Origin of the sequence: Oleidesulfovibrio sp. (assembly GCF_047973035.1) — a bacterium.
Taxonomy (GTDB): domain Bacteria; phylum Desulfobacterota; class Desulfovibrionia; order Desulfovibrionales; family Desulfovibrionaceae; genus Oleidesulfovibrio.
Genome location: NZ_JBKEBF010000040.1, coordinates 1 through 56,957 on the forward strand (window position 1 = coordinate 1; position 56,957 = coordinate 56,957).

The 56,957-nt window shown below is 52.9% G+C and carries 54 protein-coding genes, 1 tRNA gene and 1 pseudogene (1 of these 56 running past the window's edge); 37 read left to right on the top strand and 19 right to left on the bottom strand.

Annotated features, from left to right (window positions below):
• Window positions 1-143 (top strand): annotated as a pseudogene (locus ACK5LI_RS14060) (IS200/IS605 family transposase); the annotation flags it as partial.
• A 380-nt stretch (window positions 144-523) separates the two neighbouring features.
• Here the strand turns inward: ACK5LI_RS14060 and ACK5LI_RS14065 are convergent.
• The 3 genes from ACK5LI_RS14065 to ACK5LI_RS14075 all read right to left on the bottom strand — a co-directional run bounded on the left by ACK5LI_RS14065 (window position 524) and on the right by ACK5LI_RS14075 (window position 1,982).
• The gene (locus ACK5LI_RS14065; RefSeq protein WP_416950452.1) at window positions 524-940 is read right to left on the bottom strand and encodes a PaaI family thioesterase; all 417 of its coding nucleotides are present in this window, start codon (window positions 938-940) and stop codon (window positions 524-526) included.
• Window positions 941-1,188: 248 nt separating this feature from the next.
• A complete protein-coding gene (tsaA, locus tag ACK5LI_RS14070; RefSeq protein ID WP_416950454.1) occupies window positions 1,189-1,701 on the bottom strand; it encodes a tRNA (N6-threonylcarbamoyladenosine(37)-N6)-methyltransferase TrmO in 513 nt (170 codons plus the stop codon).
• An 8-nt stretch (window positions 1,702-1,709) separates the two neighbouring features.
• The gene (locus ACK5LI_RS14075) at window positions 1,710-1,982 is read right to left on the bottom strand and encodes a hypothetical protein (protein ID WP_416950456.1); all 273 of its coding nucleotides are present in this window, start codon (window positions 1,980-1,982) and stop codon (window positions 1,710-1,712) included.
• Window positions 1,983-2,156: 174 nt separating this feature from the next.
• Between ACK5LI_RS14075 and ACK5LI_RS14080 the strand changes: the two genes are divergently transcribed.
• Complete coding sequence (locus tag ACK5LI_RS14080; protein ID WP_416950458.1) at window positions 2,157-2,840, top strand: Crp/Fnr family transcriptional regulator; 684 nt, start codon at window positions 2,157-2,159, stop codon at window positions 2,838-2,840.
• Window positions 2,841-3,015: 175 nt separating this feature from the next.
• Here the strand turns inward: ACK5LI_RS14080 and ACK5LI_RS14085 are convergent, their stop codons facing one another.
• From ACK5LI_RS14085 to hcp, 3 genes are all read right to left on the bottom strand, one after another.
• Window positions 3,016-3,507 carry a universal stress protein gene (locus tag ACK5LI_RS14085; RefSeq protein ID WP_416950460.1) on the bottom strand — a complete coding sequence of 164 codons (492 nt, stop codon included), beginning with the start codon at window positions 3,505-3,507 and terminating at the stop codon, window positions 3,016-3,018.
• Between the two features lie 122 nt (window positions 3,508-3,629).
• Window positions 3,630-4,433, bottom strand: coding sequence for an ATP-binding protein (locus tag ACK5LI_RS14090; RefSeq protein WP_416950613.1), 804 nt, complete (start codon window positions 4,431-4,433; stop codon window positions 3,630-3,632).
• A 167-nt stretch (window positions 4,434-4,600) separates the two neighbouring features.
• The gene (gene hcp, locus ACK5LI_RS14095) at window positions 4,601-6,214 is read right to left on the bottom strand and encodes a hydroxylamine reductase (protein ID WP_416950462.1); all 1,614 of its coding nucleotides are present in this window, start codon (window positions 6,212-6,214) and stop codon (window positions 4,601-4,603) included.
• Window positions 6,215-6,524: 310 nt separating this feature from the next.
• On the opposite strand from hcp, the gene ACK5LI_RS14100 reads away from it, so the two are divergent.
• From ACK5LI_RS14100 to ACK5LI_RS14150, 11 genes are all read left to right on the top strand, one after another.
• Window positions 6,525-6,599: transfer RNA gene (locus tag ACK5LI_RS14100), tRNA-Val, on the top strand.
• Between the two features lie 100 nt (window positions 6,600-6,699).
• Entirely contained in the window at window positions 6,700-8,634 is a 1,935-nt protein-coding gene (gene thrS / locus ACK5LI_RS14105; RefSeq protein ID WP_416950465.1) for a threonine--tRNA ligase, read from the top strand.
• On the top strand, window positions 8,621-9,169 hold the full coding sequence (gene infC, locus ACK5LI_RS14110; protein ID WP_416950615.1) for a translation initiation factor IF-3: 549 nt from the start codon (window positions 8,621-8,623) through the stop codon (window positions 9,167-9,169). Before thrS ends, infC begins: the two co-directional genes overlap by 14 nt.
• A gap of 196 nt (window positions 9,170-9,365) precedes the next feature.
• Window positions 9,366-9,563 (top strand): 50S ribosomal protein L35, encoded by a 198-nt coding sequence (gene rpmI / locus ACK5LI_RS14115; protein ID WP_416950467.1) that lies wholly within the window; start codon window positions 9,366-9,368, stop codon window positions 9,561-9,563.
• Window positions 9,564-9,647: 84 nt separating this feature from the next.
• Window positions 9,648-10,001 (top strand): 50S ribosomal protein L20, encoded by a 354-nt coding sequence (gene rplT / locus ACK5LI_RS14120; protein ID WP_416950469.1) that lies wholly within the window; start codon window positions 9,648-9,650, stop codon window positions 9,999-10,001.
• A gap of 23 nt (window positions 10,002-10,024) precedes the next feature.
• Entirely contained in the window at window positions 10,025-11,062 is a 1,038-nt protein-coding gene (pheS, locus tag ACK5LI_RS14125) for a phenylalanine--tRNA ligase subunit alpha (protein WP_416950471.1), read from the top strand.
• 162 nt (window positions 11,063-11,224) lie between these two features.
• The gene (gene pheT, locus ACK5LI_RS14130; RefSeq protein WP_416950474.1) at window positions 11,225-13,627 is read left to right on the top strand and encodes a phenylalanine--tRNA ligase subunit beta; all 2,403 of its coding nucleotides are present in this window, start codon (window positions 11,225-11,227) and stop codon (window positions 13,625-13,627) included.
• Window positions 13,628-13,844: 217 nt separating this feature from the next.
• Window positions 13,845-14,228: a MerR family transcriptional regulator gene (locus tag ACK5LI_RS14135; protein WP_416950476.1), complete on the top strand. Its 384-nt coding sequence runs from the start codon at window positions 13,845-13,847 to the stop codon at window positions 14,226-14,228.
• A 19-nt stretch (window positions 14,229-14,247) separates the two neighbouring features.
• A complete protein-coding gene (rpe, locus tag ACK5LI_RS14140; RefSeq protein WP_416950478.1) occupies window positions 14,248-14,901 on the top strand; it encodes a ribulose-phosphate 3-epimerase in 654 nt (217 codons plus the stop codon).
• A gap of 215 nt (window positions 14,902-15,116) precedes the next feature.
• Window positions 15,117-17,111, top strand: coding sequence for a transketolase (gene tkt / locus ACK5LI_RS14145; RefSeq protein WP_416950480.1), 1,995 nt, complete (start codon window positions 15,117-15,119; stop codon window positions 17,109-17,111).
• Between the two features lie 124 nt (window positions 17,112-17,235).
• Entirely contained in the window at window positions 17,236-18,414 is a 1,179-nt protein-coding gene (locus ACK5LI_RS14150) for a phosphoglycerate kinase (protein ID WP_416950482.1), read from the top strand.
• 226 nt (window positions 18,415-18,640) lie between these two features.
• On the opposite strand, the gene ACK5LI_RS14155 is transcribed toward ACK5LI_RS14150, so the two are convergent.
• From ACK5LI_RS14155 to ACK5LI_RS14165, 3 genes are all read right to left on the bottom strand, one after another.
• A complete protein-coding gene (locus ACK5LI_RS14155) occupies window positions 18,641-19,150 on the bottom strand; it encodes a hypothetical protein (protein WP_416950484.1) in 510 nt (169 codons plus the stop codon).
• A 413-nt stretch (window positions 19,151-19,563) separates the two neighbouring features.
• Window positions 19,564-20,427 (bottom strand): hypothetical protein, encoded by an 864-nt coding sequence (locus tag ACK5LI_RS14160; protein WP_416950487.1) that lies wholly within the window; start codon window positions 20,425-20,427, stop codon window positions 19,564-19,566.
• Window positions 20,428-20,470: 43 nt separating this feature from the next.
• Window positions 20,471-22,879, bottom strand: a complete 2,409-nt coding sequence (locus ACK5LI_RS14165) for a Lon protease family protein (RefSeq protein ID WP_416950489.1) — start codon at window positions 22,877-22,879, stop codon at window positions 20,471-20,473.
• A 190-nt stretch (window positions 22,880-23,069) separates the two neighbouring features.
• On the opposite strand from ACK5LI_RS14165, the gene ACK5LI_RS14170 reads away from it, so the two are divergent.
• The 4 genes from ACK5LI_RS14170 (at window position 23,070) to ACK5LI_RS14185 (ending at window position 26,853) form a co-directional block, all read left to right on the top strand.
• Complete coding sequence (locus ACK5LI_RS14170; protein ID WP_416950492.1) at window positions 23,070-23,981, top strand: TIGR04283 family arsenosugar biosynthesis glycosyltransferase; 912 nt, start codon at window positions 23,070-23,072, stop codon at window positions 23,979-23,981.
• Window positions 23,982-23,983: 2 nt separating this feature from the next.
• Entirely contained in the window at window positions 23,984-24,709 is a 726-nt protein-coding gene (locus tag ACK5LI_RS14175) for a TIGR04282 family arsenosugar biosynthesis glycosyltransferase (protein ID WP_416950494.1), read from the top strand.
• A 28-nt stretch (window positions 24,710-24,737) separates the two neighbouring features.
• A complete protein-coding gene (locus ACK5LI_RS14180; protein ID WP_416950617.1) occupies window positions 24,738-25,796 on the top strand; it encodes a lipid A deacylase LpxR family protein in 1,059 nt (352 codons plus the stop codon).
• 70 nt (window positions 25,797-25,866) lie between these two features.
• Complete coding sequence (locus ACK5LI_RS14185; RefSeq protein WP_416950496.1) at window positions 25,867-26,853, top strand: ABC transporter substrate-binding protein; 987 nt, start codon at window positions 25,867-25,869, stop codon at window positions 26,851-26,853.
• Window positions 26,854-27,012: 159 nt separating this feature from the next.
• On the opposite strand, the gene hemC is transcribed toward ACK5LI_RS14185, so the two are convergent.
• The 3 genes from hemC to ACK5LI_RS14200 are packed head-to-tail and all read right to left on the bottom strand — an operon-like array spanning window position 27,013 to window position 28,901.
• Window positions 27,013-27,963 (bottom strand): hydroxymethylbilane synthase, encoded by a 951-nt coding sequence (gene hemC / locus ACK5LI_RS14190; protein WP_416950498.1) that lies wholly within the window; start codon window positions 27,961-27,963, stop codon window positions 27,013-27,015.
• Window positions 27,964-28,002: 39 nt separating this feature from the next.
• The gene (locus ACK5LI_RS14195) at window positions 28,003-28,233 is read right to left on the bottom strand and encodes an FmdB family zinc ribbon protein (RefSeq protein ID WP_416950500.1); all 231 of its coding nucleotides are present in this window, start codon (window positions 28,231-28,233) and stop codon (window positions 28,003-28,005) included.
• 32 nt (window positions 28,234-28,265) lie between these two features.
• The gene (locus tag ACK5LI_RS14200) at window positions 28,266-28,901 is read right to left on the bottom strand and encodes a D-sedoheptulose 7-phosphate isomerase (protein WP_416950503.1); all 636 of its coding nucleotides are present in this window, start codon (window positions 28,899-28,901) and stop codon (window positions 28,266-28,268) included.
• A 292-nt stretch (window positions 28,902-29,193) separates the two neighbouring features.
• Here ACK5LI_RS14200 and ACK5LI_RS14205 point away from each other — a divergent pair, with 292 nt between their 5' ends.
• The 5 genes from ACK5LI_RS14205 to ACK5LI_RS14225 all read left to right on the top strand — a co-directional run bounded on the left by ACK5LI_RS14205 (window position 29,194) and on the right by ACK5LI_RS14225 (window position 34,776).
• Window positions 29,194-30,072 (top strand): NAD(+)/NADH kinase, encoded by an 879-nt coding sequence (locus ACK5LI_RS14205; protein ID WP_416950505.1) that lies wholly within the window; start codon window positions 29,194-29,196, stop codon window positions 30,070-30,072.
• Window positions 30,073-30,087: 15 nt separating this feature from the next.
• On the top strand, window positions 30,088-31,830 hold the full coding sequence (locus ACK5LI_RS14210; protein WP_416950507.1) for an ARMT1-like domain-containing protein: 1,743 nt from the start codon (window positions 30,088-30,090) through the stop codon (window positions 31,828-31,830).
• Between the two features lie 34 nt (window positions 31,831-31,864).
• Entirely contained in the window at window positions 31,865-32,521 is a 657-nt protein-coding gene (locus ACK5LI_RS14215) for a DUF4254 domain-containing protein (protein WP_416950509.1), read from the top strand.
• Window positions 32,522-32,598: 77 nt separating this feature from the next.
• A complete protein-coding gene (gene gatB, locus ACK5LI_RS14220; protein WP_416950512.1) occupies window positions 32,599-34,029 on the top strand; it encodes an Asp-tRNA(Asn)/Glu-tRNA(Gln) amidotransferase subunit GatB in 1,431 nt (476 codons plus the stop codon).
• Window positions 34,030-34,377: 348 nt separating this feature from the next.
• Entirely contained in the window at window positions 34,378-34,776 is a 399-nt protein-coding gene (locus tag ACK5LI_RS14225; RefSeq protein WP_416950515.1) for a MucR family transcriptional regulator, read from the top strand.
• Between the two features lie 52 nt (window positions 34,777-34,828).
• Here ACK5LI_RS14225 and ACK5LI_RS14230 read toward each other — a convergent pair whose 3' ends face one another.
• From ACK5LI_RS14230 to rplM, 5 genes are all read right to left on the bottom strand, one after another.
• On the bottom strand, window positions 34,829-35,251 hold the full coding sequence (locus ACK5LI_RS14230; RefSeq protein ID WP_416950517.1) for a hypothetical protein: 423 nt from the start codon (window positions 35,249-35,251) through the stop codon (window positions 34,829-34,831).
• 108 nt (window positions 35,252-35,359) lie between these two features.
• Window positions 35,360-35,977: a hypothetical protein gene (locus ACK5LI_RS14235; protein WP_416950519.1), complete on the bottom strand. Its 618-nt coding sequence runs from the start codon at window positions 35,975-35,977 to the stop codon at window positions 35,360-35,362.
• The gene (thrB, locus tag ACK5LI_RS14240; RefSeq protein WP_416950521.1) at window positions 35,977-36,522 is read right to left on the bottom strand and encodes a homoserine kinase; all 546 of its coding nucleotides are present in this window, start codon (window positions 36,520-36,522) and stop codon (window positions 35,977-35,979) included. Before thrB ends, ACK5LI_RS14235 begins: the two co-directional genes overlap by 1 nt.
• 303 nt (window positions 36,523-36,825) lie before the next feature.
• Entirely contained in the window at window positions 36,826-37,218 is a 393-nt protein-coding gene (gene rpsI, locus ACK5LI_RS14245; protein WP_416950524.1) for a 30S ribosomal protein S9, read from the bottom strand.
• A gap of 18 nt (window positions 37,219-37,236) precedes the next feature.
• The gene (gene rplM, locus ACK5LI_RS14250) at window positions 37,237-37,671 is read right to left on the bottom strand and encodes a 50S ribosomal protein L13 (protein WP_416950527.1); all 435 of its coding nucleotides are present in this window, start codon (window positions 37,669-37,671) and stop codon (window positions 37,237-37,239) included.
• A 206-nt stretch (window positions 37,672-37,877) separates the two neighbouring features.
• Between rplM and ACK5LI_RS14255 the strand changes: the two genes are divergently transcribed.
• Window positions 37,878-39,116, top strand: a complete 1,239-nt coding sequence (locus tag ACK5LI_RS14255; RefSeq protein ID WP_416950529.1) for an HD domain-containing protein — start codon at window positions 37,878-37,880, stop codon at window positions 39,114-39,116.
• 282 nt (window positions 39,117-39,398) lie between these two features.
• Window positions 39,399-39,878 (top strand): CBS domain-containing protein, encoded by a 480-nt coding sequence (locus ACK5LI_RS14260; RefSeq protein ID WP_416950531.1) that lies wholly within the window; start codon window positions 39,399-39,401, stop codon window positions 39,876-39,878.
• Between the two features lie 69 nt (window positions 39,879-39,947).
• Here ACK5LI_RS14260 and ACK5LI_RS14265 read toward each other — a convergent pair whose 3' ends face one another.
• Both ACK5LI_RS14265 and pyk read right to left on the bottom strand, forming a co-directional pair.
• Window positions 39,948-40,961: an HD-GYP domain-containing protein gene (locus ACK5LI_RS14265; protein WP_416950533.1), complete on the bottom strand. Its 1,014-nt coding sequence runs from the start codon at window positions 40,959-40,961 to the stop codon at window positions 39,948-39,950.
• Between the two features lie 5 nt (window positions 40,962-40,966).
• Entirely contained in the window at window positions 40,967-42,379 is a 1,413-nt protein-coding gene (gene pyk / locus ACK5LI_RS14270) for a pyruvate kinase (protein ID WP_416950535.1), read from the bottom strand.
• A 155-nt stretch (window positions 42,380-42,534) separates the two neighbouring features.
• Here pyk and ACK5LI_RS14275 point away from each other — a divergent pair, with 155 nt between their 5' ends.
• The 13 genes from ACK5LI_RS14275 to ACK5LI_RS14335 all read left to right on the top strand — a co-directional run.
• Window positions 42,535-42,984, top strand: coding sequence for a division/cell wall cluster transcriptional repressor MraZ (locus tag ACK5LI_RS14275; protein WP_416950537.1), 450 nt, complete (start codon window positions 42,535-42,537; stop codon window positions 42,982-42,984).
• 25 nt (window positions 42,985-43,009) lie between these two features.
• Window positions 43,010-43,987 carry a 16S rRNA (cytosine(1402)-N(4))-methyltransferase RsmH gene (rsmH, locus tag ACK5LI_RS14280; RefSeq protein WP_416950539.1) on the top strand — a complete coding sequence of 326 codons (978 nt, stop codon included), beginning with the start codon at window positions 43,010-43,012 and terminating at the stop codon, window positions 43,985-43,987.
• A gap of 11 nt (window positions 43,988-43,998) precedes the next feature.
• Window positions 43,999-44,277, top strand: coding sequence for a hypothetical protein (locus tag ACK5LI_RS14285; RefSeq protein ID WP_416950541.1), 279 nt, complete (start codon window positions 43,999-44,001; stop codon window positions 44,275-44,277).
• A gap of 128 nt (window positions 44,278-44,405) precedes the next feature.
• Window positions 44,406-46,436 (top strand): penicillin-binding transpeptidase domain-containing protein, encoded by a 2,031-nt coding sequence (locus tag ACK5LI_RS14290; protein WP_416950543.1) that lies wholly within the window; start codon window positions 44,406-44,408, stop codon window positions 46,434-46,436.
• A 2-nt stretch (window positions 46,437-46,438) separates the two neighbouring features.
• The gene (locus ACK5LI_RS14295) at window positions 46,439-47,893 is read left to right on the top strand and encodes a UDP-N-acetylmuramoyl-L-alanyl-D-glutamate--2,6-diaminopimelate ligase (RefSeq protein WP_416950545.1); all 1,455 of its coding nucleotides are present in this window, start codon (window positions 46,439-46,441) and stop codon (window positions 47,891-47,893) included.
• Window positions 47,890-49,299 (top strand): UDP-N-acetylmuramoyl-tripeptide--D-alanyl-D-alanine ligase, encoded by a 1,410-nt coding sequence (locus ACK5LI_RS14300; RefSeq protein WP_416950619.1) that lies wholly within the window; start codon window positions 47,890-47,892, stop codon window positions 49,297-49,299. Before ACK5LI_RS14295 ends, ACK5LI_RS14300 begins: the two co-directional genes overlap by 4 nt.
• A 6-nt stretch (window positions 49,300-49,305) precedes the next feature.
• Window positions 49,306-50,382, top strand: coding sequence for a phospho-N-acetylmuramoyl-pentapeptide-transferase (mraY, locus tag ACK5LI_RS14305; RefSeq protein ID WP_416950547.1), 1,077 nt, complete (start codon window positions 49,306-49,308; stop codon window positions 50,380-50,382).
• A gap of 12 nt (window positions 50,383-50,394) precedes the next feature.
• A complete protein-coding gene (gene murD, locus ACK5LI_RS14310) occupies window positions 50,395-51,738 on the top strand; it encodes a UDP-N-acetylmuramoyl-L-alanine--D-glutamate ligase (protein WP_416950550.1) in 1,344 nt (447 codons plus the stop codon).
• Window positions 51,738-52,895: a putative lipid II flippase FtsW gene (ftsW, locus tag ACK5LI_RS14315; RefSeq protein ID WP_416950552.1), complete on the top strand. Its 1,158-nt coding sequence runs from the start codon at window positions 51,738-51,740 to the stop codon at window positions 52,893-52,895. The genes murD and ftsW overlap by 1 nt, the downstream gene beginning before the upstream one ends.
• Window positions 52,892-54,025: an undecaprenyldiphospho-muramoylpentapeptide beta-N-acetylglucosaminyltransferase gene (gene murG / locus ACK5LI_RS14320; RefSeq protein WP_416950554.1), complete on the top strand. Its 1,134-nt coding sequence runs from the start codon at window positions 52,892-52,894 to the stop codon at window positions 54,023-54,025. Before ftsW ends, murG begins: the two co-directional genes overlap by 4 nt.
• 31 nt (window positions 54,026-54,056) lie before the next feature.
• Complete coding sequence (murC, locus tag ACK5LI_RS14325; RefSeq protein WP_416950621.1) at window positions 54,057-55,394, top strand: UDP-N-acetylmuramate--L-alanine ligase; 1,338 nt, start codon at window positions 54,057-54,059, stop codon at window positions 55,392-55,394.
• A 5-nt stretch (window positions 55,395-55,399) separates the two neighbouring features.
• Window positions 55,400-56,299 carry a UDP-N-acetylmuramate dehydrogenase gene (murB, locus tag ACK5LI_RS14330; RefSeq protein WP_416950556.1) on the top strand — a complete coding sequence of 300 codons (900 nt, stop codon included), beginning with the start codon at window positions 55,400-55,402 and terminating at the stop codon, window positions 56,297-56,299.
• Between the two features lie 131 nt (window positions 56,300-56,430).
• Window positions 56,431-56,957, top strand: partial view of a cell division protein FtsQ/DivIB gene (locus ACK5LI_RS14335; RefSeq protein WP_416950559.1) — the 5' portion only. The gene runs 181 nt beyond the window's last position; only the first 527 of its 708 coding nucleotides appear in the window; the start codon lies at window positions 56,431-56,433; its stop codon lies off the right edge, out of view.

The window sequence follows — 56,957 nt, forward strand, 5'->3', positions numbered from 1 at the left end:
GGTGCCGTGGATATTACGTAGATACAGTTGGAAAAAATAAGGCAAAGATACAAGATTACATTAGGCACCAACTTGAGCATGATAAGCTTGGTGATCAATTATCTCTTCCATATTCTGGAAACCCGTTTACGGGTCGCAAGTAACAGAGATGCAGATGCCAGACGAACGTGCGCCTGCTAGGGCGCTGCTAGTAAGAAAGCCTTATAGGCGCATATGAAGAACCCCCAGCTATGCTGGGGGGTACCTTTTTTATGGTAGGATCAGGGAGAGTTCTCAGGCCAACCTGAAAAGTGAAAAGGTACTGCACTCCGGCAACCGGTTGTCACGTTACTTTGGCAAACAGTTACCTCATGGTAACTTGGGGGTAGCGTTATTTCCGGTTCCAGTTGTCACAGGCTGCGAACTATTCAGGTTATGACCGCATGTGCTGCATTGGCAGAGAGGTGCTACCAATCATCGGGGGGCAACGCAGCTTTCTGCAGCATGTCGGAGTGCAACCGGTGCATCCGCATTGCGTTACCTGTTACCCGCGGCGGATGTTGTATACACCGCGTCCTTCTGCCACGTTCACGTTTTCGTTGTCGGAGGTCCACACCCGAACATGCGAATTACCCACCTTGTTACCTAACAGGCGGATAGTTGCTTCGGCATATAAATCCGCAGGAGGCGTGGGGCGCAGGTAATCAACACTCAAGGTGATTGTGACAATGTGGTCTTCGGGGTTGCACTGGTTCCACACGGCAAAACCGCCGCAGATGTCCACCAGACTGGCAATAACCCCGCCGTGAATCATCGGGCGTCTGGTATGGCCGACCAGAAAATCATTAAAAGGAATGTGCAGCCGGATGAGATCATTATCTATGTGATCAGCCCGTACACCAAGATGTTTGTGAAAGGGGAACTCGTTTTCGATAAACTGCTGCAGTGTGAGATTGTGCATCGGAAACTCCGGTGGTCGGAAACGGTTATGAATGGAATGCGCAGGTGCCTGTATTAATCATGTATGCTTTGTGTGCTGGCCCGTGATTTGAGTGCTGTGTGTTTAGCACCTCATATGCCGCAAACATTTCCAGCCGCGCATGAGTAGTATTCCGGCTGATGCGCTGTATGCCGGTAACTTGTGCACGCATCCGGTGAAAGGAACAGGCTGTTTATAGTCGTGTACCAGCTGGCAGCAATCCGGTATTGTTAGTCTTCCGCCTGCTCCTGATCGCGGCGGATGAATCTGTCATCGGACTTTGCCTGTTCTGCATTGTCAGCCGTGGTGTCCAGCCAGCCGCAACGGATTTCGCCCTCCGGTGTGTCAAAGCGCGGCACATACGGCTTGATATCCAGCAGCGGGCTGTTGTCCAGCATGTCTACACCTTCCAGTTCCACCACATTATCGCTGACAGAAAGCACCCGCACTACGGAAAGACCTATGCCGGACGGGCGGCGCGGTGAGCGGGTGGCAAAAAGACCATGTTCTGCAGTGTCCAGAAAAGGGGTAAGCGTCAGGTCAAAACCTTTTGACTGATGAAAATGATACAGCAGAATGACGTGAGAGAATCCATCCAGATCTTTCAGGCCCGCTGCTAGTTCGGGCTGTATGATTGCCTGCCCCTTGCAACAGGCTGCACCGGATGGCTGAATAGGCATACCTTGCTGGTCGGTATGCGGAGTACGCAAAACACCGATAACGGGGGTTGAAACGACTTTCATGACACAGGTTACTGCAAGGTGGGAGTTTCGGGAGCCATAGCTTCATCACGGGTAAACATACGCCATGTCACCGTGCCGTCTTCGTGGCGCTCGGGGACAACACGCAAGATGGGCTGGTTTTTCCACATGTAAATCATGGTTTCGTCCGGTCGAACCTCGCAACGCATGTTTTCGGCAATTTCATGCGGTTCAAGCCGGGACGGGTTTACCCCAAGTTCCAGCAGCTCCTCTCGAAGCAGTTCTTCCACGCGGGCGGCAATTTTTTGCGGGGTGCTTGCCATGATATATAATCCTCCGTAGGTTGCATTATTATTGTTCGCGCTAAGCAGTTTCAGGCAGGTGCGCGATATATGTATAGTGTCAGCCTTAGCCGACATCACGAACATCACTGCCAACAGCTTTAATCATTGTACGCAGCGGGGGCAACCCGTGCCAGATGCTGCGGGAGAATATATATGGAAAATAGCCTTTTTCTGGGGCGCATTCCCTTGTTCAGCGGCTTGTCTGAAGCTCAGCTTGAATCCATGGCGACCATTGCCGTTGACCGGCCTGTGGACAAAGGCCAGATGATTTTTTTTGAAGGAACACAGGCTGAAGGGTTGTATATCATGCTGGAAGGGCGTGTAAAAATTTATAAATCAGCACCGGACGGGCGCGAGGCTGTCATGCATGTGTTCGGTGCCGGTGAACCTTTCGGAGAGGTGGCCGTTTTTCAGAATGACCGTTTTCCCGCTAATGCCATGGCGGTGGAAAAGGGCAGGGTGCTGTTTTTGCCGCGTCAGGGCATAGTAGACAGAATTGAACGCGACCCTTCGCTTGCCATGAACATGCTGGCAGCACTTTCACGCAAGTTGCGGATGTTTACACGGCAGGTGGAAGCCCTGACATTAAAGGAAATTCCTCAGCGGCTTGCGGCGTATCTTCTGCATACCAGTGCCAGAAAAAATAATGCCGATTACATTAAGCTGGATGTGTCAAAGAGTCTGCTTGCAGGAATGCTGGGCACGGCACGGGAAACGCTTTCGAGGGCGCTTGCAAAACTTACGGAAAGCGGTGCCATACGCATGGATGGACGAATGATTGTAATAGAAGACAGAGAATTTCTGACAGCTCTGGCAGAAGGTCGCGAATCGTTATAGGCAGCGAATTTTGGATGAAGAGGAAATGCCGTTACATTAACGGGTTGTAGTCTTAATAAAAACTGCTCCGGAAAGGGACCCTGCATTACAGGAATCCGGACCGGAGCAGCTGCGGCTATGATCGTGTTACATTATCGGGTGCGCCCGAAGCGGGCACCCTGCCTGTTACGGGCTATTATCCTTCAAGGCGTACAACCAGTACCGGCACGGGACAACGTGAGGCAACGCTCTGGGCAACGCTGCCAAGCAGGAATCCGCTCAGCCTGCCGTGTCCCTGTGTGCCCATCACCACCATGTCAAAGTCCTTGGCCCGCTCGACTATTTCGTCTGCAGGGTTTCCCACTACGATTTCAATATTCTCTGAAGTGGGCAGGCAGACCGAGCTTTCCACGCCGTCTTCAGCGCAAAGGCTGAGAATGCGCTCTTTCACCTTTGCTTTGGCGTCCTGTAATCCTTCCAACGTGAATTTGCGCCATGTTGCGTCATCAAAAACGGCTGAAAACTCAAGGCCGGATGTAGCAAGATAGTGTTCCTTCATATCGGGTAGTACGTGCATGACGGTTAACTGCGCGTCATACTGCGTTGCAAGGTTAAGAGCATACTCAAGCGCATTACGGGCAGGCTTGGAAAGGTCCGTTGCATAGAGGATCTTTTTGATGGGCTTCATGGGTACCTCCTTGGATACAAGTTTCACTACCACTATAACCATTGGTAGTGCTTGTGTCAGCTTGTTGTCCATTAAAAAGGCCCGCATGTGCGGGCCTTTTTGTTGTGGGCTGTAAGGCTAGGTTAACCAAAGAGGGTTTTTTGGGCTTCCTGTCCCTGACAGGACATGATGATTTCTTTTATCTGTATATTACTGCCGGACAGGCGGGCTGCAGTATTAACAGCATCGGAAAGGCCTCTGCAGCACGGTACTTCCATACGCAGTACCGTCATTCCGGCAATGCCGCTGGTGCTCAGGATGTCAGCGAGTTTCTGAGCATACGCATTGGTATCGTCAAATTTGGGGCAGCCGATAAGCACGACCTTGCCCGCTGCAAAGTGCGAATGGAATATGGGTGAGGCTGCCGCAGCGCAGTCTGCGGCAACCAGCACTTCGGCTCCTTTCAGAAACGGTGCTGTTGGCGGAACCAGGCGGATTTTCAAAGGCCAGTGTCCGGGCCCGCTTACTGGGCCGGCAGCCTGCGCCAGTGCGGGACCTGCAGCAGGTGTATCTTTAAAAGAGCGGATCATGGAACCGGGGCATCCGCCTTTTGCCTGCTGTGCCGAAGCCGCATGTGGTGCATTGTGCGGCGCAGAAGATGAGTCATGCACAGGAGGATTGTCAGGCAGCAGGCCTGCGTCGCGCTTGCGAACATACTCCATGGCAGCGTCTTCATCAAAATCGTCCGCTTCGCGTTCAACAATATGCAGTGCGTCCTGCGGGCATGCTCCTAGACAAGCGCCAAGACCGTCACAGTACGAATCTTTTACCAGTTTCGCCTTGCCGTCGATAATGGCTATGGCGCCTTCTGCGCAGTCGGGTACGCACAGGCCGCAGCCGTTGCAGCGCTCTTCATCTATTTCAATAATTTTGCGTATACGTTTCATCATGTGTGATTCCCCCGTGTAATGCATAAGCCGGTATTTCGGCGTAGTGTTGTATATCGGGCCGGTACTCCGGCTGCGGCTGTCCGCAACGGTGGTCATTGCGCAAAGCGGCAGCAGGAATATGCTGTTTGCGGCGGGGGAACATGTTCCCCCGCCGGCAGGTATGCCTAGCCGAGAATGGCCTTCAAGTCTTCATCAGCCGTGGAGATGGGCTTGATGTTGTAATTTTCAACAAGGAAGTTCAGCACATTGGGGCTGACGAATGCAGGCAGTGAGGGGCCAAGACGGATGTCCTTGATGCCCAGCGCCAGCAGGGTCAGCAGGATGGCTACTGCCTTTTGTTCGTACCACGAAAGCACCAGTGACAGGGGCAGGTCGTTTACGCCGCATTCGAAAGCATTAGCAAGCGCAACGGCAATCTGGATGGCGGAGTAAGCATCGTTGCACTGCCCCACGTCGAGCAGGCGGGGGATACCGCCGATGGTGCCGAGGTCCTTGTCAAAGAAGCGGAACTTGCCGCATGCCAGCGTCAGAATAACAGTATCGGCAGGGGCTTTTTCTACAAACTCGGTGTAGTAGTTACGACCGGGCTTGGCTCCGTCGCAGCCGCCCACAAGGAAGAAGTGGCGGATAGCGCCGGACTTTACGGCTCCGACAACAGTTTCAGCTACGCCCAGTACCGCGTTGCGGCCAAAGCCGGTCATCACGGTCTTGCCGGGAACATCTTCCGCAAAGCCGGGCAGCTCCTGAGCACGCTTGATTACGGCGGAGAAGTCACGGTTTTCGCAGTGTATCAGGCCGGGCCAGCCCACAAGGCCGGTGGTGAACACGTTGTCCTGATACGATGCCTGCGGCTTCTGAATGCAGTTGGTAGTGAACAGAATAGCACCGGGGAAGTTCGGAAATTCCTTGTGCTGGTTCTGCCATGCGGTGCCGAAGTGACCGTAGAAGTGCGGGAACTTTTTCAGCTCGGGGTATGCGTGGCAAGGCAGCATTTCACCGTGAGTGTAAATGTTGATGCCGGTGCCTTCAGTCTGCTTGAGCAGTTCAAAAAGGTCGCGCAGATCATGGCCTGAAACCAGAATCGCCTTGCCCTTTTTGTGCCCCAGAGGAACTTCGGTAGGTACGGGGTGTCCGTAGGTTCCGGTGTTGCCTGCGTCCAGCAGCTCCATGGTGCGCAGGTTTACGTTGCCGCATTCCAGCAACAGACCTACCCATGCGTTCAGGTCGCGGTCAACGCCATCGAAACCGGCAGCAAGGCCTTTGTACAGAAAATCATAAACTACGTCGTCTTCCTGACCGAGGATGGCGGCATGGTCGGCATATGCTGCAACGCCTTTCATGCCGTACAGCAGAATCTGCATGCAGGAGCGGATATCATCATTAGCTGCAAAGTCAGTCACACCTTTACCGGCAACCTGCCCGACGATTCCGGCAGCATCCAGTGCAGGAACAAATGCGGCAGGGCCGGAAGAGTAGGAAAGACCTGCTTTGGCGATCAGTGCATCACGCTTTGCCACGATTTCGCGTACCCACGGCACGAAACGCTGGGGGTCAAAGTTCACGTTGGTCAGGGTGCTGAAAAGACGGGCAGCGGTGTAGTGCCCGAGACCGGGTTCGCGGATGCCTTTTGCTGCGGCATCCTGTGCTGCTACGGCAAGGCCGCGCAGTGCGTAGACAGTTGCATCCTGCAGGTCGGAAACTTCGGGCTGCTTGCCGCAAACGCCGATGTTGGTGCAGCCGGTACCTTTGGCGGTCTGTTCACACTGGTTACAAAACATGATGTGCTCCTTACTGGTTTAGGGAAAAACGGGGATCGGGGGAGCCCGCTTGTCCTGCTGTCTGGTTAACGGCGTTGCGCTAGCGCGCCTGCCGGTAATGTCGTGTTCGTTGAATGGACAATAGGGTCTGCCGGCAATGCACAATGTGACCGGAGTCACAAAAGGGGAGTTGTTTTGAACATGCTAGCAATTTTTTACGGGTATAATATTATATGTAGGCGCAGGAGGCACGGAAAAAATGAAAAAAAGAAAAGAAGGCGCTTGACATCTGAGGGGCTGCTGTATAGTTTGCCCCTCTGCCTCGCGATGTAGGCGCGTAGCTCAGTGGGAGAGCACTTCCTTGACATGGAAGGGGTCGGCAGTTCAATCCTGCCCGTGCCTACCACATCGAACAAAGTAGGGGGAGGCCCATAGCCTCCCCCTTTTTGTCATTGGCGCCGGAGCGTCAGCAGGGGCGACAAATTGATCAGCAAGGAGTTTGCAAGGTGAAGGTTTCCATCGAAGGATCCGTGGTGGAGGTCGAGTCCGGCGCAAGCTGCCGGGACGTGCTCAAGAGTGCCTTGAGCGGAAAAAAATTTAAAAGCGTGTTGGCTGTCAAATGCGGCGACGCTATGCTCGATCTGACCGCGACCGTTCCGACTGCCTGCGAAACCCTTGAGCCTGTGTACGCAGACTCGCGCGAAGGGCTGGGACTTGTCCGTCACAGCGCGGCTCACGTAATGGCTGACGCTGTTCAGCGCCTTTTTCCCGGGGTGAAAGTCACCATCGGGCCCGCCATTGAAAACGGGTTCTACTACGATTTCGACTACGAGCGTCCTTTTACCGCCGATGATCTTGAGGCCATTGAGGCTGAAATGGATAAGATTATCAAGGCGGCGCATCCGTTTGAGCGCAGCGTCATGTCCAAGGACGATGCAAAGAAGATGTTCGCCGACATGGGCGAAACCTACAAGCTTGAACTGATTGATGCAGTTCCGGACGATATTGTTTCTATTTATCGTTGCGGCGACTTTGTCGACCTGTGCCGCGGTCCTCATATTCCCGATACCGGCCGTATCAACGCCGTCAAGCTTATGTCCGTTGCAGGCGCCTACTGGCGCGGTGACGAAAAGAACGCCATGCTTTCGCGCGTATACGGTACTGCGTTTCCTACTCCCAAGGAACTCAGCAGCTATCTTAACCGTCTGGAAGAAGCTAAAAAGCGTGACCACCGTAAGCTGGGTACGCAGCTTGAGCTGTTCAGCTTTCAGGAAGAAGGCGGCACCGGTATGGTGTACTGGCATCCCAAGGGTGCTTTGGTACGTACTATTCTTGAAGACTTCGAGCGCAAGCAGCATTTGAAGCGCGGTTACCAAATAGTGCAGACTCCGCAGATTCTGCGGCGCGAGCTGTGGGAAAAATCGGGCCACTACGACAACTACCGTGAAAACATGTACTTCACGGAAATTGACGAGCAGCCTTACGGCGTGAAGCCCATGAACTGCGTGGCGCACATGCTTGTGTACAAATCCCGCAGTCATAGCTACCGCGATCTGCCTGTCCGTCTGTTCGAGCTGGGTGTAGTTCACCGTCATGAAAAGAGCGGTGTGCTGCACGGTCTGCTGCGCGTTCGTCAGTTCACTCAGGATGATGCGCATATCATCTGTACTCCCGATCAGCTTGAAGGCGAAATCGTGGGCGTACTGAATTTTGTGCGTGACATTATGAAAGTGTTCGGCTTTGAATATAAGATGGAAGTCAGCACCCGCCCCGAAAAGTCCATCGGTTCCGATGCAGATTGGGATCGTGCTACCGATGCGCTTATCAAGGCGCTGGAAGGGCAGGGGCTGCCCTACGAGATCAATGAAGGCGATGGTGCTTTTTATGGTCCCAAGATTGACGTGAAACTGCGTGATTGTCTTGGGCGTGAGTGGCAGTGTGCTACGGTGCAGTGCGATTTCACCTTGCCGGAACGCTTTGATCTGGTGTACATCGATCAGGATGGTGAGCGCCATCGACCGGTTATGGTACATCGTGTTATTCTTGGTTCGGTCGAGCGCTTCATTGGTGTGCTTACCGAGCATTATGCAGGTGCGTTCCCCACGTGGCTCGCACCCGTTCAGGCACGTCTGCTCACTGTGACGGACGCCCAGAACGAGTTTGCGGAAGAAGCCCGCGCCCAGTTGATGGAGCAGGGTATTCGTGTCGAAGTAGACACCCGCAACGAAAAGCTCGGATATAAGGTACGTGAGGCCCAACTTGAAAAAATCCCTTACATCCTCGTTATAGGTGACAAGGAAGTGGAAGCCCGGGGCGTGAATGTGCGCCTGCGCAAGGGCGAGAACCTTGGTCTGAAAACGCTGGATGAAGTGGTGGAAGTCATTAAGGCCGATTGTGAAGAACCGTTCAAAAGTGGAGGAATGAGCTATAGCTTCTCCTAAGTTTCGTCGGCAAGAGCCGCAGGACGTGACGCGCCGTAACGAACAGATTCGTGCGCGTGAAGTTCGTGTCATAGATGCTGATGGCGGTCAGCTAGGTATTATGGCCCGTAACGATGCCGTTGCCATTGCTAAAGACAAGGGTCTTGACCTTGTTGAAGTGGCAGCGGGTGCCGTACCCCCCGTGTGTAAGATCATGGACTACGGCAAGTTTAAGTACGAGGAACAGAAGAAAAAGCAGGAAGCCAAAAAAAGGCAGACTGTTATTCAGGTCAAGGAAATCAAGGTTCGTCCCAAAACTGACGAACATGATTACCAGACTAAACTTAAGCATATCCGCAGGTTCCTTGAAGATGGTGACAGATGCAAGGTGACGGTATTTTTCCGTGGTCGTGAAATTGTCCATAAGGACAGAGGCATGATTTTGCTTCAGCGCGCTCAGGAAGATACCAAAGATATCGCCAAGGTAGATCAGGAGCCCCGCGCTGAAGGGCGTACCCTGCACATGCTTCTGGCCCCGCTCGCCAAGAAGGCGTAAATTTCTCGACTTGACTTGAGTCGCATGCGGATGTATCGGCTTCTGTCCTGCCGGACGGAAGTGCGATGCCGCATTGTCTGCTCGGTCGGTATTGACCAGGTGATGGATGTAACACGGATAGACCCGCATCGGGTTGATTCGTCCGGATGGCGGCAGTTTTGCTGCACATCCGAAGCATATGGCAAGGAGTGATCACATGCCTAAGATCAAAACCAGACGCTGCGCTGCAAAGCGCTTCTCTGTGACCGGCACCGGTAAATTCAAGCGCCGCCGCAAGAACATGCGTCACATTCTGACCAAGAAGGCTCCCAAGCGCAAAATGCAGCTTGGACAATCCGCGCTTGTTGACAAGACCAACGAAAAGGCCGTCAAGCGCATGCTGCCCTACGCATAAGCGTAGGCGTGTGCAATAGATTTTATAGCAGGCTCCGCTGGCTCATTACTCTCGCCTCGCGGAGTTCATAAATGGAGGTAATCCATGCGTGTAAAGAGAGGTATGACGGCTCACAGACGTCATAAAAAATACCTGAAGATGGCCAAAGGCTACCGTGGTGGTCGCAGTAAACTGTACCGTACCGCCCGGGAGGCCGTGGAACGCTCACTTGCCTACTCGACCCGTGACCGTAAGGTTCGTAAGCGTGAGTTCCGTAAGCTTTGGATTCTGCGTATCAATGCAGCAGCCCGTGAAAACGGTATTTCTTACAGCAAGTTCATCCACGGCCTGAATCTGGCCGGTATTGAACTGAACCGCAAGGTGCTGGCAGATCTCGCCGTTCGCGAAAAAGCGGACTTCGCCAAGCTGGCGGAACTCGTGAAGTCGAAACTCAGCTAGATACGAATCGGGACTCCATCCCTATGACCCTGGTCAATGAATTGGAGAGCCTGGTCCCGGACCTTGCCAAGGGCCTGGATCAGGCTTCTTCTTTAGAAGTACTGGAAGAGCTGCGCATTGATTTTCTCGGCCGTAAAGGTCGTCTTGCGCAGATCATGGGCCGCCTGCCTGAACTCGCTCCCGAGGAGCGTCCCGTGGTGGGCAAGACGGCTAATGCCGTCAAGGAATCACTCAATAATCTGTTCGATCAGCGCAAGGCCGCGCTGGAAGACGCCCGCGAGGCTGAAAAGCTGTCGCGTTTCGACCCTTCCATGCCGGGCCGTATGCCCAAAGTGGGCTCGCTGCACCCCGTAACGCAGGTGATGGATGAAATCTGTCAGGTCTTTAAGGGCCTTGGCTATGATATCGTCACCGGCCCCGAGGTGGAGAACGATTACCACAACTTTGAAGCGCTCAACATGCCGCCGGAGCATCCCGCCCGCGACATGCAGGATACGCTGTACGTAACCGAAAATATCCTGCTGCGTACGCACACCTCGCCTTTGCAGGTGCGCACCATGAAAGAGCGCAAGCCCCCGGTTGCCGCCATTGCCCCCGGCAAGGTGTATCGCCGTGACTCAGACCTTACGCATACTCCCATGTTCCATCAGATTGAGGGCTTCATGGTAGACCGTAACGTCAGCATGGCGGACCTGCGCGGCACGCTTACCTCGTTCTTGCAGCAGGTATTCGGTAAGAATACCAAAGTGCGTTTCCGTCCCAGCTTTTTCCCCTTTACCGAACCCAGCGCCGAAGTAGATATTTCGTGCTGCATCTGCGGTGGAGAAGGCTACAAGGACGGCGCACCCTGCCGTGTTTGCAAAACCACAGGCTGGGTTGAGATTCTTGGGTGCGGCATGATCGACCCCGAAGTCTTCAAGTCTGTGGGGTATGACCCCGAAGAGTATTCCGGTTTTGCGTTTGGCCTTGGCGTTGAACGTGTGACCATGCTCAAATACGGCATCGGTGATCTGCGTATGTTCTTTGAAAACGACGTACGCTTTTTGCGACAGTTTGCGTAAAACGGCCGGTTAGCTGCATGGCTTTTGGCTGTGTCTGCTGACCGTCTGATACCGTTTTTGCGGGGCGCGTATGGGCGTCCCGCTGCGCGGCAGCCAGCTGCGTAGCAAATGAGAATTTAAGCCTGCATGACCGGATGCTGCGTCCGGCCACGGGAGACGAGGATGCTTCTTAGTCTGAATTGGCTGCGGGAATTTGTGCCCTACACCGGCACCGCACAGGAGCTGGGTGACCGGCTGACCATGCTGGGCCTTGAACTTGAGGAAATCACCCGCCCCTTTGACGCCATTGCGGATATCGTGGTGGGCTATGTGCTGGAGCGTGATCAGCACCCCGAAGCGGACAAACTGTCTGTGTGTAAGGTTGATGTCGGCACCGAAGTGCTGGACATCGTGTGCGGTGCGCCCAACGTGGCAGCAGGGCAGAAAGTGCCTGTTGCCAAAGTCGGCGTCACCATGCCTTCCGGCCTGAAAATTAAAAAAGCCAAACTGCGCGGTCAGCCCTCCTGCGGTATGATCTGCTCAGAGTCGGAACTCGGCCTTTCCGATGAATCCGACGGCATCATGGTTCTGCCTGCCGACTTCACCCCCGGTGACCGTCTGGTGGATGTGCTGAACCTTGACGACACGGTGCTGGATATCAGCATCACCCCCAACAGAGCTGACTGCCTTTCCGTTCTGGGCCTTGCCCGCGAAGTGGCACTCGCTTTTGACCTGCCTCTTACACTGCCCGAGCTGAAACTGAACGAGCAGGGTGAAGATGCCTCCGGTGCCATGAAGATTGAAATCGCCGATGGCGAGCAGTGCCCCGTGTATCAGGGCCGCGTCATCGACGGTATCAGCATCGGTCCTTCACCCATGTGGATGCGGAACCGTCTTATGTCGGTCGGCGTGCGCCCCATTTCAAACATCGTGGACGTGACCAACTACATAATGATGGAGCTTGGTCAGCCCCTGCATGCTTTTGATATGGACCTGCTCGAAGGTGGACGCATTGTTGTCGAACATGCGCAGGAAGGGCAGAAGGTTATTACCCTTGATGAACAGGAACGCACGCTGCTGGCTTCTGACCTGCTTATCAAGGACGGCAGCAAAGCTGTTGCTCTTGCCGGTGTGATGGGGGGTGCCAATACCGAAATTAATGACGCAAGCAAGCGGGTATTTTTGGAGTGCGCAGTCTTCAAGCCTGCCACTATCCGTAAAACAGCCCGCAGGCTGGCACTTGGCAGCGAATCCTCGTATCGCTACGAGCGCGGCGTAGATCAGGTGCTTTCCACTTTTGCCATGAACAGAGCTGCGCAGCTTATGAGCGAGCTGAGCGGCGGTGCATTGCGCCCCGGTGTTTGCCGTGCTGAACCTAAGGCATGGACTGCCCCTGAACTGCGCTTCCGTCCCGCACGTGCTGCTGCTTTGCTGGGCATTCCACTGGAAGATGACTTCTGCCGCGTTACGCTTGAAAAGCTGGGCTGCACCATTTCCGTAGCGGATACCGGTGACTGGAAGGTAATTGCCCCCAGCCATCGCCATGACTTCGAGCGCGAAGCCGACCTGATCGAAGAAGTCGGCCGCGTATACGGCATGGACAATATTCCGCCTGTGCTGCCTCATGTTTCCAAGCCTCTTGAGCAGGGCAAGGCTGACAGCGAATATGATTTCTGGATGCGTGTTAAAGCGTGGGGCCGCGGCATCGGTCTGAACGAAGCCGTCAACTACAGCTTTGTAGGGCACAAGGACCTTGATTTTCTGGGTCTGCCTGCAGAAAACCGCATTTCAATCATGAACCCGCTTACTTCCGAGCAGGACGTGCTGCGCACTGAGCTGGCCCCGGGCCTGCTTAATACGTTGCGTCACAACCTTGCACAAGGCCGTACAGGTCTGCAGGTTTTTGAGCTGGCTCATATTTTTGAGGCAGATGCCACTTCAGACACCACCGCCCGCGAATCCGGCAGGCTCGGTCTGCTGGTATACGGGCTGCGTCATGAAGACGGCTGGCCCCGCCGTGAAGAAGAAGCCGGTTACGAAGACCTCAAAGGTATTGTCGAGCATTTGCTGCGTGTGCTGAATCTCGGCTCCGCAACCTTTACGTTGCGAAACAGTCACAGCTGGCTGCTTCCCTGCGTTGAAGTTCGCATTGGCGGTACTTTTGTCGGCGTGATGGGCCGTGTGAAGCCTGCCATTGCAGATGCCTACCATGCCCGTAAAGATGTCTGGATGGCAGAGCTGGAGCTGGATACGTTGCGTGCTATGAACGCACAGGTTGAACTGCAGTTTGCCGCATTGCCGGTATTCCCGCCCGTCAAGCGTGATATCACCGTCATGGCTCCTGCAACCATGCCTGTAGGCGCTATTGTGGACCACGTGCAGAGCATCAATCTGAAGCTTTTCAGCGACATCGTGCTTGTTGACGTATTCGAGCCGGAAACGCCTGAAGGCGGTCAGCCCGAGCGCAACCTTACCTTCCGACTTACCTTCAGACACGCAGAGCGTACCTTGAAGGACAAGGAAGTGGACAAAGAGCGCGACAAAGTGGCAAAATCGCTCACGGAAGCACTGGGAGTCCGTATTTAATACGGCCTGCCCGTATGCATCGCCCGGAAGTCAGGCTCTGCATACGGGCGGGACGTTGTTGAACGGTATTTTTTGTTTCGACGGCATTCCGCCTTGTGGCAGGATATGGACGAGCGCCCGAAGCTGTGCGGCAGGATGTTGTATGGCTTTGTGACGTCGGACGGACACCCGCAGCACCGGCTTGTGGTGCGTGCTGCTTCCAGCAAAGGGAGAAGGCATGTCAGGCACCGTTTACCGGATAGGCGAAGCCGCCAGATTACTGAACCTTAAGACATATGTTCTGCGCTTCTGGGAAACGGAGTTTCCTCAGCTTGTGCCCGAACGTGCAGAAAGCGGTCAGCGTCTGTACACTGAACGGAACATAGAGTTGCTCAAGCAGATACGCTATATGCTGCATGAGCAGGGGTTGACGATCGAAGGCGCACGAAAAGTGCTGGCGGAACAGCAAAGCAGCCAGAGTGCGGCACAGTGTGCGGAAGAAGCCGCAACGCAGCCTGCACCGGCAGAAAATGGCATCGCTCGTAACGTTTTGCTGGACGTACTTGATGAGCTGCAGGAACTACGCAGTTTGCTGGGCGATGTCGATTCGGGACGCGAATAGCGTGCCGAGAGGAACCAATATGATTTTATCTCCTTCGCTGCTGTCTTCTGATTTCGGAAGACTGGCAGACGAGCTTGCCGCACTGGAAGAGGCAGGACTTTCCTGGGTGCATTGGGATGTGATGGACGGGATGTTTGTTCCCAATATCACTCTGGGTGCTCCCATCATCAAGCGGCTGCGCAAAAACAGTAAGCTGTTTTTTGACGTGCACCTGATGGTGCAGTCGCCCGAACGCTACATCGGCGATTTTGTCGATGCCGGCGCCGACATGCTGGTAGTACATGCCGAAGCTACCAATCATCTTGAAAGAACCCTCAGCGAAATCCGCCGTCAGGGCGCGCAATGCGGTGTGGCGCTTAATCCGCATACTCCGCTCAGCGTGCTGGACTATGTGCTGGACCAGCTGGACATGGTTCTTATTATGAGCGTTAACCCCGGCTTCGGCGGGCAGAAGTTTATTCCTTTCAGCATGCGTAAAATCGAAGAACTATCCGCTATGATCAAAGGGCGGGGTCTTAAGACTCTGATTCAGGTCGACGGCGGAGTTGATCCCGAGAATACACCAGAACTGGTCTGCCGCGGTGCGGATGTCTTGGTTTCCGGTTCGGCGTTTTTCGGGCATCCCCCTTATCGTCAGCGGCATGAAGCCTTTCAGGCAGCGGCCGCCCGGTAGTATATCTGCAATGGAACGGGGCACGGTAACACGTGCCCCTTTTTCGGGCTGTCGGCTGAAATCCTGTACGATTAAACAGTCCGGTCCGGGTGCGGTGCTGTAGCCGCGCTATTGAAAAATGTTTTCAGTGGTTGTCTTCCCTGTTGCAAGCGACTAGGGAAGCTCCAGCCGGAGCAGTAACGCTTCGGCAATCAGTCACCCTTCAGGAGGATCAGATGGCTTCCCGCAAGGATCTTGCCAACGCTATCCGCGCACTTAGCATGGACGCCGTGGAAAAGGCCAAATCCGGCCACCCCGGTGCACCCATGGGTATGGCCGACATGGCCGAGGTACTTTGGAACGACTTTTTGAAGCATAACTCCGCGGACCCCGCATGGGCCGACCGCGACCGCTTTGTTCTTTCCAACGGCCACGGTTCCATGCTTATTTATTCGTTGCTGCACCTTTCCGGTTACGATGTCAGCATCGACGACATCAAGGACTTCCGGCAGCTGCATTCCAAAACTCCGGGCCACCCCGAATACGGTGTAACCCCCGGCGTGGAAACTACCACCGGTCCGCTGGGTCAGGGCATTGCCACCGCAGTGGGCATGGCCATGGCAGAGCGCATGTTGGCAGAGGCCTTCAACCGTGATGCATTTGCCATCGTGGATCACCACACCTACGTATTTCTGGGTGACGGCTGCATGATGGAAGGTCTTTCGCACGAAGCTTGCTCTCTGGCCGGTACGCTTGGCCTCGGCAAGCTGATTGCTCTGTACGATGATAACGGTATCTCCATAGACGGCCGCATCGACGGCTGGTTTGCAGACGATACCCCTGCTCGTTTCAGGGCATATGGCTGGCATGTTGTCGCGGATGTGGACGGACACGATGCTGAGTCTGTGCACAAGGCTATTGAAGAAGCCAAGTCTGTTACCGATAAGCCCAGCCTGATCTGCTGCAAGACCAAGATCGGCATGGGGGCTCCCAATATGGCGGATTCCAGCAAGGTGCATGGCTCACCTCTAGGTGCGGACGAAATTGCTGCTACCCGCGCCAACATCGGCTGGAACCATGCCCCGTTCGAAATTCCTGCCGACGTGTACGAAGGCTGGAATGCCCGCGAAAAGGGCGCAGCAGCCCAGACCGCATGGAACGAGCTCTTTGCAGCATACGCGAAAGCCCATCCGGAACTGGCAGCGGAATTCACCCGCCGCATGTCAGGCGACCTGCCCGAAGGTTGGCAGGCTCTGTGCGACAAAGCTCTCGCTCAGGTCGTGGCTGCAGCAGAAAACCTTGCCACCCGCAAGGCCTGCAACAAGTCTCTGGAAGCTCTGGCTCCTGCACTGCCCGAAATGGTGGGCGGCTCTGCCGACCTTACCGGCTCTGTGGGCACCAAGTGGAGCGGCAGCACCCTGCTTGACCGCAACAACTGGTCTGGCAACTACATTTCCTATGGTGTGCGCGAGTTTGCCATGGGCGCCATGATGAACGGCCTGGCCCTGCATGGCGGCTTCCTGCCGTACGCCGGTACATTCCTTATTTTCTCTGACTACGCCAAAAATGCCTTCCGCCTTTCCGCGCTGATGGGCATTCGTACCGTATGGGTGCTTACGCACGACTCCATCGGTGTGGGCGAAGACGGCCCCACCCACCAGCCTGTGGAACAGCTGGCCGGTCTGCGCCTTATTCCCGGTGCCCACGTGTGGCGTCCTTGCGACACTGTGGAAACTCAGGTGGCATGGCAGAGCGCTATCGAATACAAAAAAGGCCCCTCTGCGCTTTCGTTTACCCGTCAGGGCGTTCCCTTCATGCAGCGTGATGATGCAGCAGTGAAGAACATTGCCCGCGGTGGCTACGTACTGCGCGATTGCGAAGGCACCCCCGAGCTGATTCTGATAGCAACAGGCTCTGAAGTGGGCGTTGCCGGCGATGCTTTTGACAAGCTGACCGCAGAAGGCCGCAAGGTTCGCCTTGTGTCCATGCCCTGCAGCAATGTATTCGACCAGCAGGACGCTGATTACCGCGAATCCGTCCTGCCCGCAGCCGTTGAGGCCCGTGTGGCTGTAGAGGCCGCTTCTGCCGATTTCTGGTGGAAGTATGTAGGCCTTAAAGGACGCGTGGTAGGCATGACCACCTTTGGTGAGTCTGCACCCGGCAAAGTGCTGTTCGAACACTTCGGCTTTACCGCCGATAATGTGGTCGCTGTAGCAAAAGAAGTACTGTAGCGTTTTTCGGGGTGACCCCGAGCGCCATTAGTAGTAAAATGAAGGGTGCGGGTGTGACATGTAATCACATACGCACCCCTTTTTTATGTCGTACCCTTCAGTGTTAGCCAGCAGGAGACTTCATATGACTGTATTGAAAATGACTGACCTTGACCTGCGCGGTAAGCGCGTGCTGATTCGCGAAGACCTGAATGCCCCCATCAAGGACGGTGCGGTTGCCAACGACAACAGGCTGCGTGCGGCAGCTCCCAGCATCCGGCAAGCCATGGAAGCCGGAGCCCGTGTGATGGTAATGTCGCACCTCGGCCGCCCTGTGGAGGGCGAGTTTGATGAAGCTGCATCCATGAACCCCGTGGCCGGATGTCTGGCTGCAATTCTCGGCTGCGAAGTACCTGTTGTCCGTGAGTGGCTCGACGGAGTTGAAGTGCCGGAGGGCGGCGTAGTACTGACAGAGAATGTACGCTTTAACAAAGGCGAAAAGAAAAACGACGAAGAGCTTGGCAAACGTATGGCTGCTCTTTGCGATATTTATGTGATGGATGCTTTCGGCACCGCACACCGCGCACAGGCATCAACCCATGCTGTTGCCCGTTTTGCACCCGTGGCATGCGCGGGGCCGCTGCTTGCGGCAGAGCTGGAAGCTCTCGGCAGAGCTCTGGACGCGCCCGCACATCCTGTTGTGGGCATCATCGGCGGCTCGAAAGTGTCGACCAAGCTGACGCTGCTTGAAACGTTGTCGGGTAAAGTAGACCGCCTTATTGTGGGCGGCGGCATTGCCAATACGTTTATCAGTGCTGCGGGCCATAATGTAGGTAAATCGCTGTACGAAGAAGATCTGGTGGCTGAAGCAAAGCGCCTCATGGATGCTGCCAAGGCTGCAGGCGGTGAGATTCCTGTTCCTGTAGATGTGGTTGTGGCTACTGAATTTTCTGAAGCTGCCAAGGCCGTGCTTAAACCTGTGGATCAGGTGGCGGATGACGAGCTTATTATGGATATCGGCCCTAAAACAGCCGCAATATACGCCGAGATTTTGAAGAGCGCAGGAACTGTGGTCTGGAACGGCCCTGTCGGCGTGTTTGAGTTTGATGCCTTCGGCGGAGGAACCAAGGCGTTGTGCGAAGCTGTAGCCGCCAGCGATGCCTTTTCCATTGCCGGTGGCGGTGACACTGTGGCTGCAGTGGATAAATACGGTGTGCGTGAAGGTGTGTCGTATATCTCTACCGGCGGCGGCGCGTTTCTTGAGTTTCTGGAAGGCAAGGAACTGCCTGCCGTTGCCATGTTGCAGCAGCGTGCTAAAGGATAGAGCAGGCTTTCGCCGCATCTGATGTGAAGCTGGAGGTATAAGCTCAGTGCTCGTATTCATACGCAACGTGCTCTGAGTAAAGGCAAAGTTGATTTACCTGACGTTGTCTATGCGTTCACAGCCGTTGGCTGTTTGCGCTGCCTTCAGCCTCAGCGTTTATTAAGTCCTTCAATAAAAAGTCCCCCGTCATAGTGTGTGACGGGGGCTTTTTTGTGCAAAGCTAAGGCTAAAAATTCCATTTGAAGTGAATCCGCCCTCCGGCTCCGCGTTCTCCCTCATCCGGTTCTACGCCACCGAGCAAAGGAATGTGCCTTTCTGAACTGTATTCAGGGCCGAAGGAAAAAGTAAAATTGTCCGAGGGTGACCAGTCCAGATAAATGCCTGCTTGTATCCCGTGCATTTCTATGGCCATACGCTCGGCTTCATCTCCGGCGACAGTCGGAACGACATTTGTAGCAATCTGGGAGCGGATTCCCCATGTATCAAGCCCCTTCATATACAAGGTGGCACGGGCATTGCCGTTGACTTCCGCAGGATAAAATTCGTTGCTGTTGTCACCAGAAGAGTCGCCTACCAGCTTCATTCCGGGAGCAACGGACAACGCCAGCAGTTCTTCCGAGTTTCCTTTTCGGGAAGGGACAGAAAATAATACCACCGGTTCATCGCTGGTTACCTTGTGCTCTGCTAATGCCTTCAGCTTTTCTTCTGTTTTGTGTGTATCCGGCAGCGCTAACATAAAGGAATAATAGTACCCGGAATACCCTGTGGGTACAGGCCCTGTGCTGGGCTCCTGTTGTTGACTCTGTTTTTTGGACGTTACGGAGCTTGCTGAAGCAAGTTGTACTGAGGAAGACAGCGCTAACGCGCTAGCTGGCAGTGCAAAAGTCAGACATAAAAATAGGGACAGCACACAAAACATATTTATGTGCCGCCAACAATGACCTGTTGTGCTAAGGAGTATGTATGGAAAAATACTCATGTGTATGTAAATAATATATCCGCCCTGAAAAGCAAGTTAGAAATATCAAGTGCAAAACCGGTAATTCTGTAAGAACAGTGCGTTAATAGAAAGCCGGTGAAGAAATCTTCACCGGCTTTACGGGTATGCGCAAAAAGGCAGGAGCTATGTGCTGCACCTGCGGGTTTTGGTTAGAACAAGTACGAAATGTTCAGGCTGCCGCCCCATGCTGCATCAGGATTTTCGGTATCGCCGACGCGGTCTTCGTTGTCGTTGTAAACCTTCATGCTACGGCCCCATACAAGCTCGGGACCGGCAGAGATGGTCAGGCCCGCAACAGGCTTCCAGTCGGCATAAAGACCGGTAACCACTTCGCGCATATCCAGATAGCCTTCTTTGGCAAGGGGGCTATGGTCGCGCAGACGGTACACGTTAATGTCGTAGTTTGCGGCTGCACGGAAATCAAGAGTAGTGGAGTAGGCGTACTTCACTTCTGTCTTGGGGAAGCCGGCAAGCAATGTCCACGGACCGTTAACATAGCGGGCACTGATCATGGGAAATACATAAGACTTAAGCGGCGTTCTGATGCCGGCAAGGCCCAGTGCCAGAGAAGACTGCTTGCTGAACGAATACCCCAGCATACCGCCGCCGAAAACTGTAAAGTTGTCGTTGACGAAGTCTTCTTCGAACATGGAGGTAAGTCCCAGAGATGCGACAGCGAACCACGGGCCGCTGATCTGGTATGTATCGTTGTACATAACCCCGATTCGTTGCAGGTTATCAAAAGGTTTTTTGCCTGCTTCACCAAAGGTTAAGTTAGACGTATCTTTCCAGTCATAGTTTTCGTTATGATAGAAAAACGAAAACTGCTTCCACGATGTACTGATGTTTGTCGTAGTACGGGAGAATGAACCCGCATCTTCAAGATCGGCTTCGCCGGTGTAGCTGGTTTTTACACTGATGCGCATATTGCGCTCGCTGTCAGCATGAGCAGTTGCTACAGATGCCATAAGCATGAACAGCAATGAGAAAACAACGATACAGCGTTTGGTCATCGAAATGACTCCTTAAAAAAGGTAAACCGATCCGCTTGACGGATCAACGCGAGCGAAGTGCTTTGGTGGCAAGCTTGCCTAATGTTGCAAGCCTCTTATCCACCAAATGGTATAGCGAACCAGGCGTGAAAGAACCATCCTTACGCCTGTTACCGGCTTTAAGACCGGTTAAAAACTCAAGCGCTTCCGTGATATGTTTTACCGGATAAATGGCAAAATTACCCGCATCAACTTCTTTCAGAACCTCATACTTCAGCATCAGGTGATCCTTGTTGTCATGCGGGATGATCACTCCCTGTTTTCCGGTAAGGCCGCGGCGTACGCACAGATCAAAGAATCCTTCGATTTTGCGGGTAACACCGCCAACAGCCATGATTGCACCGGACTGCGATACGGCACCTGTAAAGGCGAGCGACATATCAATAGGTACTTCTGCCAGTGCGGAAAGCAGCGCGGCAAGCTCTGCACCGGATGCAGAGTCACCCTCCACTCCTACATAGTTCTGTTCAAAGCACAGGCTGCCCGACAGAATAAGTGGTTTGTTGTAGGCGAACTGGCTGAGCAGGTAGCTCTTGAGGATCATCATCGCCTTGGTGTGGATAGGCCCGCCAAGCTGGGCTTCACGTTCCAGGTCAATAATGCCGCCGGTACCTACACCAACTGTACATGAAATGGAATGGGGTAAACCAAATTCAAAATCGCCATACATGCTGACAGAAAGCCCTGTAACATGACCTACGGCATGGCCGCTGGTGGCAACTTTGATAAGTTCACGGTCGTATTCTTCCATGAACAATTCTTCGTACAGATTATTACGGTAATGCCGTGCCACAAGCGCTTCGTGCAGGGTTGCGCCGTCTACGATTTCCTGACCGTTCATGGAGGCAAGGGCCGCTGCTTCCAGCATAATCTCGCGTACCAGCGGATACTTGAGCGAAAGCTTTTTCTGATCTTCAATCAGCCGTGAGCCATAATCCACAATGCCTGCCATAGCCTCACGGGTAAAAGGCGGCAGTCCGGCTTCTTCTATTATCTGCCGGATGTGCTGCAGGTAGGTTTTTACACCTCCGGCATCACGGCGCATGGATTCCGCCATGTGGGCTTTGATTTTAAACAGCTTGGGAAAACGGTCGTCATGCGCCATCAGCTGTTCGTACATTTCTTCATCGCCGATGAGGATTACTTTCAGCGTCAGGTCAAGCGGCTCAGGTTCAATACCCTTGGTCTTGGTGGTGTCAGCACCATCGTCCACATCTTCGATTCTGGCACGGCGCGAACGCAGCGCACGCATCAAGCCTTCCCACGCTACCGGATGCTGCAGGATGTCTTCCATATGCAGAACCAGAAAACCGCCGTTGGCTTTTTGCAATGCTCCGGCTTTTACCAGCGTGAAGTCAGTGACAAGAGCACCCATTTCGGCTTCACGCTCGATACATCCCAGCAGGTTGGCGGGGGTGGGGTGGTCGTCCAGAATGATGGGGGCGCCTTTAAGCTCCGCGTTATCTACAAACAGGTTGATCTCATAGCGTGAAGCGGCATCATCATGCGCGGCGCCGGCTGCATCAAGCTGCGGTGCAGGTTCAGGCTTGCCGACAAAGCTGTCGATGTTTTCCAGCATATCAGCGCGCATATCTTCAAAAAAGTCACTGAGCGCAGTACAGTCGCAGGCGGTGTTAAATTCTTCCACCAGCGGATTCAGGTGTGTATCCAGCACCTCGTTCATAACCTTTTTGTTCAGCGACCGTTCACCGGCGCTCAGGCCTTGTTCAGCCTTGCTCAGCTGACGCATAAGTCCGGTCATGACATTGAGCAGTGCATCGCTTTTGCGTTTAAGCGTTTTACGCAGTCCCTCGTCCAGCTTTTCAAATTCTTCTTCACTCAGCCTTTTGCCTTCGATGAGCGGGTAAAGAGTCAGGCTGCCTTCTTCGTCCAGGTCAAGGTTAAATCCCTTGTCAATGGCGACGGAGTCCATTTCTTTAAGCAGCTTGTCACGTACATCCTGAAAGCGTTCGAGCAGTTCGTTGCGCTTTTTTACGTAGGCATCTTTCTCAAAGCGTGAGGGAATTTCCTTGCGGATACGGTTCAGTGTCTGCGCAAGGTCATTTTTCAGTTTGCGTCCTCTTCCTGCGGGCAGCAGGATAAGGCTCGGGTGGTCGCGGTCTGCAAAGTTGTGTACGTACAGCTGGTCCGGCGGCACAGGCATTTTGCGTGCACGGGGGGTCAGTACGTTCATCAGCATATATGTGCGGCCGAGATTAGGTTCGCCCGCCAGATAAATATTGTAACCGATGTCTCGGATATGTAATGCCATTTCCAGCGCCTGCATGGCTCGTGGCTGGGCAGTGTTACGGGACGCACTCTTAGATAGCGTCCGGCTGTCCTCGCAGGGAATGCGCGCCGGATCGAGTCTGGTGCGTAATTTTGCAGAGGTAAGAGGCTTGGGGCTGCTCATGATTCTCCTGATCGGGCAGTGTGTTACGTGTTGACCAATGTCATGCGCATTGGCTCAACAAAAAAGTATATCTTACCCCTTTCCGATTGTCATCAGGCAATAGCGTTTGTCAGCCGGTGCACAACTTTGTATATGTATATGCAGGCTGTTGCCGAATGTGGCGTTGGCATTGAAAACTTCTGGTACGTTTGTGACAAATATTTCAGCAAAGTACAAAACATTGCAAAAAGACGAAGTGCACAGCGCAATGCCCGATGATGATGTTGTTGTTTCGGTTATTGTTCCTGTGCTTCATGAAAACGGTGTTGCTGCCGCTCTTGGTGCACACTTGCTGCACGTCAGTTGCGGCATCCCTTTTGAGCTGATTATAGTTTGTGCCGAAAATTATTGCGGAGAGAACTCCGGCAAGCCTGATACTCTGAGTTGCAACACGAAAACAGAAAGCGGTGCAGGCTGCTCCGGCAGTTTCGCTTCGGGGGCTGTTTGTGCAGGGGGGCGCCAAGGTCACGGGGATGTTGAATTTTGCGCAGGTAAACCGCAGACCGCAAATGCAGTATTAACGTCTTCTGTCCGCAGTATAGTTATTTCTGCCCCTAAAGGCAGAGCGCGCCAGATGAATGCCGGTGCAGCTGCCGCAAAAGGGGCGTACCTGCTGTTTTTGCACGCAGATACGCGGTTGCCGCAACAGGCCTTTACATTCATGGCGGAAGCTCTTGAGCGCGTGAAAGCCGGAGCATTCGGCCTGAGTATAGAGGATGACGGGCTGTACTTCAGATTTGTCGAACGCATTGCTGACGTGCGTAACAGACTTACGCGCACTCCGTACGGTGATCAGGCGCAGTTTTTCAGGACTGATTTTTTTCATGCTTTGAATGGTTATGCTGATATCCCTATAATGGAAGATGTGGATATAATGCGCCGCATCCGCCGCGGGGGACACGCTGTTGAGATTTTAAAAAACCGTGTTGCCACATCGGCACGGCGCTGGCACAAGGAAGGTAGATTGTATTGCTCGGTGCGCAATGTATGTCTGCGCACACTCTATGCACTGGGCGTTTCACCGCACTCACTTTCGCGATGGTATCGCGCACACAGAGGTTGATTATGAGCGAATCCTGCGTACTCTATTTTGTTAAATACCCCGAATCCGGCAAGGTGAAGACACGTCTGGGTGAAGTACTCGGAAATGATAAAGCGGCTCTGATGTACCGCCATTTTGTGCAGGACATGCTGCGGGGATTGACTCGTCTGCATGCTGATTTGCGTATTTGTTATGTTCCCGGCGACAGTGATTTGCCGGAACGATTTAAGGCATGGCTCGGGCCTCAGCATTCGTACTATGCACAGCAGGGACTGGACCTTGGCGAACGTATGAAACAGGCCATGCAGCAGGCGTTTGACGACGGCTACGACCGTGTAGTGCTGATGGGCAGTGATATTCCTGATTTTCCGTTTGAACTGGTACAGAAAACGCTGAATGACCTGCAACATTACGATGCTGCCATCGGGCCTGCTTTTGACGGCGGATACTATCTGATCGGTTTCAGAAAAGAGTATTTCAGGCCGGAAGTCTTTGACGGTATCCGCTGGGGAGAATCTGATGTATATCAGCCCACAGTGGAAAAAATGCGCAAGGCACGCCTTGAAGTGCAGTTTCTGCCGGACTGGAACGATGTGGACACCATATGGGATTTGAACGTGCTGTACAGAACCAATAAAAACAGCTCGTTCCGTAAATCCTCCACCTTTGCGCTGCTGCGCGAAAATGATGCACTCATCAGGCAGTACGATATTGATCTGCCTGGTTTTGCCATGAATGATAAGGAGTAAGCCGCGAATGCGACTTATGGCGTTTTTTATGGCGTTGTGCTGCTTTTGGGGCAGCGCAGCGCCTGTTTTTGCTGATTCTGGAAAGAATGTGAATGTTGGCGAGAGCTACGTACGAACCAAGGCGAAGTCGACACGGAGTGTTTTCTTTTATTTTGAAAACGACCTGTTTGCCGACACCGACCAGTATTACACCAATGCTGTTCAAATGACGGTTGTATCGCAGGATTTGCCCACACTTGCTGCGGACGATATGCTGCCTGACCAGTTGGATACCTTTCTGAACAGCCTGCCGCTGGAAGCCGGAAAAGATTCTCAGTACAACGTATCGCTTACTCTGGGGCAGCACATATATACTCCCTCGGATACGCAAACTACAGAGCTGCTGGAAAACGACAGGCCCTATGCGGGCTATCTGTACGGCGCATTGGGCATGCATGCCAAACGCGATGACCGGCTGGACTCGCTGGTAGTCACACTGGGTGTGGTCGGTCCGGCTGCGCTGGGTGAATATGCTCAGAACACGGTGCATAGTGTCCGCGACATCCCCACTGCGAAAGGGTGGGAAAATCAGCTGAACAATGAGCCCGGCCTGATGGTAACCTATGAACGGGCATGGCGACTGAATCCTGATGGTTCCGGTCGCGGCTGGGGATGGGATGTTATTCCGCATGCGGGAATTACTGCAGGCAACGTGATGACCTATGCGAATACGGGCGGCGAAGTGCGGTTAGGGTATAACCTGCCTGCGGATTTCGGGACTTCGCTTATCAGGCCCGGTGCAGCTATCGGCGCACCCACCGCAGACGATGACCCGAGGCTCCAGTCCGGTGCGGAAAGTTTTGGTATGTACTTTTTTGCAGGTGCGGACTTGCGGGCTGTGGCCTGGAATATGTTTCTGGACGGCAACACCATGTCTACCAGTCATCATGTGGCAAAAAAGTCGCTGGTTGCAGATTTTAATGGCGGCGTGGCGTTGATGTACGGGCGTTATCGTATTTCGTACACTCATGTATTGCGTACCCGCGAATTCTATAATCAGGAAAAAGCTCAGCAGTTTGGCTCGTTGACTTTTGCAATAACGTTTTAGCGTATATGTAATAATATATTCCAGTTCAGCAGCAAGCTACCTTTTGCAGGTTAGTTTCGGGAGGTAAGCTTTGCTCAGACTTATTGTTTCCGGCGCGTTTTTTTTATTGCTTTGCCTGAGTGCGCAAACTGCTCTTGCCGCCACGGTCTTTGTGATTGAAAGTTACCACGCAGGGTATGACTGGGATACCAGATACCTGCAGGTTCTGCGTGATAGGCTGACTCCGCAACATACACTGGTCACCTTTGAACTGGATACAAAACGCCTGCCTGAAGAGCAGCATGAGGCAAGGGCGCAGCTAGCGTTTGCGAGGTACCTTGAGCTCAAACCAGATCTGGTTGTGCTGGCGGATGATAATGCCTGTGCTTTGCTGGGCAAGCGTCTGGCGGAAACAGGCACTCCTATTGTGTACATGGGGATAAATGCCAACCCGCGAAAGTACGGACTGCATTCCCGTAGAGATACCACAGGTGTCATCGAGCGGCCTTTAATAAAGCGCGCCATAAGTTATCTTAGCAGGATGGAAGGGTTATCTCTTTCTAAAGTACTTTTGCTTTTTGATAACAGCACGACAGCTCAGATCATTTTTGGCGAGATCATGCGATACATGCCGAGCGAGAATATTATGGGGGTCGGGCTGGAAACAAGAATGATCGCAAGTTGGAAGGACTGGCAGGAAAGCATTCTGCAGGCGAAAAGTGAAAACTTTGATGTGATCATCATAGGCCTGTATCAGACCCTGATTGGCGATGATGGCAACGTTGCAAATGACGTTCAGGTGCTTGAGTGGACCATAGCCCATGCACAGTTACCTTGTTTTGCCGTCTGGAATTTCAGCGTAGGGCCGGGTAAGGCTATCGGCGGATTACTGCATTCCGCAGAAGAACAAGGCGACAGTGCAGCCGATCTGGTACTGAGCCTGTTGCAGTATGGCGAGAGTCCTGTCCATCCTGTCATGGCGGAGCAGGGGCAGCTTATACTTAGCCGCAGCGGTATGGCCCGATGGGGACTGAAAGTACCGCGCGTGTATGAAAGTGAAGTGAACTGGGTGCCATAGCCGTAGCCTGATCAACTGCCGGTGAAGTACCTGTAGGTGATGAGCAGGGCTGGCTGACCGCAGGAGATTGAAAGCTGTTGCATGGCAACTTTTATGATTTTGCAGATTATACAAAAAAAAGCGGCGTACGTGGTACGCCGCTTTTTTTACAAGCAGAAACTAATTCTGTTCAGCTGCATCGCCATTTTTGTATACACGGGCGAGGATTTCCGAAGCACCGGCTGCTTTGACTTTTTCAGCCAGTTCAAGACCAGTCTGGCGGGCATTTGCTTCCGTTCCTGTGGCAGTCAGACGGATAACGTTGCTGCCGTCCAACTCTGCGACAAGGCCGACCAGCTCAAAGTTGTCTTCATCCGTCATAGAAGCGTAGCCTGCAATGGGTACCTGACAGCCGCCTTGCAGACCGAATAGAAAACCGCGTTCTGCCTCTACGCAGATGCGTGAAGGCCGGTGGTTCAGGAAGGCAAGCATTTCTGCAAGGTCTTGTCTGCCCTCGCGGTATTCAAGTCCGAGAGCACCCTGACCGACAGCAGGCATAAAGCTGGGCGGGCCAAGCTCGGTATGGAAGGGGGCAGTTTCTCCAAGGCGCTTGAGGCCGGAAGTTGCCATGATGATGGCATCATACTGGCCTTCCATCAGCTTACGGATTCTTGTCTGTACGTTGCCCCGTAGCCATTTTACTTCCAGATCGGGGCGCAGAGCCAGAATCTGGGACTGACGGCGCAGGCTGCTGGTGCCGACAACAGCATCTTGCGGCAGGGCATCCAGCCCGTCGTATTTTACAGAAAGCAATGAATCCGTCGGGATTTCACGTTCAGGAATAGCACCCAGAGTCAACCCTTCAGGCAGTTCCATAGGAACGTCTTTCATGCTGTGTACGGCGATGTCCGCACGACCATCCAGCAGGGCCTCTTCTATCTCCTTAACAAAAAGGCCTTTGCCGCCTACTTTGGCAAGCGGCACATCCAGAATGATGTCACCTTTGGTTTTCAGAATAAGCAGCTCGACCTCGTACTGGTCGGGGTACTGCTGCAATATGCGTTCTTTGATATGTTCAGCCTGCCAGAGTGCGAGCTTGCTGCCGCGGGTAGCGATGACGATTTTTTTCATGTGCGCGCCTGTGAGAGTTAGAGAATTCGCGGGGCGTCGTTATTTGCAGGTAGAGCAGTTGCCGCCGGAACAGCCGGAACAGCCGCCGCCGGACGATGCGGGGACGGTATAACCGCCCATGCCGTCAGCTGTTTTAAAGCAGGAGCAGGACATGAGCTTGGCAGTTTTTTCCGACCCGCAATGCGGGCACTTTACGCCGTCGCCGTTTCCGAAGACGAGCTCTTCAAAATCCTTGTGACAGGACTTACAGGTGTATTCGTAAATGGGCATTGGTTCCCCCTTTGTTGAAACCGTAACTGTATTTACTTGTGGGATGCCTCGCCGGACTGTTCCAGCCACGGCTGCAGTTCCATCACGTTTTCAAAAAGGTAATGATCTACCAGCCCGCAGAGCATGTGCTCCACGGCAAGGTGAATTTCCTGAATAAGCGGAGTACGATTATCTTTGACATCAATCAGGTGACTGCACAATTCAGCCATGGCCCCGCCGCCTTTACCGGTGATGCCTACAGTGATCATGCCTTTGTCGGTTGCTGCCCGCAAAGCTGAAATCACGTTTGGGCTGCCGCCGGATGTCGAAATGGCAACAAGAATGTCACCGGGCTGGCCGAGAGCCTGAACCTGTTTGCTGAATACCTGATCGAACCCGAAGTCGTTTCCGATGGCAGTAATGGTTGATGTGTCTGTGGTCAGCGCGATGGCTGGCAGCGGCGGTCTGTCCATCATGAATCTGTTAAGGAATTCGGCTGCAATATGCTGTGCATCTGCAGCGCTTCCGCCGTTACCACAAAGCAGCACCTTGCCGCCGCGGGCAATGCAGACGGCCATGATGCGGGCAACATCCACTATGGTGTCCGCATTCTCCTGAAAGAATGCTTCACGCAGGCGGCTGCCTTCCAGTGCATGTTCCATAACCATGGATTTGGCTGTGTCTGACATTAAAACTCCTTTTGTGGAAAGTTCCGCAAAGTATGCCTGACGGCATATCGGAACCACTTGGGACTACCCTAAATGGCGACGGGTAGCAATGTTTAGCCTTCTGTATGTGTAATATGCCGGTAATATAAAGAAAATAAAAACAGAGCCGGAGCCCTAATTTGTGACGAAAGTTTTAATTGCGTGCTACAAGCCTGTTTGGCGCTTGTGAGCAGAGCGCATGTAATGTAGTGCGCATTGTGTCACACTACAGGCTGCTTCTTGATGGAATCATCGCTTTTTACTAGGGATAGTCATGCATCGCAAATTGAAACAAGTTTTTATAGCAATAAAACAGGTTCACCCCGAGGCAAAGGCCCTTTCCGGCCGGATGGCGGCGTGGTTTGCCGAACGCGGCATTGAGGTTGCAGTAGAAGAGAACGACGCTTCGCAACCCATGCCGGAACAAGCCAGAAACGCAGATTGTATTCTGGTTTTGGGCGGCGACGGAACCATGCTCAGCGTTTCCCGCAGGGCCATGGGGCTTGGTGTTCCCATGCTTGGTGTTAATCTAGGTAAGGTCGGCTTTCTTGCGGAAGTAAACGCGGGCGGCTGGCAGCAGGCCATGCAGTATATTATTGATCATGGGCTGCATACAAGAGAACGCCTTGCTCTGGATTTTAATGTCGAACGCGGCGGCGAATGCGTTTTTAAAGGCATTGCTGTCAACGATGTTGTTTTGCATCGTGGTGTTCTTGCCCGTGTAATCAATCTGGGGCTGGGCGTTAACGGCGAATGGCTGGGCGACCTGCGTGCCGACGGCCTTATCGTCTCTACTCCCACAGGCGCCACCGGCTATGCCGTTTCCGCAGGGGGGCCGCTTGTTCACCCTGATCTATCGGTGTTTACCATTACGCCGATCTGCCCGTTTTTAAACAATTTTCATCCCATGGTGCTTGATGGCTCCATGCATTTTGAAATCCGTATTCTGGAAGGCCCGCAGGAAGTATACATCACGCAGGACGGTCAGGAGTGCTTTGCGCTTGAGGCCGGTGATCTGGTGACTGTGACAAAAGCAGAGAAGGGGCTTTCGTTTGTTTCTGTAAAAGGCTCAACCTATTTTACCCAACTACGATCAAAGGGCTTTGTCCGTGACCCAAGAGGCCGCGGCCATGCGTCCCGCAGTTCAACCTGATTACCGGAGTGATTCATGAGCACGCTTCCTGAACTTGCCACCGTGTGTGATGTGCGCCAGGGCATTGACCCTGTGCTGGATGCATGGCTGCATCATTTCAGAACAGAAAATAATATTGAACACCTGCTTAATCCGACTTTGATTGCGACACCGGAACAGCTGCGCTTCATGGTGGCTCTGGATGAGGATCAGGTGTATTTCCCCTGTTCGGATGACGTGTTCAGGATGCTTGTTCAGCCTGAAAATCCTTCTGAGTTGCTGCGCGAATATGCCAGAGCGTGGCGTTTTATCGTGCGCATGATCCGTGCGCATGGGTTTGATAAGTTCAACGAACGGCGTGTTATCCATTTCTCGCGGTTGCGTTTTCAGCTGGCTCTCAAATCCGGCATCATCATGCCGTCACGACTTGTCAAAAGGCTGGACAGTATTGTGCTGACCCAGTGCGGAATTCCGGACCCGTACCGTGACTCGAAGCTGACCGCCAACCGGCGCGCTGTTGAAAGTCTGCATAGTACGGAAGCACATAAGGCGCTGCAGGCATGCCCCGCCGATCTGCCGTCTGTCTGCAGCGATATCCGTGACTTCAGGTGGGAGCTTGATATGATCGAGCTCAAGCGCCTTCTTTATCTTTCCACCATGTCTGAATTGTGGAAAGGACGGGACCTTGCGGATGTTGATTTTGCGGCGGAGCTGAATAAACCCTGCGGTGACTGCAACCGCTTGCGGCTTACTTTCGGGCCGGAAGAAGAAGCACGGAAAAAAGTGTTGTATCTGCCGGATGTCAGCGGCGGCATTATTTATGACCTGAAGATCATCAAGGCGTTGCTGCGCATGGGGCATCAGGTGGTGCTGGTGCTGAAGGAAGGCTTCCACTTTAAAACGCCTACCATGTGGGATGCGGAGTACGACCCTGTACTGGCTGAGCACCTTGAAGGTGCCATGTTTGTACATGATGAGGCCATTTCAAAAAATGATCTGCTGGCGACGTTACGCGAGCATCGTTTTGTTGTGATTTCCGACGGTACTCGCGAACAGTTGAACCTGTACCGTACCAGTGTGACTTTTGCCCGCGCTTGGAAAGAGTGCGACGTAATCATGGCAAAGGGCAGACGCAACCACGAGGTACTGATAGGGTCAAGCCATATCTATACCCGTGACATTTTGTGCTTTCATCGTGACAAAAATGGTGAGTTCCATTTTGCCGCGAAAGAAAAAAGCGCTGGAGTACGTAAGTTTTCCGAGGCCGATATCCTCAGCAAGTCGGATGCGATTATCCGAACCATGCGTGAGGCAAAGCAGGAAGGAAAAACCGTTATTTTCTATAGCTGCGTAATCGGATCTATCCCCGGGCAGACTGATACCGCCATCAGCGTTGTGCATACTTTTGTGTCGCACTTGCGCGAAAGGATGGAACAGGTATTTGTCATTAACCCTGCGGAACACTTTTCGGAAGGCATGGACGGCGATGACCTGATGTTTATGTGGGAACGGGTTCAGAGAAGCGGGCTCATAGACGTCTGGCGTTTTCAGACAGTAGAGGATATAGAAACCAGCTTTGCGCTGATGGGCCGCAAAGTGCCGCCCGTATGGTCGGGTAAGGACTCCACTTACTCCACCGGCTGCACAAAGGAAATGCATATCGCTATTGATGTGCAGAAAAAGCATCCTGAATTGCAGATTATCGGCCCTTCATCGGATAAGTTTTTCCGCCGCCGTGAGTATGGCGTAGGCAAGTTTTTTGACGCAGGCATAAAATAGCCTGTATTCGACTAAATCGGTTTGGATGTTATTAATGGATACTCTTTCGTTTGAAGTGATAAAAAGCGCTTTGGAACGGGCTTTTGATGCTCAGGTGGATGCTACTGCCCGCTGGCATGAAAGCGAACCGGGCACTCCGGAAGCTGCCGGTGCCGAAGTGACGGAAAAAACTCCTGCTCTGGCAGCCCTGCATCGTCTGGTGCTGGCTCAGCATTTGATGAACTTCAAATTGTGGCACGTTGAAGACATTGCACGCAGAAAAGATGTCGGGCCGGAAGTCATTGCCGACTGCAAGTACCGTATTGACGGTTACAACCAGCATCGTAATGACTATATGGAAAAAGTGGATGTCTGCATGATTTCGCTTATGCAGCCCCTTTTGCCGCAAGTTGATGACTCCGTGCGTATTAATACAGAATCTCTCGGCATGGCCGTGGACCGTTTGTCCATTCTGAGCCTTAAGATGTTCCATATGCTGGAGCAGGTGGAACGTACAGACGCAACAGAGGAGCATATAGCTTCTTGTCGTGAAAAGCTGAACGTGCTTGCCGAGCAACGTGAAGATCTGGGCCGCGCCGTTATGGACTTGCTGGGCGATTATGCCGTCGGGAAGAAGCGTCCCAAGACCTATTACCAGTTTAAAATGTACAATGACCCCAATCTGAATCCGGAACTGTACGGAAACAGGTAAGGGGATGCATAACGCTGTAAAAGCCGATTTTAAGACAACCGGCTTGGTAGCGTCTGTTTTGTCCAAGGAGTTTTTGCATGGCTGATTATGAAGTCGTCATTGGTCTGGAAGTGCACGCTCAGTTGCGGACCAGATCAAAATTGTTTTGCGCCTGCTCGACCGAATTTGGCGGTGAGCCGAACACCAATGTGTGTGAAGTATGTTCCGGTATGCCCGGTGTGCTGCCTGTAGTGAACAAAAAAGCGGTGGAATATGCCGTTAAAATGGGCATGGCAGTTGATTGCACCATCAATAACGACTCGGTATTTGCGCGCAAAAACTACTTTTATCCCGACCTGCCGTACGGGTACCAGATTTCCCAGTTCGAGCGCCCTCTGTGCGAGTTCGGTCATCTGGACATTCCTCTGGCAGACGGTGTTAAGCGCATCGGTATTACCCGTATCCATATGGAAAACGATGCGGGCAAAAATATTCACTCAGCTGCGGATAATGCCAGCTATGTTGACCTGAATCGTGCCGGAACACCGCTTATTGAAATAGTGAGCGAACCGGACATGCGCAGTGCGGAAGAAGCAGTGGCGTATCTTAAGGCTCTGCGTAATATTCTTCTGTATCTGGGCATTTGCGACGGCAACATGGAAGAAGGAAGCTTCCGTTGCGATGCCAACGTATCTTTGCGTCCGAGAGGGCAGAAAGAGTTCGGTACCCGTACCGAGCTGAAAAACGTGAACTCCTTCCGTAACGTGCAGCGTGCCATTGAAGTGGAAATAGCCCGTCAGCAGGATTTGCTTGAAGACGGTGAAAAGATTGTGCAGGAAACCCGCCTGTATGATGCCACCCGTAATATTACGGCTTCTATGCGTGGAAAAGAAGAAGCGCACGACTACCGTTACTTCCCTGATCCGGACCTGATCCCGCTACATCTGGAAGACGCATGGCTGGAAGAATGGCGGGCTTCATTGCCCGAGCTTCCCGCTCAACGCCTTGCCCGTTTTATTGCGGAATACGGACTTTCCGGACAGGATGCGGAACTGTTGACCAGTGAGCGTGAACTGGCAGACTTTTTTGAGGCAGCGGCAAAAGAAGCTGGCAATGCCAAAAAAGTTGCCAACCTTATCATGGGTGAGTTTCTGCGCGAACTGAACGACAGGCAGATCAAGGTGGCTGATGCAACCATGACTCCGCAGGCTGTATCAGAGCTTGTTAAACTTCAGGAAGAAGGCACCGTAAGCAGTAAAATTGTGCACGACATTTTCTCTGACCTTTTCGAGTCGGGTGAAATGCCTGCTGCCTACGTCAAACAGAAAGGTCTGGTACAGATTTCTGATTCCGGTGCCATTGAAACTGCAGTAGACGAAGTGCTGGTTGAGAATCCTTCGGAAGTTGAAGCGTACCGTAGCGGTAAGACAAAGCTGATGAGCTTTTTTATGGGGCAGGTAATGCGTAAAACCAAGGGAAAAGCCAACCCGGGTGTGGTGACCAAGTTGCTTGCTGAAAAGCTGGGATAAGCTGTATTAGCGTGCTTGACCGTATTTTTATAGTAACACATCAGGCGACCTTCGGGTCGCCTTTTTTTGTTTTTGAATCAGTGTGAAACACGGAACAAATTGCGCCTGCAACCATACACTGGTGAAGGTGCTGCATGAATTCCCCTTGATATTGTATAAATAGAATACCGTTACAGTTACATTTAGTATGGATGGTATGGTATAGCGATCTTCTTTCGTCGAACATCAACGTACAGTCTATTTACAGAGTTGACAGCATGATTTTAGGGACTTATTGAGAAGGAGAAGTTTTGGGGGGCAATTTATACAAGCTGGCACTTGCAATACATAATGCGAGAGAGGTGAACGATGGATGATTACTTGAAAGAAGCGCTGGAGATTGTGAAAGCGCAGGCAAGCGTTCGTACTATGACTGAAGAAGAAATTACTTCCATGGTTATGAAGCTTGCCAATGGAATCAAGGGGATTTGTGAAGGAGCTGTAACCGCCGAGGGGGGCGGTGATGCGCAGACTGCACAGCGCTCTATAAAAGAAAAAACAATTACCTGCCTTGAGTGTGGTAAGAGCTTTAAGATTATTACTAAAAAGCATCTTGCTCTGCACGATCTGGATGCCGTATCTTATCGTGAAAAATGGGGCTTTAAGAAAAATACCCCTTTGGTATGCAAATCTTTGCAACGCGAACGTCGCAAAAAGATGAAAGACATGCAGTTGTGGGAAAAACGCCGCAAGCATCCTGTCGAGTAAAAAAAACGGCCCTTCGAAAGAAGGGCCGTTTCTTGTTTCGAAAAACCGCTTTTTATTTATGCAGAGCGTCTTCTTGTACGATCTGCATTTTTCCGCGTTGGGCTCCGGAAACAACATCAGGTGAGTGTTCGGTGAGTACCATCCGATATCCGAAAGATATATAATATGCGTCAACTGTGTCTGCCTCAAATGTAAACTCAAGTGGAATTGTACGTTCGGCACCTATGGGCCGCGGCAGATAACTGTGGCTGTCTTTTGCTATCACTGTTCCGTTTGCGTCACTCAGGTAGGCCGTTATGGTCAGTTGGCCGTACCACGATGTCCACTCCGGATACAGTTCAGAATTGGGCAGGGCATTGCCTATAACTCCCACGGTTTCACCCAGATCGACGGTGCTGTATTGAAAGCGCCAGAACTTCATGTCTATCTGGCTGTTTTCAGTATTACCCCACGTTTCGTGAGCTAAATGACCCACATTCTGGCCGGAGCAGCCGGAGAGTGCGAGTATTGCAATCAGCAGAAATGCCCTATACCGGATAGCATTATATAAATAAGTTCGGAATTTCATGGAGTACCGTGTGGTTTAGCGTACTTTGGGTGGACCTTGCACAAGCATTTCTGCCAGTGTCAGGTCTACGCGGGCCAGCTTTTTAAGCTTGGGTCCTACATATTCCATCTCCAATGCTGCAAGCTCTCTATAAAACGGCGTTCTGTCAACTGTCGGTTTCAGCTCCTCGGGCTGGTCGCTAGTGCATTCCACAAAACGGAAGCAACCTGAAAACTGCTGTGTGCGGCCATCCGGTAACGCCAGAATATTTTTTGTACCATGCATACGGCAGATCATCAGCCTGTGTTCATACAGTCCGCAAAGTCCGTTGTCATTGACAGGACACATCAAATTCGGGCGGGTACCGTGTGCCAGCATTATGCGGCTTTGCTCAACAACCTCGTGTGCCCGCTCGATGTACGTAGTGCGGCGGTCTTCGGGCAGCAGGTTCATTCCGCGCCATAAATACAGCCACTCAACATGGGTATGATGCTGGAAGTAGCTTGTACAGCAGTTGTCCGTACAGCCCTGACAGCTGAGTCCCGCAGCTTGTGCTTTGGTGCTGTACTCCTGTTCCATGTGAGAATACAGGGCGGCTAGACGGGCAAAAACACCGGTTTTTACTTTTTTTGCGGCAGATTTTGAGCGCTTCATTACTTCTCCGAAAGGGAACGTTCAATGGCTTCCAGACATTCAGCCACAGAGGCGGTTGTGCAGTCTACCGTGTAGTCGGCGTACAGGTCATACAGCTCGACCCGTTCATTATACAGGTCTTCCACTGTCTGGCCGGGAGCAATGGCAAGGCCGCGGTCCGGGTTGCGGCTGATGCGCTCAAGAATGACGGGAAGCTCGACTTTCAAGTACACTATACGACCCAGCGACTTGAAATGCTGCATGGCTTCTTTTCTGTAGATTACGCTGCCACCGGTTGAGATGACTGTGCGGCTGGCTGTGACACGTTGGCATACAGAGCTTTCAACATTGAGAAAGGACTCTTTGTCCATGCTGTCTGCCACATTTTGCAAATTGGTTCCGTAGTGGGCCTCAATAAGATGGTCAGTGTCCATGTGTGCCCAGTCCATACGTCTGGCGAGCGCCGTGCCGATAGTTGTTTTGCCGCTTCCGGCCATACCTATAAGAATTATGCAGTCATCCTGCTCTGACTTTTCAGGACGGGGGATATATGTTCTTTGCGCCATGGGCTTGTATGCTTCCTTGGAAAAATTCTGTTGGGACTTTACGCAGTGGGATTTTGCTGTTCGCAACGTCCTGTGTCAACTGCAAAGGCAAGTTCTGTGTTGGGGCTGATGGAAAATAGCGTGTTGTAATTAAGGGAGATGAGCAATTTTCCCCTTCTGGAACGAACCTGCCGGTGCTTATGTGTGCAATAGAGGGAAGGCTGCTGACTGCCGGATATAGAGAACTGCTGCCGGATATTGTGCAGATGTAAAAAAAGGCAGACCCGAACGGGTCTGCCCTTTGATATTCCGTAGCAGTCGGAATTAACGCTTCGAGTACTGGAAGCGGGCACGAGCTGCGCGCTGACCGTACTTTTTACGTTCCTTCTTACGTGCGTCACGGGTGAGGAAGCCTGCGCGCTTCAGCGCGGGGCGCATTTCTACGTCTACTTCAAGCAGAGCGCGGGAAATGCCGTGACGAACGGCTTCGGCCTGACCGCGAACACCGCCGCCCTGCACATTCACGTGAATGTCGAAAGTCTCAACATTCTTGGTCAGCGCGAGAGGCTGACGAATGATCATCTGCAGGCTTTTGCGGGGAAAGTATTCGTCATAAGGACGACCGTTTACCAAAATCTGACCAGTACCTTTGTAGAGGCGGGTCCTGGCGGTGGCGTTTTTGCGACGCCCGGTGCCGTAATTAAATTCCTGAGTCATAGTATTTCCACCTCTGTATTAGTACTTAAGCTCAAGAGCCTGAGGGTTCTGAGCCTGGTGGGGGTGCTCGCTGCCTGCGTACACCTTAAGCTTTTTCAGCATGGCGCGACCCAGACGGTTGCGGGGCAGCATACCCTTAACGGCGTTGATAATCGCACGCTCAGGCTTGGTTGCCAGTACGTTAGCAAGGCTCTGCTCACGCAAACCGCCAACGTAACCGGAGTAACGGTAATACTTTTTATCAGCAAGCTTGTTGCCGGTAACTTTAATCTTTTCGCAATTGACTACGACGATGAAGTCGCCGTTGTCCATGTGCGGTGCAAATTCAGGCTTATGCTTGCCGCGAAGCCGATGCGCGATCTGGGCAGCCAGACGACCGAGGATTTTGTCCTCAGCATCTACTACGAACCAATCGCGGGTGATATCCTGCGGCTTGGGGCTGAACGTCTTCATAATTATAATACTCCTTGACCTGCGAAGCTCGAAAGGCGAACTACATAGGGAGTTTTTTCTCTCGTGTCAACGGAAATTAAGCCCGACAACAGGGGTAACGGGTTCGGGGTAACGGCTAATCCCTGCCATCTGCTTTCAAACCTTGTCAGTTATACCAAGATGGCCTACTTTGCCAAGTAATTTGTTGGAAAAATTTTGGAGGCACAATGGTCAGCATCCGTAAAAGCCTTTTACAGTTTGTTTTTGCAGGCTCCTACATGAAGCGCTGGAATGACAAACTGCGTCCTATGGAGCTGCTTGAAGTGGACAAGCAAGCCCATAAAATGATTGTTGCGTGGCTTTTGTATCAGCAGAATTCGCGTGCAATGGATGCTGAAACAAGGCTTGCTTTGGGCAATCAGATTATCGAAGGGGGCATCTTTGACTATTTTTACCGTCTTGTCATCACAGATATTAAGCCTCCTGTTTTTTACCGCATAAAAGACAATCCTCAGCACTACGAACAGCTTTCATCGTGGGTGCTTGATGAGCTGGAGCCTCTTGTCCAGCCCCTCGGCGATCCTTTCTGGAGCCGGATGCAGGCGTGGGTGCGCCGCAGACACAAAGAGTCTCTCGCTGATGATATTCTGGAAGCAGCCCATCTTTTTGCCAGCAACTGGGAGTTTCAGCTTATCAAGGGGCTGAATACCTTTGATGATGAGATGGAAGACATCGCTGACTCCTTTACTACAAAACTGGCTGGTTTTTCGCACCTTGAAGGGATGGACAGTTTGCGCACCGGTACCGGCGCGCTGGGTAAATTTGCCGTGCTGTGCGGGCAGCTGCGTTTTCAGAAACGCTGGTCTCAGACTCCCAGAATACCGGAAACTTCAGTGCTGGGACACATGTTTCTGGTTGCCTGCTATTCGTACTTTTTCAGTCTTGCTGTGGGGGCATGTCGGGCCCGTCGGCAGAACAATTTTTTCATCGGACTCTTTCATGACCATCCGGAGCTTCAGACGCGTGACATTATTTCTCCAGTCAAAAAGACTGTTGAAGATCTCGATGCGGTTATAAAAGAATATGAAGAGGCAGAGCTGCGGCGAAAGGTTCTTAATCCGCTGATTGCAGAAGGCTACGAGGTGCTTTCTGAGCGTCTTTCTTATTACCTCGGGCTGGAAGTAGGTTCTGAGTTCAGTGAGGCGGTGATTGAGGACGGTGCTGTGCGCAAGGTCGATTTTGAAGCGCTGCAGGATGAGTATAATAACGATATGTACGATCCGCGTGACGGTTCCATGTTGAAGACGTGCGATACACTGGCTGCTTTTATAGAAGCTTACACCGCTGTGCGAAACGGCATCAGTTCTGACCAGCTTCAGGCTGCGTTATGGCGGCTGCGTGAAAGGAACAGACGTACGATAATCGGCCCTGTACATGTTGGGGCGTTGTTTGCCGATTTTGATTAGGTAGGGCGATGCCTCAGTTTTTTAACTACATTGCTGCTGTGTGCCTGCTGCCGCCTTTTACGTGGTGACTTCCGTGAATCCGCAGGTTCCACATGGCCTGTTTAGCTATCTTTGCAATAACAGCTTCTTATGGATTTTTTTGTAGTACTGCCGTACACTATAATTGTGTAGATGTATCACAGAGCAGGCAGCCATGTTGTGTCGTGCTGCCAAAGGTGTCTGTGGTGGTATTATTCCGGTATTCAGCAGCGTGTGAGCTGAGTGTCAAAGGAGATTGCTACTATGCTGTTACGTAAACGCGCCTGGGACATTGCCCGGGAAGAGTTTCCCGTTGTACGCGCTGATGACTCGCTGGCTGAGGCTATGCGCCGGCTGAGAGAATTTCAGGCCCGCGATGCAGGCTGCATTTGTGCTCTGGTGCTGGATAAAGGTGATAACTTTGTAGGCGCTATTTCTATCTGGGATACCATGCGCTTTATGGAACGGCATCTGTTGCGGGGCAGCGCGCTGGACGGCTTTGACGAAAGTGGTTTTGACCGCGTGTTTCACAATGCCTGCAAAGTTGCCGGTTCAACTGCTGTAAGTAAGATTATGGACAGGCACGTGACAGTGCTGCGCCCTGACGAGCCGTTGCCCATGGTTCTGGAGCAGGTTGTGCAACGCGGACGCAGCTACGCCGTGGTCAAAGAAGGCCCGAAGGTTATCGGCGTGGTGATGATTACAGATCTTTACCGTGAGATCAGCGGCGAGATTACGTCATAGGTTGAAAGAATTGAGCATATAAAAACGCCGCAGCGAGCAGCTGCGGCGTTTTTTGTTTTGTTAAGTAGCTCAGGCTTTGCCGGGGGTGTCGAACAGCTTCTGGACATAGGCTGCCTGTAGCCTTGCTGTGTACTTTGCGTCATATTTTTTTGTATTACGTGCAAGGTGTGCAGCTGCTGTCATCGCGTCCATGGCCGCGGCATAAGGACGCTTGCTGATCATGGCAGCAAATGAGTCTGCAATGGCTGCGATACGCCCGAGTTTGCTTATGCGTTCGCCGGAAAGTTTTTGAGGATAGCCGGAGCCGTCAAGCCGCTCGTGGTGTTCCATTTGCGCCTGCCGCATTTCATCAAAAGCCAACCCGAGCTTATGCATTATTTTTGCGCCCATAAGCGGATGAGGAGGGATTTTATCCTTTTCTTCCATTTTGAGGGGCGTGGTTTTAGAAAGAATAAAGGCCGGAATTTTAGCCATGCCCAGATCGTGTAGCATCAGCCCCAGCGCTGCGCGGTCTACAAGGCGACGCTTCATGGTGGGGTCTGTATCCATTAGCAGCCATAAGCCGACGAACAGAGTGTTCAGCGAGTGGTTAACCAGCGTGTGTTCCGTATTAAGCCTTCGCATGAACGATTTGATGCGGTGCTTGTCCTGCCACAGATATTCCGTGAAGACCATCGTGTCTCTGTAGAGCGCGTCGAAAACGGGCTTAACCGGCTGCTCAAAGAAGTCGCTCAGCTTCTGGCCAAGCGCCATGATGCAGATTTCCGCCACTTCGCCTGTTTTCAGGTTTTCGTCTACCAGCACAAGGTCAAGCTGTTTGACAATGTGCTTAGAATAGACGGCCCTGTCAGAACGGGCAACGAACAGGTCGCCGCCTGCGCACAGCTCTTGCAGTTTTTCGATCTGCTCATTAGACAGTCGCTCTCCCTTGCGGAAGAGTGGCTGCAGCTGAGCAATATCATCTCGGAATCTGAAAAGATCGAGCGGGGGTCTGTATTTGGGAAAGCTGCTCAGTATCTCGGTACTGATCTGGTAGTATTCTTCCGAGATATTATCAGGAATTGTAGATTTGACCGCGCTCATACTCTTTACTTTCTGTAGATTTTTACAAGGTTTGTACCGCGTGGTTTTTCACCGGGTTTGGGCTGCCCTGCGGTTATGACAACCTCTGAACCGGCTTCAAAGTGCGGAGCATTGTCGATGAATGTTTCGGCTCGCTCCAGATGGCCGGGAAGGGTTTCGTCAACCTGATGCGGCCATACGCCCCAAGAAAAGTTGAGGAAGCGTAATGCCTCGGCATTGGGCGTAAGGGCATGTATGAGCTGGCGGGGGCGACGGGCGGAAAGCACACGCGCCGCGCTGCCGGACATGCTGTGAGCCACAATGGCGTTCGCACTGGTTTTATCAGCCAGCAGACAGGCAGAGTACGCCAGAAAATCCGGTGTCTTCTGCTCGTCCAGCGGAGGCAGAACCGAAGCCTGTTCGAGGTGCAGCTCTTCTGCCGCACGTACGATCTGCCGCATAAACTGCACTGTTTCCACAGGGAAGTTGCCCATGGCTGTTTCTTCCGACAGCATTACGCAGTCTGCTCCGTCCAATACTGCGTTGGCCACGTCTGTGGTCTCCGCACGGGTCGGACTGGGACTGTTCACCATGGAAAGCAGCATCTGCGTAGCCACGATTACAGGCTTTGCCTTACGGTTACATGCACGGATGATGCGTTTCTGCATGGCGGGCAGTTCCGGCAGCGGACATTCCACGCCAAGATCGCCGCGGGCAACCATGATGATGTCGGTTACCTCAAGAATGTCGTCCAGCCTGTCGACCGCATTGCGGCGCTCAAGTTTGGCAATAACAGGGATATTACGTCCGGCAGCTTTGATGATGGCTTTTGCTTCGGCAATATCTTCAGGTGTTTGTACAAACGAAAGGGCCACCGCGTCAACGCCCAGACGGAGACCGTCCTGCAGGTCTTTTTTGTCTTTGTCCGTCAGGGCAGCAAGTTGAATAGGCTTGCCCGGCAGGGCCAGACCCTTGCGGGAAGTGATGATGCCGCTGTTGTTGGCTACAAGGCAGAATAAATTTTCTGCAACCTGCTTTTCCACATTGAACTGCAGGCCGCCATCGCTGAGAACCACCTTGTCGCCTGCTTCCATGCCTGCAAGAATTGTCTTGTGCGTGAAGGGAACGAAAGGTAAGTCCTCGGCCGCACCTTTGGGCGATATACCCAGCAGGATGCGGTCGCCTTTAGCCAGTGTCAGCGCGCTTTGGGACAGCTCTCCGATACGGATTTTCGGGCCGGAAAGGTCCTGAAGCAGGGTTATAGGTGTCTGGTACTCCTGCTCAAGCTGTCGCATGAGAGCAATCAAATCGACAAACTGGGAGGCGTCACCATGGGAAAAATTGAGCCGGAATATGCGTACTCCAGCCTGAATCAGCCGCGATAGGGTCTCCCGGTTCGAGGACGCGGGGCCCACTGTTGCGATTATTTTCGTTCTCATAATACTGATTCTTTTTCAATTACCATCCGTTGTCAAGCGTGTTCCCGCAACTTGAACAGACCTTTGCTGCAAAAAATCACAGTCTGCCCTTGACTCTCATCAACATATAATAGATGGGGTGGTAAAACGTGGTAAAACGTGGTAGAGGTCATCGTATGAGTTTTAAGGGACGATCATATCGCAGCCTTGATCCGAAAGGCAGGCTGATGCTTCCGCCGGAAGTTCGCGATTCATTACTCGCGGTTAGCTCCGAAGGCAGGTTGTCTCTTACTACGTTCGACGGCTGCCTTGTGGCATACACGCCTGAAGACTGGGAAAAGTTTGAAGCGGGTTTTGCCCGTATCAAAAACCCTTCGCGCAAAATGCGAGACTTCAGACGTCTGGTCATTGGCGGTGTGGAAGAAATATCCATTGATAAGCAAGGGCGCCTGAAGCTTTCCAAGGCGCATATGGAATATGCAGGCATTACAAAAAAAGTGGTGCTTGTCGGTCAGGGTACCCGCTTTGAAATCTGGAGCGAAGAAGAACTTGAAGCAGTGATGAATCAGGACTTCGGCGATGTGACAGATGAATTGGCGGAAAGCGGCGTTGATTTTCCTATCTGATGTAATTGTACAGTGTGAGGCTTTTGTGACGGCAGACAAAGGGCATGACAACAACCAGCACCAGTACACAGCTCATGTTCCTGTGTTGCTGGATGAAGTGCTGCAATATCTTTCGCCCGCGCAAGGCGGCTACTATCTTGATGGTACGCTGGGTCTTGGCGGACATAGCGAAGCTATAATGCGGCAGTGCGACGGAAATGCGCACCTGCTTGGTCTTGACCGTGACCGTAGTGCTCTTGCCATGGCCGCACAGCGGCTTGCACCGTTCGGCGACCGCGTTACCACCCGGTACGCCTGCTACAGCCAGTTTGATGAAGTGATGGATGAGCTTGGCTGGACCGGCCTTGACGGGGCCCTTATCGATATCGGTGTGTCTTCCATGCAGATTGATACTCCGGAGCGCGGGTTCAGCTTTTACGCTGACGGCCCTCTGGATATGCGTATGGATACATCCGGCGGGATGCCTGCTGCCAGCGAGCTGGTGAACAAAGCCAGCTATGAAAGTCTTAAAGAGATTATCGACAAATATGGCGAAGATCCCATGGCTGGCAGAATCGCCCGCGCTATCCTTGACGCCCGCGCCCGCAATCCCATAGAAACCACGGCCCGTCTGGCCGAGGTTGTCGAGCAGGCATACCCTGCAAAGTGGCGCGCCAAAGCCCGCAATCATCCGGCAACGCGCACGTTTCAGGCGTTGCGCATGGCTGTGAACGGGGAGCTGGAAGAACTGGAAACCTACCTGCAGAAGATTATCGCCAGAATGAACCCCGGCGGGCGCATTGTGGTGATTACGTTCCACTCTCTGGAAGACCGGCTTGTCAAGAATGTGTTCAGGGATGAGGCAAAGGGGTGCCTCTGTCCTCGTCATATTCCTGTATGCGTTTGCGGAAAGCAGCCTACGGTTAAGGTACTTACCCGTAAGCCGGTTACGGCATCGGCAGAAGAATTGAAGGTAAACAGCAGAGCGTCCAGCGCAAAGCTGCGGGCATCGGAAAAAATTTAAGGCAAACGACTATGCAAAAGTACGGAAGCTGGATTCTGGGCATGGTGCTTTCCCTTATAAGCGGATTGGTGCTGGCGTTGACGCTTGTCTGGTTGAACATTGAGCGCGTGGATATGGCCTATGGCCTGAAAAAGCTGCAGGTCGAGTTGAATACCAAAGAAAACCATGCCTCAAAGCTTGAAGCAGAAAGGGATAACCTGCTTTCACCGTACAGATTGCGCGAACTGGCAGAAGGGTTGGGCATGGGGCCCGCAAAGCCCGGCCAGATTCGGCGTATGGAAGAGCAATAACATTAATAAGGCTGCATCCGGCAGCACACTGCAGATAGCAACAGTCGTTCATAATGCTTTTGGGGGGGCATTACACGGTTGGCAGCGGAGAACTGTCGTAACCGGAAGATCAGTGGGAGACACGGGCGGTGTTTAAAAGCAATAAAACCGCAAACAAAAAGGTCAAGCGTCAGACCAGAGCCGTAACTGCCGGTCCTGTTAAGGATACCAGTGGTGTACGGCTTGTATTCGTTGCGGTTGTTTTTGCCGGATTATGGGCCGCTTTGTGGGGCCGCGCCTGGTATGTGCAACTGATCGACGGCCCCAGACTGGCCGCTATGGCCAGCAGGCAGCATCACGCTACCGAGCTGGTTACAGGACAACGCGGAGATATTCTTGACCGTAACGGGCTGGTGCTGGCTCGCAGCGCTGATTTCAAGTCTGTCTTTGTGCGGCCCGTTGAAATTGAAAACAGAAAAGAAGCCGCAAAGATGCTGGCGAATGCGCTGGGTAGATCTTATGCGCAGATGCTTTCCAAAGTATCGCGCCGCAGTTCCTTTGTATGGGTGTCCCGCGAGGTGGACGACAAAGCCGCAGCCCGCATTCGTGAAGCTTCACTTGCCGGTGTGTATCTGACGACGGAATACAGCCGCTTGTACCCGTACAAGCAGTTGGCCGGTCGCCTTATCGGTTTTGTAGGGACAGATGACAAAGGGCTGGAAGGCCTTGAGCGTGCTTTCGATAAACACCTGACTGGGCAGAGCACCAGACAGGTTGTTCAGCGGGATGCAGCAGGGCGCCGTCTTTATATGGACGGGGCAGGGTTTGCGTCCGGCCTGAAAGGCAAAGACCTTCGTCTGACGGTGGATGCCAACATACAATTTTTTGCTGAAGACGCTCTGGCCTCTGCTGTTCGCAAGTATGAAGGAACATGGGGCGGTTGCATGGTGGTGGATGCCCAGTCCGGAGATATTCTGGCATGGGCGGAGTACCCGCCGTTCAACCCCAATGCATACAAAGGCTACAGTGCGGGAATGTGGCGTAACAGGCTTGCAATGGACGCTCTGGAGCCCGGCTCGACTGTAAAGCCGTTTTTGATTGCCGCTGCACTGGATGACGGGCTTGCAAAAACAGACAGCCTGTTCTTTTGCGAAAACGGTCGCTGGAAACTGCACGATGTGACCATCCGCGATACCAAAAAGCACCAGTGGCTCACGCTGGACAAGGTGCTGCGGTACTCCAGCAACATAGGCATGGCAAAGCTTGGCCTTGAAATGGGCGCTGCCAGATATCACGACTATCTGACCAGACTCGGGTTCGGGGAGCGTCCTGAACTGCCGTTGCCCGGTGTTGCTTCCGGCCTCATGAGACAGCCGGGACAGTGGCGCGAGGTTGACCTTGCGACAGCATCCTTCGGGCAGGGGTTCGCCGTTACCGGAGCGCAACTTGCCAGAGCTTTTATGGTGCTTGCCAATGGCGGCGTATCCAAGCCGTTACGCCTTGTTATTGACGACAACGCACCAGAGGCACCCGCAGGCGAAAGAATTTTTTCAGAAGAAAGCACCAGAAAAGTGCTTGAGATGATGCGCGAGACCGTAGAAGGCGACGGCACGGGCAGAGCCGCCGACATTCTGGGGCTTGAAATTGGCGGCAAGACCGGAACCGCACAAAAAGCCAGCAAAGGGAAAAGTGGCTACGGGGATGAATACGTGGCGTCATTTGTGGGGCTGGTTCCTGCAATGAACCCGAAGCACATTGTCCTTGTGACCGTGGATAACCCCCGCAAGAACCACTACGGCAGTGTGGTTGCAGCGCCGGTCTTCAAATCGGTAGTTACCAGAACGTGGGCCTACCTCGGCATGTTGCCTGAAGGGCAGGAAGAGTATGCCGGACTTGCTTCAGGCGATACTCCCAGCGTCTCCGGACGCATTGCCGACTTACCTGCCCACGATGAGCAGACCAGAAGTGTGGCGCAGAATGATGTGGAGCTTGGCGTAGTGCCGAACGTAGTCGGCCGGAGCCTGCGCAGCGCCATGGAAATTTTTGCCCGCAAGGGCCTTATACCGGAAGTAAAGGGCATGGGGAGCCGGGTCCAAAGGCAGAAGCCGGAGGCAGGCAGTCCGTGGCCGGAAAATATAACAAGCTCAGAATACGTTCTGTGGCTGACGGAGCAGTCCTGATCATGAAAAGCCCCATCACCTTCGACGCGTTGGCCGAAAAAGCACGCGTCGGACTGCTGAACATCCGTATTGATTCACGCAAGGTCGAGGCTGGCGATATTTTTGTCGCAATGCCCGGCACTGCCGTTGATGGCGGTACTTTTATCGCAGACGCCCTTGCACGCGGAGCTTCATTTATTGTGTGCAAAGCGGCCAGCGCACCTGCAAATGCAGGAAGCGCCAGCGTTCTGGAAGTGGAAGATCCCCGGGCGACATTGGGCCTGCTGGCGGCGGAACGTTACGGTACCACCGGCATCGAGTTTCCTGTGGTGGGCGTAACCGGCACTAACGGTAAGACCACCTGTACGTATCTGCTGGAACATCTGTTCCGCAGCGCCGGTATTGTTACCGGTGTGCTGGGTACTGTCAGCTTCCGCTGGCCGGGGTATGAAAATCCCGCTCCGATGACCACACCTGACAACGTTTTTCTGCACGAAATGCTGGGCCAGATGGACAATGCCGGCGTTCAGGTGGCGTTTATGGAAGTGTCTTCTCATGCTTTGGACCAGAAGCGTGTGTCCGGTGTGCGTTTTGCCGGTGCCCTGATGACCAATCTGACGCAGGATCACCTTGATTACCACGGTGATATGGAAAGCTACTTTACCGCTAAATCCCGAATTTTTCTCGAACTGCCTGAAAAAGGCAAAGCCTGCGTGGTGAATGCCGACGATCCTTACGGTCGCAGACTGCTGCCGCAGCTTGAACAGGGCCTTGGTTTTTCTGTTCAGGGCAACACCGTTGAAGGCTGTCAGGTTTTGCAGGGCAAAATTTTGGAATGCGGCCCTGAGGGACTGTACCTTGCCATGAACCTGGAAGGCATGGAGTGGGAACTGCGTTCTCCTCTGGTAGGGGCCTTCAATGCAAGCAACCTGCTTGGTGTTCAGGCCATGGGCCTTGCACTGGGACTGCCTGTGGAGACCCTGAAAGGGCTGGAAGGTTTTATGGGTGTACCCGGCAGGATGGAGCGCATTGAAAATGACAAAGGCCTGCATGTTTTTGTGGACTATGCGCATACTCCGGACGCATTGGAAAATGTTCTCAAGGCGTTGCGCGCAGCCGGTTTTGCTCGTGTCATCGCTGTATTCGGCTGCGGAGGCGACCGCGACCGGACAAAGCGTCCTCTGATGGGACAGGCTGTCTGCCGCCATGCCGATATTGCCGTTTTGACCTCTGACAACCCGCGTACTGAAAACCCTGTAGCCATCATGGCAGATGTAAAACCCGGGCTGTCAGACTGCACTGAGGTTGTAGAAGAGCCGGACAGAAAGACCGCCCTTGCCAGAGCTCTTGAGCTTGCACGGCCAGGGGATGCGATTCTGGTGGCAGGAAAAGGGCACGAAGACTATCAGGTTATCGGCACGGAAAAAATTCACTTCAGTGATCAGGAAACCCTGCGGGAGCTTATGGCGTGCGCATGAATCTGGGACAGATACGAGACGCGTTGGGTGCTGTAGGCTCTATCGGAGAAGCCGCATCACAAGTTCCCACAGGCGTGCAGACAGACAGCCGCTGCATTCGCGGCGGTGAGCTGTTTTTTTGCATTTCCGGCGAGCGGTTCGACGGGCATACCTTTGCTGCTGACGTGCTGAAAAAGGGCGCCTGCGCCGTGGTGGCGGAGCGGCCTCCCTTCAGCATGGATGAAATGGATGCCATGGGTGAGGCTCCGGTGCTTATCGTGCCCGATACCGTTGCCGCGCTGGGGCGTCTTGCACTGCACCATCGTGTGGCTGCAAAGGCAATGGTAGCCGGTATCACGGGAACAGCAGGAAAAACCACAGTAAAAGAACTGCTTGCGCACGTGCTTTCCATGCGGGGCACTACCGCGAAGAATCACTTGAATAAGAATAACCAGATAGGTCTGCCGCTCTCCATGCTGGACGCCAGTGGCGACGAAAAATTCTGGGTGATGGAAGCAGGTATCAGCGAAGCACATGACATGGACGAACTGGGAGCCACTTTGCGGCCCGATCTGGCCATAGTGCTCAATGTCGGTCAGGGCCACGTAAGCGGTCTTGGCGACAAGGGGGTGGGATATTACAAGGCCCGCCTGCTTTCGCACATAGCGAGGGGCGGCGTAGGGCTGGTAAGCGCAGACTATCCTGAACTTGTGCAGCATGCTCGCGCCAATTGTACCGAGTTGCGCCTGTTTTCAGCCATTGACCCTGCTGTGCCGTACTTTGCGGAGTACGCCGGACCGGCCGGTGAGGGGATGGGGCGCTATCGTGTGAATCTGGAAGGAAAAGAATTTGAAGTCGAGGCTCCTTTCAGAGGTAGCTACGGCGCGGAAAACGTAATAGCGGTGGCTGCCGCAGCGGACATTCTGGGGCTTTCTTCCAGAGAAATTATTGAAGGTCTGAAAACAGCCGTGCTGCCGCAGCAGCGGTTTAACTGCCGCCGCATCGGTGCATGGCTGGTTGTGGACGATACATACAATTCAAATCCGCTTTCCGCAGGTCGGATGGTGGAATCCACTGCTGAGAACGCGGCAGGAGGGCCGCTGGTTCTGGTGATGGGTGAAATGCTGGAGCTTGGGGACGTGGCAAACGAGGCACATGTGGGACTCGGCAGAAAGATGGGATCTGCAAATCCTGTAGCCGTGTTCTGGAAAGGCGGACAGGTTGATGCGGTGCAGCAGGGACTGACTGAATCCGGCTGGAAAGGCACCTTTGCATCTGTGAATGATGCAGATGCTTTTATTCGTGCATTTGCCGGACTGGATATCGCATCGGGAACGGTGCTGTTCAAAGGGTCACGCAGCAACAAAATGGAAATACTGGCAGATGCGTTCTGCAGTGTTGTCCAAGATGGTCAGGAAGGGAGATAACCGCAAATGCTGTATCATTTTTTGTATCCCTTAAGTTCTGAACTGCCGCTGCTGAACGTTTTCCGCTACATTACGTTTCGTTCTGTGTGGGCACTGCTGACTGCTCTGCTTATCACCATCATCATCGGTCCGCGCTTTATCAGCTGGTTGAAAAAGATCAAATGCGGTCAGTACATACAGGAAGAAGTCTCCTGCCATGTACAGAAGGCTGGCACTCCCACCATGGGCGGCCTGCTCATCGGGTTCAGCCTTATTATCAGCGTGCTGTTGTGGGGTGATCTGACGAATGTTTACGTCTGGCTTGCCATGCTGGTTTTTACCGGTTTCGGTCTGGTGGGTTTTCTGGACGACTACACCAAGTTGCGGCGCAAGAATAACAAAGGACTTTCTGCAAGAGCAAAGTTCTTCTGGCAGCTGGTGATTGCAGCTATCGCCATGTATTTTCTGGTGGAAGAGCCTGCATACTCCACCGTACTGTCGTTTCCGTTCTTTAAAAATCTGCAGCCGGATTTAAGCTGGTTTTACATTCCTTTTGCCATGATCGTCATGGTTGGTTCGTCCAACGGTGTGAACCTGACAGACGGTATGGATGGGCTTGCCATCGGGCCTACCATCGTGGCTGGCATCGTCTTTTCTCTCTTTATCTACATTGCGGGTCATAGCCAGATTGCCGGCTACCTGCAGGTTCCGTACGTGCCCGGTATGGGTGAGGTTACTGTGTTCTGCGGTGCGCTTATCGGTGCTTCGCTGGGATTTTTGTGGTTCAACGCATATCCCGCTCAGGTTTTTATGGGCGATGTGGGATCGCTGAGCCTTGGCGGTACGCTGGGCTTTCTGGCCGTGCTGTGCAAGCAGGAACTTATCATGCTGGTGGCCGGCGGCCTGTTCGTGCTGGAGTCTCTCTCGGTCATCCTGCAGGTGGGATATTTTCGTATGACGGGCGGGAAGCGTTTTTTCCGCATGGCTCCGCTCCATCATCATTTCGAGCTTAAAGGCATTCCCGAATCGAAAATTATTATCCGGTTCTGGATTTTATCAATTCTTTTCGGCCTGATGGCTCTTTCGGTGCTTAAGCTGCGCTAACTGGAGAAGGTAATGCAAATCAATGCACCGAACATACACGTTAATTTGAAAGCAAGCCCTGTGCGTAAAGGGGCACTGGCTGTTGTTGTCGGCACCGGACGTTCCGGTATTGCCGCTGCACGTCTGCTGTATCTTCTGGGTGCCCGCGTACGCGTACTGGACAGCAACGAAGCCAAGGTTTCTGAATCGTTCCGCACATTGGCGGATGAGTGCGGCTTCGACTGCCGTTATGGCGCTCATTCGGCAGAGCAGTTTGCAGGAGCCGAAATACTGGTTCCCAGCCCCGGAGTGCCTGTCGCATCACTGCTGCCATACCTTGATGCAGACAATCTGCCGGAGATTATGGCCGAAGTTGACCTTGCGTTTCGTTGTGTGAAGGAGCCTGTGCTCGCCGTAACCGGAACCAGCGGAAAGACAACAACCGTAAGCCTGTGCGAGGCGATGCTGAAAGCCGCAGGCAGGAAGGTTTTTCTGGGTGGTAACATTGGCACGCCACTGTCCGAGTATGTTCTGGACGTTGCAGCCGGTGAAAAGCCTGCAGATGTGTTGGTGCTGGAAGTCAGCAGTTTCCAGTTACAGACCTGTACTTCGTTTTGTCCGCGCGTGGCCGTACTGATTAATGTTTCGGCAAACCATCTGGACTATCACGCCGACATGGAAGAATACCTTGATGCCAAGTTCAGAATTTTCGGCTGTCAGGGACAGGACGATCTGGCTGTACTGCAGGCTGGCATGGAAGACCTTGCGGACAAATATGCACTGGCTGCACGCCGTGAGTATTTTGAGGCAGTAGAGCGCTTTCCTGAAACCTCATTGCTGGGCAGACATAACCACGCCAACACCGAAGCTGCATGGCTTGCCTGTCGTGCATTCGGCGTAACGGAAACTCAGGCCGCACAGGGTGTGAAAAAATTTATCCCGCTGCCGCATCGCCTTGAAAAAGTGGCAGACGTGGACGGCGTAATGTTTGTGAACGATTCAAAGTCCACCACGGTGGACTCCATGAAAGTTGCTCTGGAAAGCTTTGACCGGCCCGTACTGCTGATGTGCGGTGGAAAGTGGAAAGGCGGTGATCTGCCTGCTCTTATTCCCGTAGTGCGTAAGCACGTAAAGGCCGTAGGGCTGTTCGGAGCAAGCAGAGAAGTTTTTGAGAGCGCGTGGGACGGAGTCGTTCCTATGAGTTGGGACGCGGATCTGACCACAGCTTTTGCCCGCATGGTGACCATGGCGCAGGCCGGTGATGTTGTACTGATGTCGCCCGCCACATCCAGCTATGACAGCTACAGAAATTATCTGGAACGCGGTGATGATTTTAAACGTAATGTCGCGGCGTTGAAAATGGAGAAACAGGACTGATGGCAAGGGCGGAAGCAGCACATAACAGCCAGTCTGCAAACCATTCGATCGACTGGTGGCTGCTTGTGGCGGCAATGGCACTGCTGGCCTTCGGCCTGACCATGGTGCTGTCTTCTAGTGCGGTCATGGCTGAGCGCTTTTATGGCAGCAAGTATTTCTTTTTTCAAAAACAGCTTGTTTATGCCGGTGCGGGGCTGCTGGTGATGTGCTTTATAAGCCTGATGCCTCGTAGCTTGCTGTACCGTCTGCAATATCCTGCGCTGCTGGGTGCCGTGCTTCTGCTTATAGCAACACTTGCTGTAGGGCCCACCATTAACGGGGCAAAGCGGTGGCTGTCTGTGGGGCCGTTTACCATTCAGCCTCTGGAGTTCACCAAAATCGCTTTGGTGCTGTACCTCAGCTATTTTCTCAGTGCAAAGCAGGAACTGGTGAAGACTTTTGACCGTGGTGTCATTCCGCCCTTTGCAGTGACTATGGTTTTGTGCCTGTTTCTGCTGGCCCAGCCGGATTTCGGTGGTGCCGCAGTTCTGGCTCTGATTTTGTTTTTCATGTGTCTGGTAGGGGGCACCCGCCTTATTTACCTGATTGCTTCGGCGGGACTTGCCTGTGCGAGTGCCTGGTTGCTTATCGTTAACTCTCCGTACCGGTCGCGTCGCCTGCTGGCGTTTCTTGACCCGTTTGCAGATGCCCTCGGCACTGGCTACCAGCTGGTTCAGTCTCTGTATGCTCTGGGGGCTGGCGGTGTTACCGGAGTAGGCCTCGGTGTGGGCAGTCAGAAGCTTTTTTTCCTGCCGGAAGCGCATAACGACTTTATCATGGCTGTCGTAGGTGAAGAGTTGGGCTTTCTCGGTGTGACGCTGGTGTTTGCCATGATGGTGGCTTTTTTCTACCGCGCATTTCTTGTTGCTTTGCGGCAAGAAGATTTGCGCGACAGGCTGACTGCATTCGGCGTGACCATAATTCTTGCGCTGGGCGCTACGCTGAATATGGCAGTAGTGCTTGGTGTAGCACCGCCTAAAGGTGTGCCCATGCCTTTTCTGAGCTACGGCGGCAGCAGCCTGCTGGCAACCCTCATCTGCGTGGGGCTGTTGCTTAATTTTTCTAAAGGGAGCTCTGCAAGCGGTGCAGGGCTGCAGTTTATCAGAGGCAAACGATGAAACGTGTTCTGCTGACCACCGGCGGTACAGGTGGCCACATTTTTCCTGCCCTTGCCGTAGCTGAAGAAATTGCGCGGCAGTATCCCGAAGCAGAAATTCTGTTTGTGGGCGGGCAGTACGGGCCGGAGTCTGAGATTGTTCAGGCGCACGGTATCCGCTTTGAAAGTTTGCCTGTACGCGGCGTGCTGGGAAGAGGATTGAAGGCGCCGCTCGCGTTGGCAGCCATGGCATATGGCGTGATCAAAGGGATAGGCCTTGTGGGCAGATTTAACCCCGATGTAGTCATCGGCTTTGGTGGGTATGCGGCGTTTGCAGCCGTTCTGGCAGCAAAGCTTCGTGAAAAACCTTGTGCCATTCACGAGCAGAACAGTGTTCCGGGCATGGCTAACCGCCTGCTTGCGAAAATAGTGGACCGGATTTTTATCTCGTTTCCCGATCCGGATGAATTTTTTTTGCAACGCAAGACCGTGCTGACCGGCAATCCCGTCCGCAAAGACATTGCCGCAGTCGCTGGCAGGCGTAAAAACGCAGACCGCACAACAAGCCGCCGTCTTCTTGTAATGGGCGGCAGCCTTGGTGCCCGTGCGATTAATCAGGCTGTGGTGGCGATGCTGCCTGCATTGAAAGAAGCAGGCGCGGAGATTGTTCATCAGACCGGTAAGGCCGATTTTGAAACTGTGCAGAAGGCCTACGCAGAAGCAGGCATGGCCGCAAGGGTGGAACCTTTTGTAAGCAACATGGCCGAACTGTATGACTGGGCTGACCTTGCTTTGTGCAGGGCTGGCGCAACCTCTGTTTTTGAGCTGGCCGCTGCAGGTGTTCCGGCAGTGTTCGTGCCGTTTCCGTTTGCTACGCATGATCACCAGACTGCCAATGCAAAATATCTGTCTGAGAAAGGTGCTGCCCTGCTGGTGCCGCAGACCGAATTGGCAGCTACCGATGAGGGTGCTCTGACGCTGGCCCGTACAATTATAGACCTGCTGGCAGATGCTGAGCGGTTGCAGTCCATGGCGACCGCAACCCGTAAGCTGGCAAGGCCGGAAGCCGCTGCAGCCATTGTAAGCGGCGCAAAAGATCTGATTCGAAAAAAGCCCCTCAAGTCGCTTGTGCCTGAGCGGGAAGGAGAATAACGGCGTGATAGGAAAAGTTTTACGGATTCATATGGTCGGAATCGGCGGCACAGGTATGTGCGGCATTGCCGAAGTGTTGCTGAACCTTGGTTTTGAGGTGCGCGGCTCCGACATGAGTGACAGCCCGTCCGTCCGCCGTTTGCGCAAGCTGGGCGCTGATATTTTTATCGGGCACGGTGCAGAAAATGTAACCGATGCTCAGGTTCTTGTTAAATCCACCGCTGTCAGTATGGAAAACCCTGAAGTGAAAGCAGCTCAGGAAAAAGGAATCCCCATTATTCCCCGAGCTGAAATGCTGGCCGAGCTTATGCGTCTGCGTAAGGGAATTGCCATTGCCGGAACGCACGGCAAAACCACTACCACCTCGTTGACTGCCGCGATTTTTGATGAAGCCGGAACAGACCCCACCGTTATCATCGGCGGAAGGCTGAACGCATATGGTTCAAACGCACGGCTGGGCGAGGGCGAGTTCCTGCTGGCGGAAGCGGATGAATCTGACGGGTCATTTTTGTGTTTGTTCCCCATCGTTAACGTGGTGACCAACGTTGATCTGGATCATGTAGATTTTTACTCCGACCTTGAGTCCATCGATAAGGCGTTTGTCAGCTTTATGAATAAGGTTCCGTTTTACGGAATGAACGTGGTTTGCGGCGATGACGAAGGTGTCCGCAGATTGCTGCCGCAGGTAAAGCGCCCGGTCCTGACATACGGTTTCGGTAAGGAAAACCAGTTGCGCGCCGAGGTTGTTTCCTGCGGAGAAACAAGCCGGTTCAAGGTGCTGCTGCATGGTGAGGAACTGGGCGAAGTCAATCTTGTTCAGCCTGGTATGCATAATATTTTAAATGCGTTGGCAGCCATCGGTGTTGGTCTGGAAACAGGAATTTCTGCAGAAAAATGCTTGCGCGGGCTTGGCAACTTCCGCGGTGTCGGCAGACGTTTTGAACGTAAGAGCGAGCGCAACGGTGTTCTTGTGGTGGATGATTACGGACACCATCCTGCTGAAATCGCAGCAACAATTGCAACTGCACGCAGTTGCTACCCGCAACGCCGCCTTGTTGTTGCGTTCCAGCCTCATCGTTTCAGCCGCACACAGGCTCTTTTCGGCGATTTTTGCAAGGCGTTCGATAAAGTGGACAAGCTGTTACTGACAGAGATCTACCCCGCATCGGAAGCTCCGATTCCCGGCGTTAGCGGACAGAGTCTCGCGCAAGGAATCAGGCAGGTCAGCAATACTGACGTGTCGTACTATCAGAATTTTGAAGAAATGCAGGCGGCTTTGCCTGAAGCTCTTCAGCCCGGTGATCTGTTTATAACGCTTGGTGCAGGCAGCATCTGGACTGTCGGTCAGGCGTATCTTGATCAGGAGTAAACGCAGTGAAGCCCGTAATACTGCAAGGCCCCGTGCTTCGAGAGCGCACTACATTACGGCTTGGCGGAAAGGCCATTGCCGAAGTGCGACTTGACGATATGCACAGCTTTGATGCGCTGCCGGAAATTGTAGCGCGTCTTGGCGGAGAGCCCGCAGTAATGGGGCGCGGCAGTAATATACTGGCAAAAGATGAAGATCTGCCTCTGGTTATTGTTAATCCTGCATTGAAAGTAGAACCGGAAGTGGTGTGGAAGAGTCAGGACGGCCAGTTGGTACTGGTACGCGCCGAAGCCGGAGTAAAGCTGCCCGTGTTGCTGGCAAAGCTTGCTGCATGGGGATTGTCCGGACTTGAAGGGCTTGCTGGAGTTCCGGGGACTGTGGGCGGTGCCGTTGCTATGAACGCCGGTTCATACGGTTGCGACATACAGTCGGTTCTGCATTCTGTTGAAGTTTTTTCGCAGTCGACAGGTATGCGGACCTATGATTCGGGGCAATGCCGCTGCGAGTACAGGCATTTTTCCATACCGGCTTTGCAGGATTGGTTTGTTGTTGCTGCTGTAACCCTACAACTGAAAGTAGGCAATACTGATGCAATACGCAGTGTAATGCAACATAACATTGCCCGTAAAAAAGCAACGCAGCCTGTAACGGCGCACAGTGCCGGTTGCGTTTTCCGCAACCCGGAACCAGGCGTAAGTGCGGGAAAATTGCTTGATGATGCCGGATTTAAAGGGCGCGAATTAGGCGGAATGAGCTTTTCTTCGCTGCATGCCAATTTTTTAATCAATCATGCAAACGGCAATAGCTTTGATGCAATAGAGCTTATAAAAGCTGCGCAACAGGCTGTATTTGAAAAGTCAGGATACCATTTACAACTTGAAGTGAAAATGTGGCCATGGCGATAAAGCGTTCATCGAATAACCGTGAAACTGCAAGCCGCAAAAAAAGTAATAGCTATACACGACCAAAAAGAAAGTTTAAGACTCCGAAAATTTCTTTTGGCTGTGGTTTTATCATCAGTTCTGTATTCTTAAGCATGCTTATTTTGTCTGCAGTAAGCGTTAGTTATCTGTATGCATACAGGATTCTTATAAGCAGTGACTACTTTGCTGCAAGAGCAATTGAAATTCAAGGGGCAGACAGGATAACCCCGAATGAAGTTCTGACTGCTTCTGAACTGAGCATTGGTTCTAATCTTTTTAGCGTAAGTATAGTCAAAGTAGAAAGAGCACTGCTTGAAAATAATTGGGTGAAAAATGTTTCTGTAAAAAGGTTGCTTCCTGATAGAATTCATATAAGAATAGAAGAGCGTATACCTCAGTTCTGGGTGCAAAAAGGCGGCGTGTTATGCTATGCCGATAGAGAGGGAAGGGTGATTGCTCCCGTGACCTCTGCAAAATTTACTTCTCTGCCCCTTTTGCAGGTGGACAACGAGGCAGCCGAACTGCTGGGCTACCTGCCCGCACTGGATACGGCGGTTGAGTCCTCAACCCTTCCGATGCAACTTTCGGATGCATCGGCGGTACGGCTGGGAGCCGGAAGAACTGTTGAATTATATTTAGA

Bases quoted from the DNA above. Each gene is read 5' to 3' on its own strand.
- ACK5LI_RS14200 (WP_416950503.1), bottom strand. From the start codon at position 28,901: ATGTCAGACACAGCCAAATCCATGGTTATGGAACATGCACTGGAAGGC.
- ACK5LI_RS14165 (WP_416950489.1), bottom strand. From the start codon at position 22,879: ATGAGCAGCCCCAAGCCTCTTACCTCTGCAAAATTACGCACCAGACTC.
- rpe (WP_416950478.1), top strand. From the start codon at position 14,248: ATGATTTTATCTCCTTCGCTGCTGTCTTCTGATTTCGGAAGACTGGCA.
- mraY (WP_416950547.1), top strand. From the start codon at position 49,306: ATGCTGTATCATTTTTTGTATCCCTTAAGTTCTGAACTGCCGCTGCTG.
- ACK5LI_RS14285 (WP_416950541.1), top strand. From the start codon at position 43,999: ATGCAAAAGTACGGAAGCTGGATTCTGGGCATGGTGCTTTCCCTTATA.
- ACK5LI_RS14295 (WP_416950545.1), top strand. From the start codon at position 46,439: ATGAAAAGCCCCATCACCTTCGACGCGTTGGCCGAAAAAGCACGCGTC.
- murG (WP_416950554.1), top strand. From the start codon at position 52,892: ATGAAACGTGTTCTGCTGACCACCGGCGGTACAGGTGGCCACATTTTT.
- ACK5LI_RS14180 (WP_416950617.1), top strand. From the start codon at position 24,738: ATGGCGTTGTGCTGCTTTTGGGGCAGCGCAGCGCCTGTTTTTGCTGAT.
- ACK5LI_RS14150 (WP_416950482.1), top strand. From the start codon at position 17,236: ATGACTGTATTGAAAATGACTGACCTTGACCTGCGCGGTAAGCGCGTG.
- rplM (WP_416950527.1), bottom strand. From the start codon at position 37,671: ATGAAGACGTTCAGCCCCAAGCCGCAGGATATCACCCGCGATTGGTTC.
- hemC (WP_416950498.1), bottom strand. From the start codon at position 27,963: ATGAAAAAAATCGTCATCGCTACCCGCGGCAGCAAGCTCGCACTCTGG.
- ACK5LI_RS14265 (WP_416950533.1), bottom strand. From the start codon at position 40,961: ATGAGCGCGGTCAAATCTACAATTCCTGATAATATCTCGGAAGAATAC.
- murD (WP_416950550.1), top strand. From the start codon at position 50,395: ATGCAAATCAATGCACCGAACATACACGTTAATTTGAAAGCAAGCCCT.
- hcp (WP_416950462.1), bottom strand. From the start codon at position 6,214: ATGTTTTGTAACCAGTGTGAACAGACCGCCAAAGGTACCGGCTGCACC.
- ACK5LI_RS14080 (WP_416950458.1), top strand. From the start codon at position 2,157: ATGGAAAATAGCCTTTTTCTGGGGCGCATTCCCTTGTTCAGCGGCTTG.
- pheT (WP_416950474.1), top strand. From the start codon at position 11,225: ATGCTTCTTAGTCTGAATTGGCTGCGGGAATTTGTGCCCTACACCGGC.
- ACK5LI_RS14175 (WP_416950494.1), top strand. From the start codon at position 23,984: ATGAGCGAATCCTGCGTACTCTATTTTGTTAAATACCCCGAATCCGGC.
- ACK5LI_RS14085 (WP_416950460.1), bottom strand. From the start codon at position 3,507: ATGAAGCCCATCAAAAAGATCCTCTATGCAACGGACCTTTCCAAGCCT.
- ACK5LI_RS14215 (WP_416950509.1), top strand. From the start codon at position 31,865: ATGGATACTCTTTCGTTTGAAGTGATAAAAAGCGCTTTGGAACGGGCT.
- ACK5LI_RS14205 (WP_416950505.1), top strand. From the start codon at position 29,194: ATGCATCGCAAATTGAAACAAGTTTTTATAGCAATAAAACAGGTTCAC.
- ACK5LI_RS14195 (WP_416950500.1), bottom strand. From the start codon at position 28,233: ATGCCCATTTACGAATACACCTGTAAGTCCTGTCACAAGGATTTTGAA.
- gatB (WP_416950512.1), top strand. From the start codon at position 32,599: ATGGCTGATTATGAAGTCGTCATTGGTCTGGAAGTGCACGCTCAGTTG.
- ACK5LI_RS14275 (WP_416950537.1), top strand. From the start codon at position 42,535: ATGAGTTTTAAGGGACGATCATATCGCAGCCTTGATCCGAAAGGCAGG.
- tkt (WP_416950480.1), top strand. From the start codon at position 15,117: ATGGCTTCCCGCAAGGATCTTGCCAACGCTATCCGCGCACTTAGCATG.
- ACK5LI_RS14135 (WP_416950476.1), top strand. From the start codon at position 13,845: ATGTCAGGCACCGTTTACCGGATAGGCGAAGCCGCCAGATTACTGAAC.
- ACK5LI_RS14090 (WP_416950613.1), bottom strand. From the start codon at position 4,433: ATGAAACGTATACGCAAAATTATTGAAATAGATGAAGAGCGCTGCAAC.
- ACK5LI_RS14300 (WP_416950619.1), top strand. From the start codon at position 47,890: ATGAATCTGGGACAGATACGAGACGCGTTGGGTGCTGTAGGCTCTATC.
- ACK5LI_RS14225 (WP_416950515.1), top strand. From the start codon at position 34,378: ATGGATGATTACTTGAAAGAAGCGCTGGAGATTGTGAAAGCGCAGGCA.
- ACK5LI_RS14210 (WP_416950507.1), top strand. From the start codon at position 30,088: ATGAGCACGCTTCCTGAACTTGCCACCGTGTGTGATGTGCGCCAGGGC.
- pheS (WP_416950471.1), top strand. From the start codon at position 10,025: ATGACCCTGGTCAATGAATTGGAGAGCCTGGTCCCGGACCTTGCCAAG.
- ftsW (WP_416950552.1), top strand. From the start codon at position 51,738: ATGGCAAGGGCGGAAGCAGCACATAACAGCCAGTCTGCAAACCATTCG.
- ACK5LI_RS14075 (WP_416950456.1), bottom strand. From the start codon at position 1,982: ATGGCAAGCACCCCGCAAAAAATTGCCGCCCGCGTGGAAGAACTGCTT.
- ACK5LI_RS14260 (WP_416950531.1), top strand. From the start codon at position 39,399: ATGCTGTTACGTAAACGCGCCTGGGACATTGCCCGGGAAGAGTTTCCC.
- ACK5LI_RS14155 (WP_416950484.1), bottom strand. From the start codon at position 19,150: ATGTTAGCGCTGCCGGATACACACAAAACAGAAGAAAAGCTGAAGGCA.
- rpmI (WP_416950467.1), top strand. From the start codon at position 9,366: ATGCCTAAGATCAAAACCAGACGCTGCGCTGCAAAGCGCTTCTCTGTG.
- murC (WP_416950621.1), top strand. From the start codon at position 54,057: ATGGTCGGAATCGGCGGCACAGGTATGTGCGGCATTGCCGAAGTGTTG.
- rplT (WP_416950469.1), top strand. From the start codon at position 9,648: ATGCGTGTAAAGAGAGGTATGACGGCTCACAGACGTCATAAAAAATAC.
- ACK5LI_RS14235 (WP_416950519.1), bottom strand. From the start codon at position 35,977: ATGAAGCGCTCAAAATCTGCCGCAAAAAAAGTAAAAACCGGTGTTTTT.
- thrB (WP_416950521.1), bottom strand. From the start codon at position 36,522: ATGGCGCAAAGAACATATATCCCCCGTCCTGAAAAGTCAGAGCAGGAT.
- ACK5LI_RS14160 (WP_416950487.1), bottom strand. From the start codon at position 20,427: ATGACCAAACGCTGTATCGTTGTTTTCTCATTGCTGTTCATGCTTATG.
- rpsI (WP_416950524.1), bottom strand. From the start codon at position 37,218: ATGACTCAGGAATTTAATTACGGCACCGGGCGTCGCAAAAACGCCACC.
- tsaA (WP_416950454.1), bottom strand. From the start codon at position 1,701: ATGAAAGTCGTTTCAACCCCCGTTATCGGTGTTTTGCGTACTCCGCAT.
- pyk (WP_416950535.1), bottom strand. From the start codon at position 42,379: ATGAGAACGAAAATAATCGCAACAGTGGGCCCCGCGTCCTCGAACCGG.
- ACK5LI_RS14065 (WP_416950452.1), bottom strand. From the start codon at position 940: ATGCACAATCTCACACTGCAGCAGTTTATCGAAAACGAGTTCCCCTTT.
- ACK5LI_RS14255 (WP_416950529.1), top strand. From the start codon at position 37,878: ATGGTCAGCATCCGTAAAAGCCTTTTACAGTTTGTTTTTGCAGGCTCC.